Below are 57671 nucleotides of genomic sequence, written 5' to 3'. Positions count from 1 at the left end.
CATCTTGCAAATTTTCTATCCATAAAATCAAAAGCAACTTTATCGGCTTCTCTTTCAAGGGTGCTAAGGCTTTCGCAAGTGCTTTGTATGTTTAAAAGCAGATAATTAAAAAGCTTTTCATCTTTTTTTTGTTTGGCTTTTAATAAACGATGTAAAATAAGATCAGAATATCTTCTAATCGGACTTGTAAAATGAGAATACTTGTCAAACCCTAAGCCAAAATGGCCTTGATTTTCACTAGAATATTCTGCTTTTTTTTGTGCTTTAATGATGAGCTTATCAACTTCCGCTCTTAAATTTAACTCATCTGCTAAAGCTTGGATATCGCGTATGAGTTCTGGAAGATTGGGTTTTAATTTAACATCAATGCCAAGTTCGATTAATTCATTAAGAAGTTTATCGATTTTTTTGGTATCAGCGCTTAAATGGTTTCTAAAAATTCCCACATCTTCTAAAATTTTTGCTGCTGCTTTATTAGCTAAAAGCATACAATCTTCGATTAGATTGTGAGAAAAAGTATCCTTTTCTATAAAAGTGCTTTCAAGGCTTAAATTTTTATCCAAAACCATTCTTAATTCTTCGGTTCGAAATTCAAAAGCATTTTTAAGGCGTTTTTTTCTTAAAATTTGTGTGATTTCAAAAAGTTTATAAAGCCAATTGTGTTCTTTTAAATCAGGTTTTTTTGATAAAATTTCATCCACTTCATCATAATTAAAACGGCGTTTAGAATTAATAATCGCTTCAAAAAGTTCTTCTTTGATAACTTCATTTTTTTCATTTAAAACGATTTTAAAACAATACGCTAGGCGATCTTCATAGGGTTTTAAAGAGCAAATGTTTTCACTTAAAGCACGAGGTAGCATTGGAATGGCAATGTGTGGAAAGTATATCGAAAATCCACGATTTCTAGCTTCTTTATCTATGGCACTATAAGCATAGACGTATTCGCTAACGTCTGCAATGGCCACATAAATTTCTCGCTTTTTATCATCAAAATAAATAGCATCGTCAAAATCTTTAGCGTGTATAGGGTCTATGGTGCAAAATGGTAAAGATCTTAAATCAATTCTATTTTCATACATGCTCGCATCAACGCTATTACCATTGGCTAAAGATTCTTTGATGCAAGTATCGCTAAATTCGCTATTTTTATTAAAAAGAGCAAGAGAAATTTTCTCATCCACTCTTTCATCATCGATATGTCCTAAAACTTCTATAATATTGTTATTTTCATTTTCTATTTTTAGCACTGTCCCTAAGGGTAGAGCTTTTAATGATTTTTGTGAAGCTTTTAAAGCAAGGCTTAAGCCTGTTTTGATATTCATTCCAAGTACGGCTTCTCCGTATCTTTTGGTGATGACTATTGAAGTTTCATTGGCACGTTTTAGTACTAAAACAACTTTAGCGCTAGGTCGTTTTCTCTTTAAAGGGAGGAGTTTAACAGCGACGATATCTTTGTAATTAGCACCTTTTAAGTTTTTATTTTCGATGAGTAAATCTTTTTTAAAACCCTCATCAAAGCATTCTAAAAATCCTGTTCCCTTGCTTGAAATATCAAGGACTCCAAAAGCAAAGCCATTGTCGAGGTAAAATTTATTTTTATATTCTTTAATGATTTGATTTGCTAGAAGTTCTCTGATGATTTGTTTGTATTCGTTATTAACTTGATTGATATTTATTCCGTAATTTAGGCTGTTTAAAAATTCTTTCATTGGTATACTTTTGTAAGTTTTTAAGAAATTTTACATAAAGTTTATAAAAAAAATATGAATTTTAGACTTTAATTGTTATAATACTTGCCATTGATATTTTAAAATACGGGATAAATAAATGAATAATCTTTTTATCAAAGTCTGTCAAGTAAAATGTGATTTGAAAAAAAATAATTTTTACAAAAATACTTCATTATAAGATTTTATTTTGCTTAAGAAAAAAATAACACAAATACAAAGATTTTTGATTATAGCTATACTTTTTTTATTGTGTATAGCTTTGGCTTTAGGAATTTTATTAAAATATCAAGAACTTAAAAATACTACAAATCATTTTGCTAAAAATAACAACGATCGACAAGAAAATTTGATTTTACTAGAGGATAACAATCAAAATAAAATAGAAATGTTTGAAGATTTTCATGATCAAGATAAAAATAAAAGTTTAGCTATTTTAGAGCAAGAGGCGCAAAAAATCGATAATGATATCAATTTAACAAAAATGATCGAACAAAATGTAAGCCTTGAAAAAAATAGTACTTTAAAGAGCAATTTGAGTTTAAATAATGATAATAATTTAAGTTTAAAAAACACAACTATTTTAGAAAATAATTCAAGTCTTATTGAGCAAAATTTAAGTACCCAAACGATACAAAAAAAAGACAAACATCTTCCAAAACTTGCTATTATTATCGATGATATGGCAAGTGCGAGTCAGGTAAGAAATCTTAAAACTTTAAATTTAAAACTCAATCCTTCTTTTTTCCCACCTGATAAAAATCATCCAAATACTCCAAAATTAGCTTCTAATTTTAATTTTTATATGGTGCATTTGCCTTTGGCTGCTATTCATTACAATAAACCAGAGCTTGATACCTTAAATCCAAATGATAGCGAAGAAAGAATTTTTAAAAAAATCGCACAGATTAAAAAAGATTTTAAAAATTTAAAATATATCAATAACCACACCGGAAGTTTATTTACAAGCAATGAAAAGGCTATGAAAAATCTTTATGAGGCTTTAAAAAGTCAAAATTTACTTTTCGTGGATTCTAAAACTATAGGAAATTCTAAGGCTTTAAAAGCATCTAAAGAAACAGCTATGGTTTATATACAAAGAGATATTTTTTTAGATAATGAAGATAATGTAGCTTATGTTAAAAAACAGCTTTTAAGTGCTGTAAGATTGGCACAGAAAAAAGGATTTGCCATCGCAATTGGTCATCCAAGAAAAAATACCTTAAAAGCTTTAGAGGAGAGTAAAGATTTACTTGCTAAGGTGGAGTTAGTATATTTGAGTGAAATTTATGGAAAGTAAAATTTTAAGCGATGATTTTTTAGACCTTTTTAAAGACTTAAAAAAACCTCCAAAAAAACTTTACTATAAAGGAAATTTAGAGCTTTTAAGGAAGCGTAAAATTGCTATCATTGGCTCAAGAAAAATGAGTGTTTATACAAAAAACTGCGTTTTTTCTTTGGCAAGTATGCTTAAAAATTCAGGCATTTGTGTTGTAAGCGGTGGGGCTTTGGGAGTTGATATCAGCGCAAGTATCGCTGCTATGCCTTATACGATAGGAGTTTTTGCAAATGGTTTGAATCAAATTTATCCAAAAAGCAATGAAAAAATTATCAAACAAATGTATCAAGAAGCCTTAGCTTTAAGTGAATATGAAGAAAATTATATCCCTAAAAAATATGATTTTTTGCTTAGAAATCGTTTGATTATCGCTTTAAGTGAAGCTGTAGTTGTTGCTCAAGCTGATATGAGTAGTGGCTCTATGCAAAGTGCTAAACTTGCTTTAGAATTAAAAAAACCTTTATACGTTTTACCTCATAGGATTAATGAAAGTAGCGGGACGAATTTACTTTTGAAAGAGAAAAAAGCGGAATTAATTTATGATTTTAAAGAATTTGTTGGCCAGTTTGCAAAAGTATGCGAAGATAAGCAAGATGAATTTTTGGATTTTTGTAAAAAAGGTGTCAGTGTCGATGAGGCTTTAGCGCTTTATGGTGAAAAAGTCTATGAATATGAACTTGAGGGTAAAATTTCTATCGAGGGTTTATTGATAAGAGTTTTAAAATGAGAGCATTAGCATTAGATGTGGGTTTAAAGCGTATTGGAGTGGCACTTTGCATCGATAAAATAGCACTTCCACTTGATGCTGTTATAAGAAAAAATCGCAATCAAGCCGCTATAGAAATAAAAAAAATCTTACAAGAATACAATATTTCTTTATTGATTGTGGGTATTCCAAAAGGAGGTTCAAGTGAAGATGAAATGCAAAGACGCATCCAACATTTTGTTTCTTTGCTTGAATTTGAAAAAGAAGTGATTTATGTAGATGAAAGTGGAACAAGCAAAGAGGCTTTGAAATTTCAAAGGGCTAATACTCGAAAAAAAGATGGAAAATTGGATTCTTTGGCGGCTTTTATTATGATAAGGGATTATTTTGCTCTCTAAAATCAAAACTCTTTATACAGAAAAAGAATTTGTTCAAATTTTAAATTCTTTTGAAAAGGAAAAAAATATTTGTGTCTTTTTAAATTCTTTAAAGTGCGATGCTAAAGAATTGGAAAATGATTTTTTAAAAGCCCATTTAAAATGGAAAAAAATCAATGAATATTGTTATTTATTTGAGGCTAAGGATAAAAATATTTTAAGTTCTATGAAAGCTTTTAATGAATTTAAATTTTACATACAAAATTATTCCTCTTATTTATGTGCTTTAAATTTGGATGTAAAAGCGGGAGAAAGTGTTTTAGATATGTGTGCCGCTCCAGGTGGCAAAAGCATTAATCTAGCTAATTTTATGCAAAATACAGGTTATTTAGCTTGTAATGAAATCAGCAAGGATCGTTTTTTTGTTTTGCAAAAAAATCTTCAAAATTATGGAGTAAATGCAAAATGCTTTATGAAAGATGGTAAAACAATAGGAAAATTATGCCCTTTAAAATTTGATAAAATCTTACTTGATGCCCCGTGCTCGACTTTTGCAAAAATGGGTTTTGATTTAGAAAAAAGTTATAAAGAAATAAAAAATATAGCTAAAACGCAAAAAAAGCTCTTGCATTCTGCATTAAAGGCTTTAAAAGTGGGCGGAGAGCTTGTTTATAGCACATGTACATTTACCAAAGAAGAAAATGAAGAAGTCATAGAAAATGCCTTAAAAAGCGAATTTAAACTTGAAATTTTAGATATCAATTTAGAGCATGTTATAGCAAAAGATGCGCAAAGTGAGTCTTTTCAAGAAATTTCAAAATGCAAGAGAATTATTCCAAATTCAGATTATGATGGATTTTTTATAGCTAAACTTAGAAAATTATCTTAAACTCTAGTTTGTCCTATGAGATTATTTAATCTATCCATTATAGATCCAACATAAGAATTGATACTTTCACTACTTGCTTTCCAGCCGTTAGCTTTTGCTTGATTAAACTGATTATCAAACCAAGCTCCACCATAACCTATAACAGAATTTTGCCATTTAACTCCTTTTTCCATTGCATAAATATCTGCGTCAAGCCAACCATCTTGTGCATAGCCTTTTAATAAACTTGCAAAATCAACTTTGCCTGTCATGATGTCATCTAAGGAAGCTAATGATCCATCAAAGCTTTCTTTAGCCATAGCTTCTTTAAAAGATTTAACTATTGGATTCATTTTGGTATCACCACCTTTTAGAGCATCAGCACCTGTAGATTTTAAAAAACTCATAAATAAATCTTCTTTAGTATAAGTTCCATCTTCATTTTTTGGATAAAATGACATATCAGGATTAAAAGTATATTTGTTTGATGTATTTTGAGTTTGCATACTTTGGGGAGTAAAATTTAATTTTTGCAATCCTGTATTGATACTTGCAAACATTCCTAATTGTTCCATTTCATCGTATTGTTCTTGGGTGTTATAATAATTTGTTATGGTTTTGCTTTCAAAATTTAGAGGTGAAGCAAAATCAAAATCTCCCACTGACATACTTACACCTTTAGGCAAACTATTTAAATCTGCTTCACTAAAACTTGTTTTATCGGTATCGTTAAAAGTATGATTTATAATATCATTGAATTTATCATAGTATTGCTTGATAGTATTTGCCATATCTATATTGGAATAATAACTACTTACACCTAAATAATTAACAGTATCTTCATTTAAATCTTTATTATATCTCTCTATCTCATCCAAAGTAGATTTGTGTATCTTAAAATCTTTTGGTAATCCTGCAGCTTCATTAAAGTCTTCTCCCATATAACCATCTTTATCTACACTATAACCATAGGCTGTATTGCTACTTATATCTGCTTGTTTGAATTTTAAAGTATAAATAGAGTTTTTAAATTCACTAGATATATCATAATTAGGAGAATTTGTTTTAGTATAATAGTTTTTATTGATATTATTAGTAGAATTTAATACTTCACTTCTTATTAAAGTTTGTGAATTTTTATTTTCTATATCATTTAATTTAGTAGCATTTTGTTTTAAGAAAGTATTGGCAAAATTTATTTTTGAATTTTCCTTACTTTCTTTATTGGCTTTTGCTTGTGAAAGTATAGAAGTATAATTTGAGTTATCATTGATACTGAAGATACTCATATTTATTCCTTTGATTTTAGAATTGTTCTGCCTTCAAATCTAAATATCTTAATAAATATAAGCAAAATTTGTTCCAAATTTATTTTAACTATGATTTTAAATCAAACTTTTCACATATAATTTTAAATTCATAAAAAAACTTAAAAAACAATAAATATTTTTTTCATTTTTTTAAACTTAAAGCGCTATTTTATAGGATTTTCATAAGAAAATCACATTGTGAAAACTTTGTGAATAAAATGTATTTTTTTAAGATCTTAATTGGATAATTTATCTCTTATAAGTTGTAATTTCGGAGCAATAACAAATTGGCAATAACTTTGATTTGGATTTTTTGTGAAATAGTTTTGATGATAGGATTCTGCGGAATAATATTTATTTAATTTATAGATTTGAGTTACTATAGGTAAAGAGTAGTTATTTTTTATCTTTTCAATAAAGTTTTTAATTAGAATTTCATCATTTTCATTTTCGTAAAAAATTGCAGATCGATACTGAATTCCTATATCAGCACCTTGTTTATCTATGGAAGTAGGATCATGAATTTTAAAGAAGATGTCTAAAATTTCTATAAGAGAAATTTCTACATCGTTGTAGTTTAGTTTAACAACTTCAATATTACCATCACCAGAACATACGCTTTCATAGGTTGGATTTTCAGCCCCTCCTGTATATCCAACTTCGCTATATACAACGCCTTTAATGTTTTCAAATACAGCTTGTATGCACCAAAAGCATCCACCACCTAAAATAATACTTTTCATATTTTCCTTGATATTAGCCTAAAAAAGGCTAATAATTTATTTGTAATTTTTGATTGCTTTTTCTAAAATTTCAATTGCAGCATCTGTATCTTTGAAATCTTGCACTTTTACCCATTTATTTGGTTCAAGAATTTTATAGGTTTCAAAGAAATTTTTGATTTTATTTAAGGTTGCTTGAGGCAAATCAGTATAAGATTTGATATTATCATATCTTGCATCAATTTTTGAGCTTGGAACAGCTAAAAGTTTTTCATCCATTCCGCTTTCATCTTCCATGATTAAAACACCAATTAAACGGCAAGGAATAACAGCTCCAGCTTGGATAGGATACTCATTTAAAACCAAGATATCAACAGGATCGCCATCATCAGCTAGAGTATTTGCGATAAAACCATAATTTGCAGGATAAAACATCGCACTTGCCATCACGCGATCAACCATAATAGCGCCACTATCTTTATCGATTTCATATTTGATATTTGATCCATAAGGAATTTCGATTACAGCATTGATTTTATTTGGGATATCTCCAATTTTGATTTTGCTTAAGTCCATATTTATTCTCCTTTAAATGCTTTGAATTTTTTTAATTAATTCTTTCATATCTGCAACAATAGGTTCTATTGTGCGTTCTCCATCGATAATAAAATGAAGTTTTTTATCTTGATAAAATTTTTGAATTTCTTCTAAAGGCTCGGTATAAACTTTCATTCTATTGTAAAAAACTTCTTCATTGTCATCAGCTCCGCGATTTCTACCTAGGACTCTATCTTTAGCCACTTGCTCGCTTACGCGTACCTCGATCACGCCTTTAAGCTCTATTTCGTTTTGAGAGCTTAAAACTTTATCAAATTCCATCATTTGTTCAACACTTCGCGGATAACCATCGATAATAATTGTTTTTGTTGGAGCGTTTTTAAGTGCTGAAACAATAGTATTTACAACCACATCTAAAGGAACTAAATTTCCTTTAGAAATAAAGCTATCAATTGTTTTTCCAAGTTCACTTCCACTAGCAACTTCTTCTCTTAATAAATCACCTGTTGAATAATGAGTAATATTAATATCTGATTGAGCTATAAGACTTGCATCTGTAGTTTTTCCACTTCCAGGTGCCCCTATGATTAAAAATAATTCTTTCATTTTATATTCTCCCTTAATTTGATTCCTAATTCTCTTAAAGCTTCTTTATTTGGTTCTGATGGTGCGTCTGTCATAAGACATTGTGCTCTTTGTGTTTTTGGAAAAGCGATAACTTCTCTTATGCTTTTTGATCCAGTCACTAGCATGATAAGTCTATCTAAGCCTATGGCAATACCACCATGAGGTGGAGCTCCAAAACTTAAAGCATCGAGTAAAAATCCAAATTTATTTCTTTGTTCATTTTCATCGATATTTAATTTTTTGAAAACTTTTTGTTGGATATCGTTTTTATGAATTCTAATGCTCCCACCGCCTAATTCTACGCCATTTAAAACCACATCATAGGCAATAGAATAAATCTCTTCAATATCTTCTTCATCAATATTTTTTGGCATAGTAAAAGGATGATGCATAGCTGAATAAGTTCCATCATCGTTTTGTTCAAACATAGGAAAATCAACAACCCATAAAAATTCTAATACATCAGGATTGATTAATTTTAATTCTTCTGCAAGGAAAATTCTAAATCTTCCCATATAATCAAGAACGGTTTTTTTAGCTCCAGCTCCAAAAAAGACAACATCTCCAACTTCTAAATCACAGCGTTTGCTAAGTTCTTGTAAATCAGCTTCATCAAAAAATTTACAAAGTGGGCCCTTAAGACCATCTTCTTTAACTTGTATAAAGGCCAAACCTTGCGCTCCAAATTTACGAACAAATTCTTCAAATCTTTGCATTTGTCTTTTTGAAAAGATAGTGTCTCCTTGTGGAACACGTATAGCTTTGATACGATTTTTCTTTGTATCTTTAGCGATATTTGAGAAAATTTCATTGTTAGATTTAGCAAAGATATCGATTACATCTATAAATTTAAGATCAAATCTCAAATCAGGTTTGTCACTCCCATAAAGCTCCATAGCTTCTTTATATTGCATGACTTTAAAAGGGGTTTTGATTTCTTTTCCACAAGCCTTAAAAATGTCTTTCAAAAAGGTTTCGGTAACCATCATAACGTCTTTTTGTTCGCAAAAACTCATTTCAACGTCAATTTGGGTAAATTCAGGCTGACGATCCGCTCTTAAATCTTCATCTCTAAAACATTTTGCAATTTGAAAATAACGATCAAAACCGCTACACATTAAAAGTTGTTTAAATAATTGCGGACTTTGAGGTAAGGCATAAAATTCACCTTGATGAACGCGAGAAGGGACAAGATAATCTCTCGCTCCTTCAGGTGTGGCTTTAGTTAAAATAGGGGTTTCAACTTCTAAAAATCCCATATTAGCTAAAGAATTTCTAGCCGCTATACAAGCTTTAGATCGTAGAAAAAAATTTTCATAAAGTTTAGGATTTCTTAAATCCAAAAATCTGTATTTTAATCTTAATTCTTCATTAACGCTTTCATCGGCGATTGCAAAAGGAGGAACCGTGCTTTCATTTTCTATAATAAGTTTGCTAACAACAACTTCGATTTCACCGGTTTTTAATTTAGTATTAACAAGTCCTTCTCCGCGAGGACGAATTTTGCCTTCAGCAATAAGCACAAATTCATTTCTAGCACGTGAAGCGATTTCGTGAGATTCTTTGCTATCATTTGGATCACAAACAAGCTGTATGATACCGCTACGATCTCTTAAGTCTATAAAAATGACTCCTCCGTGATCGCGGTAGCTATTGACCCAGCCACAGAGTTTAACCGTTTCTCCAACATTGGAAATTCCCAAGTCTGTATTGTAATGACTACGCAATTTTTTTCCTTGAAATTAAAATAATTATTTTAAAATTATAGTATTTTTATTCTTTTGCTTAGCTAAGTTTTGTTATAATTTTTCCATGCAAAACAAAATAGATTATAAAAATATTAAGAAAGTAGGGCTTGTTGTTCGTTTTAATTCGGATCTTGATAATGAAATATGTATTTTAGAAAATATTTTAAACAAATATAATATTGAACTTTTACTTTTAAAAAACTCTAAAAATCCGAATTTATCACATTATAATATCGATGAATTGTTTAAAATTTCTGATTTTATTATTTCTTTGGGTGGCGATGGAACTTTGATTTCTGTATGCCGCAAAGCTTGGGAATATCATAAAGCTGTTTTGGGAATTCATGCGGGGCACTTAGGTTTTTTAACGGATTTTAAAATTGATTATGCGGAAGAATTTTTTCAATCCTTTTTTTGTGGTGATTTTAAAACGGAAAATCCTTTCTTGCTTAGTGTCAGTTTAAAGCAAAAAAATGGTCAAAAAATAAAAAATTATGCTTTTAATGACATTATCATAAAAAGGGAAGATCAAGCTTCTATGGCACATATTGAAGTTTATCATCAAGACAAAAAATTTAACGAATATTTTGGAGATGGATTGATCGTTGCTACACCTGCTGGATCAACCGCTTATAATTTAAGTGCTAATGGTCCTATAGTTTATACTTTAGCTCAAGCCTTTATCTTGACTCCAATTTGTTCTCATTCTTTGACACAAAGACCTATTGTATTGCCTAAAGGATTTGAATTAGAAATTAGAGCAAAAGGATGCATGTTTTCCATAGATGGGCAAGAAAATTACAAAATGGATGATTTTAAAAGCATTAAAGTGGGTTTAAGTCATAAAAGTGTTACTTTGATTCGTCCAAAAAATCGAGATTATTTTCAAATTTTAAAAGAAAAATTAAATTGGGGAAGTTAATGATCAATAGAATTTTGATAAAAGAAAATTTGGGTTTTAAAGAAGCAAAGCTTGAAATTTCAAAAGGACTTACTGTTTTTACTGGGCTTAGTGGAGCTGGAAAATCTGTGTTATTTAAGGGAATTTTATCCGCTTTTGCTCTAAGCGATAGTGAGGCTAAACTTGTAGAGTTAGAGCTTGATGATGAGTTAAATTTAGAAGAATATGGAATAGAAAGCGAAGAAGAAAATGTTTTTAAGCTTTTAAAAGAAAAAAATACAAAATATTTTATTAATAATCAAAGCATTGCTAAAAAAAGTTTGCAAAATTTAAGTAAAAGTTTTATTAAATATCTTAGTGCCAAAGAAAATAATGAATTTAGTAATGAAAAATTTTTGAGAATTTTAGATGCTTTGGAGATACAAAATAATCCTCAATTTGAAAATTTCTTAAATGAATTTAGAGAAGATTTTGACAATTACACTCGATTTTCTGAAGAATTAAATCAAATTTTAGATGAAGAAAAAAAAATCGAAGAATTAAAAGAAGTGGCAAGCATTCAAATTGAAAAAATTCAAAGCATTAATCCAAAAATAGGAGAATATGAAGAATTATTAGAGCTTAAAAAAAAGCTTTCTAAAAAGGATAAATTAGATGAAGCGTGGCAAAAGGCTAGTGTAATTTTTGATTTGGAAAAAGTCGTGATTGATGCTTTAAATTTAAGTGATAAAGATCCGACTTTTTTTAGTGAATGTTTGAATGAGTTGCGTTTGATTTCGGAAAGTCAAAAATTGGAAGATTTTGATTTTGATATTGAAAAAATACTTGATAGGATAGAAAATTTATCTTTTTTAATTAAACGTTACGAGAGTATTGAAAATGCACTAGAAATTTTAGAGCATAAGAAAAAAGAACTTGAGCATTATGAAAATCTAAGTTTTGAAAAAAAAGAGCTTGAGAAGAAATTTGAAAAAGCAAAAGACAAAATAGAAAAAAGTGCAAAAATTCTAACCCAAACAAGAAAAAATAATCTAGAAAAATTACAAAATTGCTTAAATGGATATCTAAAAAATCTTTACATGAAAGATGCTATTTTAAATTTGGATGAAAGTAAAATGATATCTTCTATGGGCAAAGATGAGATTAGTTTAAATATCAATTTGGCTAATTTGAAAAATTTAAGTTCAGGGGAACTTAATCGTTTAAGACTTGCATTTATAGCAACAGAATGTAAAATTTTAGGTCAGGGTAATGGGATATTATTTTTAGATGAAATTGATGCTAATTTGAGTGGCAAAGAAGCGATGAGTATCGCTAAGGTTTTAAATGAACTTTCAAATTTTTATCAAATTTTTGCTATTTCACATTTGCCACAACTTTCTTCTAAGGCACATAATCACTTTTTAGTTGAAAAAAAGGGTGATGAAAGTTTTGTCAAAAAACTGAATCAAGAAGAGAGAATCAAAGAGCTTGCTAGAATGGTAAGTGGGGAAAAGATTAACGATGAAGCTTTAGAATTTGCTAAAACTTTGTTTAAGTCTTAAGCGGATTTTTTATTTAAGCATGTTACAATTTTATCCTTACATTAAAATTAGCTTTAATTTTTAAGGTGTGTTAAATTTATGGATAAAAAAATTTTAATTGTCGATCATAATAAAATGCTTGGAAAGCTTTTGGCTAAAAAAATCCAATCGACTTTAAATTATGAGGTTGATATTGTTTTTAGTTATACGGAGGCAAAAGAATTATCTTCTAATAAATATTTTTTAGTTTTTGCTGAATTATATTTACCAGATGCTCCAAATGGAGAGGTAGTAGAGTTTCTTTTAGAAAAAAAATTACCCGTGATTGTTTTAACTGCTAATAACGATAAAGAAGTAAGAGATGACTTTTTAAAAAAAGATATAATGGGTTATATTTTTAAAGAAAGCAGTACTTGTATTGATGATATTATAAATTCTATATCTAAATTAGATCAGTATTCTGGAACTAAAATCATTTTAGCCTTAAGCAAACTTCCTGAACGTAATGAAATTAAAAAGATCCTTACGCAAAGACATTTTAATGTTTTAGCTGCCGCCCATGGGGAAGAGGCTATGAGTTATTTAAATGATAACAATGATATACGTCTTATTATTGCAGATGTTAATATGCCAGTTATTAGCGGAAGCGAACTTTTAGATGAGGTTAGAGCTCGTTTCAGTGAAGATGAATTAGGAGTGATACTTTTAGGCGATAAAAATGATACTTTAGAGGCTGATTTATTTAAAAATGGTGCCAATGAATATTTAATAAAACCGATTAAAAGAGATAGTTTTAATTCTCGTTTGGATCGATGTTTAACTTATATGGATAATATGAAATTTTTAAATACCTATAACAATCTTGATCCTATTTCGGGTGTAAAAAATTATGAAGCTTTAATGGATGATATTGAAGCGTATTTCAATGAAGTTATGATTAAAGAAGAAGATTTTGCTTTGGCTTTTTTAAATATTGATGATTTAAAATCTTTAAATGAAAGATATGGTTTTGATGCGGGTAATGAGATTATTAAAATTTGTGCTAATGAAATTGTAAATGAAGTTAAGGGTAGGGATATAGTAGGAAGATTTAGTCCTGAAAAATTTTGTATTTTATTAAAAAATATTTCTCACGAAAAAGCTGTTAAAATTTTATCTCGCATCCGTGTTAATATAAAAAAAGTTGGAATTTTGATTAATTTAGATGAAGTGTTTTTTACTGCTTCTATCGGTGTAGTTTTTGGTAAAAACAAAGATAAATTTGACCACTTAGCCGAAAAAGCATCTAAGGCACTTGCACAAGCAAAAACCAACGGTAAGGATCGAGTGGAAGTATGTTCTTAGATCTTGAATTTAAAGATAATTTAAAGATTATCGACACCCATTGTCATATTGATAGTGATGTTTTTAAGGATGATTTGGATGCACTTTTAACACATTCTTTTAATAATGGGATTGAAAAAATAATTATACCTGGTGCGCATATTAAAGATCTTCCTTATGCTGCAGAATTAGCGCAAAAATATGATAGAGTATATTTTGCAGCTGGAATACATCCTTATGAAATTGATAATTTTGATGAAAACATTTTAAGACAATATTTAAAACAAGAAAAATGCATAGCGGTAGGCGAGTGTGGATTGGACTATTTTCGTTTTCAAAGCGATGATTTAAAAGAAATAGAGCATCAAAAAAATCTTCAAAAACATTTTTTTAAAATTCAGCTTGAATTAGCAAAAGAGTTTAAAAAGCCTGTGATTATCCATACACGAGAAGCCAATAATGATACCTATGAAATTTTGCATCAATATTCTAAGGATCTTGTTGGCGGAGTTTTACATTGTTTTAATGCGAGTGAACATTTACTTCGTCTTAGCAATGAAGGTTTTTATTTTGGAATAGGTGGAATTTTAACGTTTAAAAATGCTAAGAAATTAGTGGAAATTTTACCTAAAATTCCAAGGGACAAATTACTCATTGAAACTGATGCGCCTTATTTAACTCCAGAGCCTTATCGCGGGAAGAGAAATGAGCCTTTGCTAACTCAATTAGTGGCTAATAAAATGAGTGAAATTTTAAATTTATCAAGAGAAGAGCTTTTAAAAATTTGCTTGGATAATTCTAAAAAATTATTTTTTCAAGGTGGTTTATGAAAAAAATATTATTACTATTATTGTTTTTTAATTTTCTTTTTGCACAAATTAATTCTCCAGAATTTTATGAAAGACAGATAAAAATTTTAAGAGATTTAGATATAGAGTCAAATTTTATCAGTAATTTAGTTTTTGTTCAAAGTCAACAAGATATAAAATCAAAGCATACTAAAACTTTGATTGATGGAATGCAAAATTTTTCAAAAATAACTCCTATGATTCGAAAAATAATATCTGAAGAAGAAGTTCCTGAAGAAATTTTATATTTAGCTATGGTTGAATCTGGTTTAAAGGTTAATAGTGTTTCTAATGCTAAAGCTGTTGGAATTTGGCAGTTTATGAAACCTACGGCCAAAAATTTAGGACTTAGGGTAGATGCTTATGTTGATGAAAGACGGGATCCTGTAAAATCAACTTATGCAGCTATTGATTATTTAAAAAGAATGAAAGCAGAGTTTGGTAAGTGGTATCTAGCTATTTTAGCTTATAATTGCGGCAATGGAAAATTGCATCAAGCTATTAAAGAGGCAGGCAGTGATGACTTAAATGTTTTGCTTGATTCAGATAAAAAATATCTTTCTTTAGAAACTCGTAATTTTTTGCGTAAAATTTTAACCCTTTCATTTTTGGCAAATGATAGAGATTTTTTATTAGCAAAAGATGCATCTTTGGTAAATTATGCTTTAAGTAATGATTTTATTAAAGTGGATGCCCCATCTTCTGTCTCGTTAAAAGATATAGCCAAAAATTTAAATATAAGTTTTGCTACTTTTAAAAAATACAATCCTCATTTTAAGCATAATTTTACGCCGCCAGGCAAAGGATATTATATGTATATTCCTTTAAATAAAGTGGCTTTTTTTGACAAGTATTTTAAAGAAAATAAACTTGCAAAAGTTGATACAACTATACCTATGACCAAAGTTTATACCGTAAAAGCGGGAGATTCTTTGTATAAAATAGCGAAAAATCATCATGTGAGTATAGATAGTATTAAAGAATTAAACCGTATTTATAAAAATCGTTTAAGTATTAATCAAAAAATTATAATACCAATAAAGGAGAACAAAAATGCAAACATTAAGACAGCTCAAAGCGACTCTAAAAATTATTCCAATTTTATCCGTCATTAGTATTTTTACGGGTTGCGGAATAGGTAATTTACTTTCAGAATCAAGTAGTGGTGCTCAGGTTTATTACCCGAGTAATGATTTTAAAAGCAATCCTAATTCTTCAGGCGGTAAAGGCACAATGAAGCCTTATACCATAAATGGAAAAACTTATTATCCAACTGTGGTATCTGTTGGAGAAACTGCTGATGGTATTGCTAGTTGGTATGGACCAGGATTTCATGGTAAAAAAACTTCAAATGGTGAAATTTATGATCAAAATGCATTCACAGCAGCACATAAAACTTTACCTATGAATACTATTTTAAAGGTTACAAATTTAAACAATAATCGTCAAGTTACCGTTCGTGTAAATGATCGTGGTCCTTTTGTAAATAATCGTATTATTGATTTATCTAATGCGGCTGCAAAGCAAATCGATATGATACACAGTGGAACGGCACCAGTTAGACTCGAAGTTATAGGATTTGGTTCTTCAAATTCTGGCAATAATGTCGTTCATTCTAATGTAAATTATGGCAACGGTGGAGAAATTTCAGGCAATGGACAAATTTACGAGGGTGGAAATTTTATGGTTCAAATTGGTGCATTTAAAAATCCAGAAGGTGCAAGAACTATAGCTTCAAGATATAAAACTTATAGAACTTATTCTTCGACTATACGCACAAGTACAGTGGATGGTTTAAATCGAGTTTTTTTAACCGGATTTAGAAGTGAAGAAGAAGCACGTGATTTTGCTGCAAGTGGAGCATTTGCTGGAGCTTTCATAGTAAGAGAATAAAATGATAGAATTAATTTTTTTAGATGTGGATGGTTGCTTAACAGATGGAAAAATCATCTACACTTCAGAAGGTGGTTTTATCAAAGAATTTAATGTTAAAGATGGTGCAGCGATTGAAGCTTGGATAAAACTTGGCAAAAAAATCGCCATCATTACAGGTAGAAATTGCCCTTGTGTAGATAAAAGATCTAAAGATTTAAAAATAGATCTTTTATTCCAAGGAGTTAAAGATAAATTAACTTGCGCAAAAGAAATTTTGCAAAAATTAAACCTTGATTTTTCTCAGTGTGCAGCTATAGGGGATTATTTTAATGATAAAAATCTTCTTGAAAATGTGGGTTTAAGCTTTAAGCCAAAAGATGCTCATAAGGATTTAAAGGTTGATGTGATTTTGGAAAATAAAGGCGGAGAAGCCGCTGTAGCAGAAATGATAGAATATATCGTGAAAAAAAATAATATGCAGCAAGATTGGAATAAAATTTGGCTATAAAAAGTTTTGGTATCCTTATCGCTCTTTTTGTGATTACTTTTGTGATTTTATGGCTTCAAGATCCTTATTCTTTAGATATTAAATCTTATTCTTTAAATTTTAAAAATATTGAAGCAAATCATTTAAAAGCTTATGATATCAATCAAACAGCAATTAAGTCTTATTATAAAGCTAATTCTTGGGTAAGGTATACTAATAGAGATGAATTTGATAATTTCACAAATTATAATTTGGATTTTAACTTAAGTGCTAATAAGCTAGAACTTTTGGGTCAAAATATGGATAAGATAAAATTTGAAGGAAATGTTACATATTTAGGATCTAATAAAGTTAAATTTATTGCTGATGAAGTAGAGTATCAGCCAAAAAACAAAATTTTAAGCACAGATACAGGTTTTAAGGGTTTGATTAATGGAAATATTGTTAATGGAAAAATTTTACAATATGATACAAAAAACAAAATTTTGCAAATTCAAGAGGTAAATGCATGTTTGCAAGAAAAATAATTTTATTATTCTTTTGTATAAGTGTATCTTTAGCGACTAAAATTGAAGTAAAAGCTCTAAATTTTTATTCCGATGAGAATAAGGGAGAAAGTATACTTAGTGGTGATGTTGAAGTTAAAAGGGGAGAAGATATTTTAAATGCTGGAAAATTGATCATCTATACTGATAAAAATCGCAAACCTATACGTTATGAAGCTACGCAAAATCCAAAATTTAAAATTAACCTAAAAGGCAAGGTTTATAAAGGAGAGGGGGATAAATTAATTTATAATGTTGTTGATGATACTTATGAAATTGATGGAAATGCATATATCAATGAACCAATCAATCATCAAAAGCTTTGCGGAGATAAAATTATCGTAGATAGGAAAAAAAATATTTATAAAATACAAAGCAAAGACAATAAACCTGCACGCTTTGTATTTGATTTGAAACAAAAATGATTATTAATGCACGTTTTATCACCTCTTTGGCAAAATTTGATATCAATTTTGCGTCTAATTTTAGTGAAGTTGCTTTTTTAGGAAGATCAAATGTTGGCAAAAGTTCTTTAATTAATTCTTTGTGTAAGCAAAAAAATCTTGCTAAAAGCTCTTCAACTCCTGGAAAAACTCAATTGATAAATTTTTTTGAAGTTTTATGTCAAAAAGATGAGGATAAATTTAATATTCATTTTGTAGATTTACCTGGTTTTGGTTATGCTAAGGTTTCTAAAAATTTAAAAGAAGAGTGGAATGTTTATTTGGATGAGTTTTTAAGATTAAGAACTTCCATAAAGCTATTTATTCATTTAATTGATTCAAGACATACCGATTTAGAAATTGATAAAGGATTGAATGATTATTTAAAAGGATTTTTAAGACCGGATCAAAAAATTTTAAAAGTTTTTACAAAATGTGATAAATTAAATCAAAGCGAAAAAGCCAAACTTAGAAATAATTTTAAAGATGCAATTTTAATTTCAAATTTAAATAAATTTGGGCTTGATAAGCTTGAGAATGAAATCATTAATCAGGTTTTGGGTTTATAAATGATAAAAAATTATAGAGTAAATATCAATGGTGGGTATATATTTTTAGGTTTTTTTTATATTGTATATCAAATTTTAGGATCTATTTTTACTTATACACCTTTGCTTTATGGTTTATTTTTTTGCTATATGATTTATCTTTTAGAACAAAGTCAAAAAACCTTTAATAAACTTGATTTTCGGTGGTATTTTTCTTTATTTTTTTTGTTTTTTACAGATATTACTTATGATTTTTTTATTTTTTCATCTTGGATTGCCTTTGCTCTTTTTTATTATATTTGTGCTGATTGGATTAAAACGAGTTTGAAAATGGAAAAATTGATACCTGTTGCATTTGTTCTTTGTGCTTATTTTTTCATTTTTCTTTTGGATTTTATTTTTTCTTATATGAATAATCAGCATTTTAAAACATTAAGTTTTGGATATTTAATATCTATAGCAATTGAATGTTTTTTAGCTTATGTCTTTTTTAGAGGTAAAATTTAATGCGTATGCGTTTGGTTGTTGGTTTTATACTTTTATTTTTTATTTTTTTATTAAGTCGCATTTATTATTTGAGTATAAAGTCTAATGTATATTATGAAGAGCTTGCAAAGCAAAATGCTATAAAAACTCAATTGATAGCTCCTAAACGTGGGGAAATATTTGATCGAAACGGCACACTTTTGGCAGTTAATGACTTAGGATATAGTATTTCTTTAAAACCTTATTTAAGTCTTAAGAAAAATAAAATCAGTATTTTAGAAAAAGAATTAAACAAATTGCAAGGTTTTTTTCCGGATTTAAATGTTACAAAATTATTACAAATTTATAAGAAAAATGATTCATATTATAATCAAGATTATATACAAATTGTAGATTTTATACCCGCACAAGAGATGATGAAACATTATTCAGTGCTTAATTTGGATGAAAATATAAAAATAGAATCTACCGTGCAAAGAAAATATCCTTATGGAAAATTAGCCTCTCATATTATAGGTTATGTTGGAAAAGCTAATTTGCAAGATATAAAAGAAAATGAAATCTCTAAATTGACAAATTTTATTGGAAAAAGTGGCATAGAACGTTATTATAATGATGTTTTACAAGGAGTCAAAGGAGAAAAAGTTTATAAGGTTAATGCCTTAAATCAAGAAGTGGCACAAATTTCTTATACTCCTCCACTTTCAAATGATATACATTTAACTATTGATATACAATTGCAAGATTTTTTGACTAATATTTTTGAAAATAATGCTGGAGCAGCAATTATTATGGATATTAAAGATGGATCTATTTTGGCAGCTGGAAGTTTTCCAGAATACGATCTTAATCCTTTTGTAACGGGAATTTCTTTTAAAGATTGGGATGAGCTTTCTAATAATCTTGATCATCCTTTTACAAATAAACTAATCAATGGATATTATCCACCTGGCTCCGTTGTTAAGATGGGTGTTGCTTTGGCTTTTTTAAATTCAGGAAATATAACACCTTCTACTCAATTTTTTTGTGGGGGTAGTGTGGAGCTTGGAGGAAGATTATTTCGATGCTGGAATCGATCAGGGCATGGAAACGTGGATTTAAAACATGCTATTAAATCAAGTTGTGATGTTTATTTTTATGATGGGGGTTTGCAAGTTGGTATCAATCAAATCAGTCAAACTTTATCACGCATTGGTTTTGGTGCAAAAACTGGAGTTGATTTGCCTAATGAATTTGTAGGTATTTTACCGAGTAGAGAATGGAAAATGCAAAGATATAAGCAAAATTGGTTTCAGGGTGATACTTTAAATACGGCCATAGGTCAGGGAAATTTTTTAGCAACTCCTATGCAAATTGCAAGATATACAGCTCAAATTGCTAAAGGTGAACAAGTTTTACCTCATTTTTTACAAAGTATAGAAAATAATAATACTAAAATTGAAAATAAAACCCATGATAATCAAGAAATTTTTACCTTATTTGAAAAAAGTCAGCTTCCTTATATAAGGGATGCTATGTATGCTGTGGCTAATGAACAAGGAGGAACAGCTTATCGTTATTTGCATAATCTTGGTGTAAAAGTAGCTGCTAAAACAGGAACTGCACAGGTGGTAGGATTTTCTCAAACAGATCGCAGCAGGGTGGATGAAAAACAATTACAATATTATACAAGATCTCATGCATGGCTTACTTCTTATGCGCCTTATGCAAATCCGAGATATGTTGTAACTGTTTTACTCGAACATGGAGGTAGGGATACTACCTCTGGGGAAATCAGTGCGAAAATTTATCAAAAAATGATAAGTTTAGGTTATTTTAAATAACTTGAAGTTTTTAACAAAGCTAATCAATAGTTTTTGTTTTATTTTTTAGCCATTTTAAAACTTTAGGTTCATTTTTTAGCCTTATGGAAAGTTTATCATAAACTTTTTTATGATAAGCATTTAGCCATGATTTTTCATCTTTATTGAGTAAAGTTTTATCGATGCATTTTAACTCAAAAGGACAAAGAGTTAAGGGTTTAAAGTATAAAAATTCTCCATAATCTTTATTTTTTGGATTTTTAACTTTGGTATTTAAAACTAAATTTTCAAGCCTAATGCCCCATTTATCTTTTTTATATATTCCTGGTTCTATAGAGGTTAGCATCCCTTCTTTGGCTTTGGTTTTTTCAAGGACAGGTGCAAAATAAGATAGGGTTTGAGGACCTTCATGGACATTTAAAAAATAGCCTACCCCATGGCCGGTTCCATGCATATAATCAAGCTGATTTTTCCATAAAGGCGCCCTTGAGATCGCATCAAGTAAAGGCATAGGAATATCTTTTGGAAAAATAGTATTTGATATGGCTATATGTGCTTTTAAAACAAGAGTATAATCATAAATTTGCTCTTTGCTAACTTTTCCTATGACAACAACGCGAGTTATGTCTGTAGTTCCATTTTCATATTGGGCACCAGAATCTATGAGTAAAAGTCCATTATCTTTAATATAAGAAAAATTCTCTTTTGTTGCCTTGTAATGAACACAAGCCCCATTAGCATTAAAACCTGCTATGGTTGCAAAGCTATTGCTAATATAATAAGGACTTTTTGATCTAAATTCTGTTATCTTAAGATCAATATCAAGCTCACTTATGCGTTTATTTTTTTTAATATTTTCTTCTAGCCAAGTAAAAAATCTACACAAAGCAATTCCATCTTCTATCATAGCATTTTCTATATGTTTGATTTCTTTTTGAGTTTTGATTGATTTTAAATATGTGCTAGGATTAATTTCTTTTATGATTTTTACACTTTTATGAAGATATTGAATCAATAAAGCTGTTGTTTTTATTGGTTCTATGAGTAGGTTTGTATCGCGGAGTTTTTGAATTTCTTGATAAATTTCACAATAATTTTTAATGTAAATTCCATCTTGATTGAGCTTTTTTTCTAGCTTTGAATCAATTTTATTTTGATCAACAAAAAGCAAAATTGTTTTTTGACTGATAAGCAAATAACTTAAAAATACAGGATTGTATTCTATATCGTTTCCTCTTAAATTCGTAATCCAAGCGATATCATCAAGCGAAGAAATGAGATGACTCTGCGCGTTTAAATCTTGCATTTTTTCTCGTATTTGTTTGATTTTTTCTTGACGAGAATAACCACAGTATTTAATCTTGTGCTCGTAAATTTTGCTTTTTGGTAAATTAGGACGGTCTTGCCATAAAGGTGAAATCAAATCAATGTGTTTTAATCTTGCTCGGTAATTTGTTTGCAAATTTTCAAATAAATTTAAAGACAAGAGAGAAAAATCAGTGCCTAGAATTTCATTGTTTTTAAGATTTTCTTTTAACCAATTTAAAAAAGTGTTAGCATGATCTTGTTTTTGAAGTTCTATAGAACTTCCTTTTAATTCTTTTTCAGCTTGAAGCCAATATCTTCCATCTATCCATAAAAAAGCTTTTTTATGGGTAAAAATCAAGGTTCCAGCTGATCCTTTAAAACCGCTAATGAAAGTTTTATTTTGATAAAAATCTGGAAGATATTCATTTAAATGAGGATCTGAACTTAAAATCAAATAAACATCTATATGATTTTTTTTCATTAAGTCTCTAAGTTGTGTGATCTTTTGTTGGTATAAATTCATTTAATTTCCTTATTAAGATATATTATTGATATTTCAAGATTTAATTCCAGTTTTAAGCTTGTTAAATTTTGCATTTCAATGATATTGATTTGATAATAACAATTTGAGTTTTCTAAATCTTTTATAAAAGACAATAAAGCATTAAAATTTCCATAAGTTTTGATAAAAATTTTATAGTGATCGATATTGTTTTTTTGAATTTTTGTCTGTGAGATTTTTTTTATTTCGATTTTGTTATTTAGAGCTAGTGTTTTGATATTTTTTAAATATTGATCATATTTTTTTTGGAATAAACTTAAGTATTGTTCATAAACGAGTGTTTTGTTTTGAATTTGTTGTAGTTTTTGATTTGATATTTGTATTTTTTGTTCTAAATTTTCATTAGCAGCTTGTTCTTTTTTAATATCAATATTATGGATGAAAATATTATGATTAAAAAAAGAATTTACAAATAAAGGTTCGATTTTAAAAGCTAAAAATATAGCGAACAATATTATAATGATAGTAATGAGAAGTTTTTCTCTTAGATTTAAATTTTCTAAAAAAAATTCTATTTTATCCATGGATTAACTCTAAAATAATTTGATGTAATGCATCGTTTTTGGATATAAGCTTCAATTCAGTTTTTAAATTTTTAAGAGCGTGAAGATAGTTTTCCTGATTGTTAAATTGTATGATAATGTTATAATCTTTTAGTTTTAAGCTAGAAATTCCTAGTGAGTTTTGGTTAAGCCAAATAAAGATATTTTTTAAAATCAAAGTTCTATCTTTGTTTGGTTTGAAATTTTTTACAATTTCATTGAGTTGATTAAAATTTTGATCAAGAAGTATTTTTTTATCATAAAGAGTTAAATTTAAGTCTTTGAGTTTTTTTTCTAAGATTTTATTTTTCTCTTTTTCTAGTTTGTAAAGCTTATCTTGAGAGTTTTTATTTTGAGTTTGCAAGTTTTTATTCTCTTGATAATTTAAAAAATTAGTAAAAATTAAAATTCCACTCGCACTAAAAAAAATGAATAAAAATAAAAAAAATAGTTTTAAATAATAAGGAAAAATTTTCTTACTTGTTTTAATAAAATTTGCATTTTTATCTAAGATTGGCATGCTTAATTTTGCGAGTTTATTTTCATTTTGTTCTAAAATTTTACAAACTATTGCTTTATTTTTTAATTCTTTTATCAAATCATTATTTTCAAAACTGATTAAAATTTCACTTTCATAGTATTGTAAAAGTTCTAATATATGTGTTTTTTTTAAAAATAATTCTAAGTTTTGTTCATATTTGAATTTTTTAAAAGCTTTAAATTTATCTTGTTCATAAAAACATAAATATATTTCATCCAAATAAAGCTCTAGAAAGCAAAAATTATTTTTTTCAATCAAATTATTTTTAAATAAAGGCTTAAAAATGAAAGCTTTGGGAAAACAAGCGAGGCATTTAGGCAAATTTTCAACTCTACTTAAAAAACAGTGATAAATTTCATCTTGTTTTAAAAATGCTATTTGATATTCAAAAGGATTTTTTATATCACATTCTTTGATTATTTCCTCAAAGAGTCTATCTTCTTCAAATCTGCCATTTTTTTGGATATAAATGAGTTTTTCAAAACTTACAATTTCAATTTTATTCTTCATAATTTAACATTTTTTTTAAAAAATCCTCATCTTTTTGCCAATTCTTTTTTACCACTACATATAGTTTTAAAAGAATTTTATTTTGAGCTAGTTGTGTAATTTTTATTCTAGCATCTTTGCCTATACGATTGAGCGTTGATCCATTTTTTCCTATAAGCATAGCTTTGTGAGAATTTGTATCTGTAATAATTTGAGCTTCAATAATGATAAGATTTGTTTTTTCTTTAATTTTATTGATCATTACTTCGGTGCAGTAAGGCAATTCTTGACTTAAATTTTCATAAATACTTTCAAGTATAAAATCTCTATAAAGCTCTTTTTGACTGCTTGGAGTTAAAAAATCAGGATCATAAAAATATTCATGTTCGTCTAAATATTTTACAATTTCATCAAGCAAGGTTTTTTTATAAGTCTTTTTTTTGCAAGAATAAGGAATGATAGCCTTAAAATACTCGCTAAATTTAGCATAATCGTTAAGTTTTTTTAAAAGAGTGGCATTATCGGTTAAATCAACTTTGTTTAAAACGATAATATGAGGAACTTTTGGCTTTAGTGTTAAAAATTCTTCATAATTTTTCAAATCATCAAACACGCTTGCCACAAACAAAATCAAATCACAATCTCCCATGGCTTTTATAGCACTTTCAATTAACATTTGATTTAAGGTTGCATTACTTTGATGTAATCCAGGAGTATCAATAAAAATAATTTGATCTTTTTCATGCATCACTATGGCTTTGATTTTTCGCCTTGTGGCATTTTGTTTATGGGAAACTAGGGTGATTTTTTCTTCAAGCAAGGAATTAACCAAAGCACTTTTTCCAGCATTGGTTCTTCCTATGATGCTAACAAAGCCGCTTTTCACAAAATATACCTAGCTAAGTCTTTATTTTCTATAATGTCTCCAAGTTTTTCTTCGACCATTTTTTTATCAACGATAAATTTCTTACCCGCGTATTCATCAGCCTCAAAACTTAAGTCTTCAAGAAGTTTTTCTATCACAGTATGCAAACGTCTAGCGCCTATATCTTGCATTTCTTCATTTGCTTTAGAGGCTATTTTTGCAATTTCTTTTATGGCTTCATCATCAAATTCAAGTTCTAATTTTTCTGTTTTTAAAAGTTCGGTGTATTGTTTTAAAAGTGAATTTTTAGGACGGGTTAAAATTTCATAAAGAGCTTTATCATCTAAGCTATCAAGTTCAACCCTTAAAGGAAAACGTCCTTGAAGTTCTGGGATTAAATCACTTGGCTTGCTTAAATGAAAAGCACCCGCAGCGATAAAAAGTATGTGATCGGTTTTTAAGGTTCCGATTTTAGTTTGAACGCTAGATCCTTCAACGATTGGTAATAAATCTCTTTGTACTCCTTCTTTGCTTGGATCTTGTCGATTTGAATTTCCGCTTGAAACGGCTATTTTATCGATCTCATCTATAAAAATAATCCCTTCATTTTCTGCTCTTTTTAAAGCTTCACTTTTTATGCTTTCTTGATCTAAAATTTTATCTCCAGCTTCGTTTTTTAAAGCGTTTTTAGCATCTTTGATTTTCATTTCTTTTTTGACTTTTTTACTTCCTACGCCAATAACCTTGACAATATCTTGCATCGCTCCCATTTCAGGCGGCAAGTTAGGATTGGTATCGAACATGCTTTGAGAAATTTCTATTTCTATATTGCTTTCATCCAAATCCCCATTTCTAAGTTTGGTTCTCATTTTTTCAAGACTGTTTTTATATTCTTCTTGCTTTTCATCACTAATGCCTTTTGGTAAAGGTGGCAAGAGTTTTTCTAAAATTTTATTTTCGATAAATTCATCGATTTTATCTTTGTTTTTTTCTTTTTGTTCATTCTTGACCAAATTTAAAGCCGCATTAGCCAAATCTCTTACCATGCTCTCTACATCACGCCCTACAAAGCCCACTTCAGTGTATTTGCTAGCTTCAATTTTTATAAAAGGAAAACCCATCATTTTTGCAAGTCTTCTTGCAATTTCGGTTTTGCCAACTCCAGTTGATCCTATCATTAAAATATTTTTTGGCATAATATCATCTTGAAGTTCTGGGCTTAATTGCATTCTTCTATAACGATTTCTTAATGCTATGGCAATGATTTTTTTAGCTTTTTTTTGACCGATGATATAATCATCTAAGAATTTGACTATTTCTTTTGGAGTTAAGTTCATTTTTCATCCTCTATTACATAGGTTTTTATATTTGTATTGGTATAAATGCAAATTTCTCCTGCAATTTGTAAGCTTGATTTTACTAGTTCTTCTTCATCTAAAGAAGCGTGTTTTGCTAAGGCTCTTGCAGCTGAAAGCGCATAATTTCCACCACTACCAATCGCTGCGATCTCTCCATCTTCTGGTTCTACTACATCGCCAGTTCCTGAAAGTAAAAAAATGTGATTTCTATCAAGCACTAGCATCATGGCTTCGAGTTTTCTTAAGTATTTATCTTTTCTCCATTCTTTGGAAAAATCTATAGCGGCCTTCAAAAGATCGCCTTTAGAACTTTGTAATAAATTTTCAAACATATCAAAAAGATTAAAAGCATCCGCTGTACTTCCTGCAAAACCTGCCAAAACTTTACCATTGTTAAGCTTTCTAATTTTAACGGCATTGCCTTTTAAAACAGTATTTCCAAAGCTAACTTGCCCATCTCCTCCGATTACGGATTTATTTTTACCCTTATAGGCTAAAATTGTAGTTGCGTGAAACATAATTATTCTGCCTTTATATCAATTTTAAAATTTGCATGGATTGCATGGCCTAATTTTACACTGATTTCATGAATTCCAATGCTTTTTAAAGTATCACACTCTAAACTTTTTTTATCAAGTTCTATATTTTTTTGTTCTTTAAGTGCATGAGCGATTTCATCTTTTGTAACCCCGCCAAATAAGTTGCCATTAGCTCCAACAGGTTTAAAAATTTCAAGAGTGATTTTACTAAGCTCTTCTTTCAATTTTTCTAAATTTGCAATTTCAAAGCGTAAATTTTCAGCTTCTTTTTTCTTATCACTTTCATATTTTCTTAAAACTTCAGTAGTAGCAGCTTTAGCCAAGCCTTTTCCGATTAAAAAATTTTGTCCATATCCATCTTTAACCTCTTTAACTTCTCCGGCTTTCCCAAGCCCTTTAACATCTTTAATCAGTAATACTTTCATCAAACAATCCTTTTTTAAGTTTTAACTTAATTTTTATCTTATTGTATCTAAAATTTGTTAAAAGAAAGGTTTTTAATGAAATTTAATTGCATCAATACAAGCAAAATATGTTCCAAAATTTGTTTTTTTTTGCTAAAATTCATTCCTATGAGAGTGGATAAATTTTTAAATGTGGTTAATATCACAAAAAGACGAGCAATTTCTGAAGATATGTGTAAAAGCGGAGTGGTTAAAATTAATGATAAAGTCACTAAAGCGAGTAAGGAAGTGAAAATAGGAGATATCATTAGTTTGCATTTCATGCAATACACTCAAGAATATAGGGTTTTGGCTATACCTTCTACTAAAAGTATTCCTAAAAATACCCAAAATCAATACGTGGAAAAATTATGAAAGAAATGATTTTATCTAAAGAAGAATTAGATCAAATTTTTTCTTATTTGCCTTGCAATGGAGTGGTTTTGTTGCAAGGAGATTTAGCTAGTGGTAAAACTAGTTTAGTTCAAGCTTGGGTTAAATTTCTAAATTTAAGCGATCAGGTTACTTCCCCAACTTTTTCTATCATGCAAAAATACCAAAATAAAAATATTTGTGTATATCATTATGATATTTATCAGCAGGGCTTAGATGGGCTTTTAAAGAATGGCTTGTTTGATAATTTATTTGAAGAAGGTTTGCATCTGGTAGAATGGGGAGATGATGAGTTAAAAGAAAAATTATTGCAATTTGGAATTTTATCTACAATTGTTAAAATCAGCGTTAAAGAAAATAAAAGAAAGTATGAAATTTTATGAGTAAATTACAAATCATCAATCTAGAAAAAATCATAAAAAAAACAAAAATTATACAAGATGTATCATTAGAATTAAATAGTGGCGAAGTTGTTGGACTTTTAGGGCCAAATGGAGCAGGAAAAACCACTACTTTTTATATGATATGTGGTTTAATAACTCCAAGTAATGGAAAAGTTTTGCTTGATGGTGTGGATATTACGAAAGAGCCATTAAATAAACGTGCTAGAGAGGGAATTGGATATTTACCACAAGAAAGTAGTATTTTTAAAGATTTAAGCGTTGAAGAGAATTTGCTTTTAGCGGCACAAATTTTTTATAAAGATAAAAAAGTATTAAATGAAAAAGTAGAGCAGATGCTTGAACTCTTGAGTATAGAACCGATTCGCTTAAGAAAGGGTTTGAGTTTAAGCGGCGGTGAAAGAAGGCGTTGTGAGTTGGCAAGAAGTTTGATGTGTGAGCCTAAATTTTTACTTCTTGATGAACCATTTGCTGGGGTTGATCCTATAGCGGTTTCTGAAATTCAAGCTTTGATTAAAGAACTTAAGAAATTAAATATTGGAATTTTAATTACTGATCATAATGTACGTGAGACTTTAGCTATTTGTGATAGGGCTTATGTGATTCGTTCTGGATCTTTATTGGCAAGTGGGAATGCTGAAGAAATTGCAAACAATAAAGATGTAAAAAAATACTATTTAGGAGCGGAGTTTAAACTCCTAGATTAATGTTAAAGCAAAAGATTACTCAAAGTGCAAAAACAAAAATTTCTCAAACCTTGCGTTCGTGGCTTCCTATTTTACAGGCAAATATAGAAGATTTAAAAGAGAATTTGGACAAATTTGCAGAAGAAAATCCTTTTTTAAATATTCAAGATGCGATTAAAACCTCTGAAAAAGGAAAGAGTTATTTTGATTCTTTTTATAAAAACAATACAAATTCAGCTATGGTTGAAAGTATGGGTATTAGTAAAAAAAGTGTTTATGAACTTTTAAATGAGCAAATTATCCCTCCGCTTTTTCCTACAAAAAAATCTCAGGATATTGCAAATAAAATCATAGAATGTCTTAATCATGAAGGGTATTTTGAATACGATCAAGAAGTCATGCAAGATATTGATGAAAAGGATATTGAAAGCATTAGGATGCGTTTTAAGTTTTTAGATCCTATAGGTGTGGGTGCTAAAGACTATAAAGAAGCTTTTTTATTTGCTCTTGAAAATGAAAATATAGATGAAGAACTCTATGATTTTTGCAAAATGCTTATATTGGATTTTGAAAATATTCAAAATTATACGAAAGAAAAATTATATACTCAAGCAATTTCTGTGATAAAAAAATTCAGCATTCCTCCTTTTTTGGAATATTTTGAAGATTCTCAAGCTATCATTCCTGATATTTTTATTTTTCGAGAAAATAATGAAATTAAAGTAAAAATTAATGATGAGTATTATCCTGAAATTTCTATTGAAACAGATGGAATTGACCATGAATATTTAGCACATTACATTAAAGAGGCTAAAAATTTAGTAGATGCTTTGGCTATGAGAAAAGCAACTTTATATAAAATTGGATTGATGATAGTAGAGCATCAGTATGATTTTTTTGTGGGTAAAGATATTAAACCTATGACTTTAAAAGATATTGCAGAAGATTTAGATCGCAATGCTTCTACGGTTTCAAGGGCGATTGCAAATAAATATTTAAGCTGTGAAAGAGGATTGATTCCTTTAAAAGATTTTTTTGCTTTTGCTCTTGATGAAGAAGGAGAAACTTCTAATGCGAGTGTAAAAGATTTTATCGCAAATTTGGTTAAAAATGAAAATCGCTTAAAACCTTTAAGTGATAGCAAAATTTTAAAACTCATACAGGATGAATTTAAGATCGATATTGGGCGTAGAACGGTTACTAAATACCGAAAACATCTCAATATCGCAAGTTCTACAGATAGAAAAAAACTTTACGAACTTGAAGGATAAGTTTTTTAAAACTTCTTATATTTAATTTTTATTTATATTATTTAATAAATATTATCTTTTCTTTTTAAATTATGCTACAATGAAATTATTGATTTTTATAATTTAAAAAGGAATTAAAATGGATTTTTTAACAAATCTTAGCGAAGGGTGGCAATTTTTTATTCAAATAGTGGTAGTGCTTATTTGTCTTTTTTATGGTGCTAAAAAAGGCGGTATAGCTCTTGGTTTATTAGGTGGAATAGGCATTTTGATGCTAGTTTTTGTTTTTCATATCCAGCCTGGAAAACCTGCGATTGATGTTATGCTTACTATTTTAGCTGTAGTTGTTGCTAGTGCGACTTTGCAAGCAAGCGGTGGCTTGGATGTTATGCTTCAAATTGCTGAAAAAATTTTAAGAAAAAATCCTAAATTTTTAACCCTTTTAGCTCCTTTTGTTACGTGTTTTTTGACAATGCTTTGTGGAACAGGGCATGTGGTATATACTATAATGCCTATCATTTATGATATTGCCATTAAAAATGGCATTCGTCCAGAACGTCCTATGGCAGCAGCTTCTATATCTTCACAAATGGGAATTATTGCAAGCCCTGTTTCTGTAGCGGTTGTAAGTTTAACAGCTTTGCTTTTAAATACTTCTCATAAATTGGCCGGTTTTGATGGCTACATTAATTTACTTCAAATCACTATACCTAGTACGCTCATAGGTGTTTTATGTGTGGGAATTTTTTCTTGGTTTAGAGGTAAAGATTTGGATAAAGATGAGGTTTTTCAAGAAAAAATAAAAGATTTGGAATTTAAAAAATATGTTTATGGAGAATCTAAAACACTTTTGGGGGTTAAATTAGCAAAAAGTAATTGGGTTGCAATGTGGATTTTTATCCTTGCAATTTTTTCAGTAGCTATTATTGGAATTTTTGATGATTTAAAACCCAATTGGGGTCAAAAAATGGTGTATCAAGCACACATTGATAATACAGTAGAATGGACTTTAAGTGGAGGTAATAAGGCTGTAATTGATCTTAAAAAATTAACTTCTAATATAAAAGATCATTCAGAAGCGATTGCAACCATCCCTCAAAAAGATAAGCTTGGAAATCCAAGTTATAATTACATTTCTATGGTTTCAATCATTCAAATGTTTATGCTTTTAGCGGGCGCTTTGATGATTATTTTTACAAAAACAGATGTAAAAAAGATAGGCTCTAATGAAATTTTTAAATCCGGTATGGTAGCCCTTGTGGCAGTTTTTGGAATTTCTTGGATGGCTGATACGATGTTTGCAGTCCATACTCCTATGATGAAAGCTTTATTTGGAGATATAGTTAAAGAGCATCCTTGGACTTATGCTTTAATGCTTCTTTTAATTTCAAAATTTGTTAATTCTCAAGCAGCAGCTATTTCTGCTTTTGTTCCTTTATCTTTAAGTATTGGTGTTGAACCAGGTGTGATCATAGCTTTTGCGGCTGCTTGTTATGGGTATTATATTTTGCCAACTTATCCGAGTGATTTGGCTACTATACAATTTGATCGATCAGGGACAACTCGTATTGGTAAATTTGTGATTAATCATAGTTTTATTTTACCTGGACTTATTGGCGTGGTTTCTTCTTGTATAGCGGGTTATTTTATAACAATGATGGCAGGATATCTTTAGTTTGAAAATAATAAAGCAAATTATAAGGCTAGCAAGGATAGAATTAAAACCCTTTATTGTAAATGATTTTTATTAAATAGGATTTTATGAATGATCTTTTTATTGATTTTAAGTTTATTGCTTGCTTGTTATCTTTTTTATGCACTTTTATATCCTGAAAAATTCTAAAGGAATAATATGTTAGAAATTGTAATAGTACTTCTTATAGCTTTTGGTTTATCTTTAATTTTTGGACGATACTTATATAAAATTGCTAATTTTAAAAAAACTATTTTTGATTTTATTTTTAATCCTGTAGATACTTTTATTTATAAAATTTGCGCTATCGATGGAAAAAATATGACTTGGAAACAGTATTCTTTTCATTTGTGTATTTTTAATCTTTTGGTGGCTATTTTTTCTTTCATTATTTTTTTATTACAAGATAGATTTTTTTTAAATCCTAACTCTATCAAATCAATGCCGCTAGATTTGAGTTTAAATACCGCTATTAGTTTTATTACTAATACTAATTTACAGCATTATAGCGGGGAAAATGCTTTAAGTTTATTTTCTCAAAGCACAGGAATTTTGCTTGCTATGTTTGTTTCTGGCGTGAGTGGATATTGTGCTTGTATGGCTTTTTGCAGGGCATTTTGTGGTATGCAAATGGGAAATTATTATGAGGATTTTACTCGTGTGATGACACGTTTAATACTTCCTTTGAGTTTTATTATTTCTTTGATTTTTATTTCTCAAGGTGTAGTGCAAAATTATTATCCAAATTTTAATCTTGTAACTTTAGAAAATAAAATTCAAACTATAGCTACAGGCCCTGTTGCTGCTATTGAGTCTATTAAACACTTAGGAACCAATGGTGGAGGATTTTTTGGAGCTAATTCAAGTATGCCTTTTGAAAATCCTAATGCTTTAACCAATCTTATACAAATTTTATCCATGATGTTAATTCCTAGTTCTTGTGTTGTAGCCTTTGGATTGATGATTCATTATAGAAAAGAAAAACAAGGTTTTGCTTTGATGGGAAAACAAGGCGGAGTTATCTTTGGAGCTATGGGTATTATTTTCTTAATTTCTTTAATTATTATCCATTATAGCGAAACTCTTCCAAATCCTAATTTATCTTCTTTAGAGCTTAATCAAACTTTGGGAAATTTAGAAGGAAAAGAATTAAGATTTGGAGCCAATTCATCCAGTTTATTTAGTGCTGTTACAACGGCTTTTACAACAGGAAGTGTTAATAATATGCATGATAGTTTAAATCCTTTAAGCATAGGAGTTACTATGCTTAATATGATGCTTAACGTTGCTTTTGGCGGTGATGGTGTTGGGCTTATGAATATGATGATTTATGTTATTTTGTGTGTATTTATTTGCGCCTTGATGATAGGAAGAACTCCGGAGTTTTTAGGAAAAAAAATAGAAAGTAGGCAAATGAAACTCATCGCCTTAGCTATTTTGATACATCCTTTATTGATCCTTGTTTTAAGTGCTTTGGGAGTAATTTTTGCAAAAGATAGCATCACAAATCCTAGCTTTCATGGTTTAGCTCAAATTTTATACGAATTTACATCCGCAACTGCAAATAATGGATCTGGGCTTGAGGGACTTAAAGATAATGATTTGTTTTGGAATTTAAGCACAGCTTTTGCAATGTTTTGTGGGCGTTATCTTATTTTGATTATACAATTAGCAATTGCAGGATCATTTTTAAATCAAAAAACCCAAGAAAATAATACAAATACCTTAAAAACAGATACTTTGACTTTTATGTTTGTTTTAATTTGTATCGTTTATATTTTTGCGGCATTAACTTTTTTTCCAGTGCTGACACTTTCTAGTGTGGCTGAATATTTATCTTTATGGCATTAAACAAGGAGAACTAATGTCTAAAAAACAAAATAAACTTATCACAAAAGAAATTTTAAGCACAGCAATTAAAGGAGCATTTTTTAAATTTGATCCGCGTTTTATGATTAAAAATCCTACAATGTTTATGGTAGAAATTGGTTTTATTATCACGCTTATTTTAAGTTTTTTTCCTAGTTTATTTGGAGGCGATCATCAAGAAAGAATTTATAATATTTTAATCACTTTAGTTCTTTTTATTACTTTATTGTTTGCAAATTTTGCAGAAAGTATAGCCGAGGGTAGAGGAAAGGCACAGGCAGCCACTTTAAAGCAAAGTAAAAAAGACTTTAAGGCAAGAGTGATTAAAAATGATGGCAGTGAAGAAATGCTAAGCGCTAGTAAATTAAAAATCGGAGACATCGTTTTAGTTAAAGCAGGAGAACTTATACCTAATGATGGAGAGGTTATCGAAGGAGCGGCTAGCGTTGATGAATCGGCAATTACTGGAGAAAGTGCGCCTGTGATGCGTGAAGCAGGGGGTGATTTTTCTTCTGTAACTGGAGGAACAACGGTTTTAACAGATTTTTTAAAAATTAAAATTTTAGTCGGTGCTGGAGAAAGCTTTTTGGACAAAATGATCAATTTAGTTGAAGGGGCTGCTCGTCAAAAAACACCCAATGAAATCGCATTAAATATTCTTTTAATTGTTCTTAGTTTAAGTTTTTTAATCGTTGTGGTTAGTTTGTATCCTTTTATAGAATTTTTAAATGTTAATTTGCCTATTTCTTGGTTAGTTGCTCTGCTTGTATGCTTGATCCCTACTACTATCGGGGGACTTCTTTCAGCTATAGGCATAGCAGGAATGGATAGAGTAACTCGTTTTAATGTGATAGCACTTTCTGGAAAAGCCGTGGAGAGTTGTGGTGATGTTGATACCATGATCTTAGATAAAACAGGTACGATCACTTTTGGCAATCGTTTGGCTAATGAATTTTATGAAGTTCAAGGAGTAGATAGGGAGCGATTGATCCATGCTTGTTTATTATCTTCTTTAAAAGATGAAACTCCAGAAGGAAAAAGTATTGTTGCATTAGCAGGTAAAATGGGATATCAACGCGATCAAGAAGAAATTCAAGAAGTGATCGAATTTAGTGCTCAAAATAGAATGAGTGGGGTTAATTTAAAAGATGGCACTCAAATTCGCAAAGGGGCTTTTGATACGATTAAGGCCTATATTGATGAAATGGGTGGAGAAATTCCAAGTGATTTGGAAGCAAAAGTCATGCAAATTTCAAATCTAGGTGGAACTCCTTTAGTGGTAAGTCAAGATAAGGAAATTTTAGGAGTAATTTATCTAAAAGATACTGTAAAGCCAGGTCTTAAAGAACGATTTGCAAAATTAAGAAAAATGGGCATAAAAACACTTATGTGCACAGGAGACAATCCCTTAACAGCGGCTACAATAGCCAAAGAAGCCGGACTTGATGGTTTTATAGCAGAATGTAAGCCAGAAGATAAAATAGAAGCTATAAAAAAAGAACAAGCTGAAGGTAAAATTGTCGCAATGACAGGAGATGGCACTAATGATGCTCCAGCACTCGCACAAGCTGATGTTGGTATAGCGATGAATTCAGGAACTGCAGCTGCTAAAGAAGCTGCTAATATGATTGATCTTGACTCTAATCCTACAAAAATTTTAGAAATTGTTGAAATAGGAAAGGGTTTATTGATCACTAGAGGAAGTTTGACAACCTTTAGCATGGCTAATGATATTGCTAAGTATTTTGCCATTTTACCAGCTATGTTTAGTGTGGTTTTGCCACAGATGCAAATTTTAAATATTATGCATTTAGCAACTCCACAAAGTGCTATTTTATCAGCATTGATTTTTAATGCTGTGATTATTCCTTTGCTTATACCTATTGCTATGCGTGGTGTTAAATTTAGACCTATGAAAAGTGAAATGTTACTTTTAAGAAATTTAGGGATTTATGGAATTGGAGGGGTGATCGCTCCTTTTATTGGTATTAAAATCATCGATATTCCTACGGCTTGGCTACTTGGAATTTTAGGAGTTTGATTATGATTAGAACTTTGCTTAGTTTTTTTATCGTTATGCTTGTTTTGTGTTGTGCTATTTATCCTTTTACATTAAATGAGATAGCTAAATTTATTTTTCCTTATGAGGCGAGTGGAAGTTTAATCGATGAAAATGGACAAGCTACACTTGATGTAAATAAAGCGGTTGGATCAGAGCTTTTAGGTCAAGCTTTTAACAAGCCTTATTTTTTACATGGAAGAAATTCAGCTGTAAATTATAATACAAGTGATATTAATCAAAGCAGTGTTAATTCAGGTGGTTTTAATTATGCTATGTCTAATCCTGCATTAAAAGAGCGCATGATAAAGGATTTAAATCAATTTTTAAAGCAAAATCCAAATGTTTCAAAAAAGGAAATTCCAATTGATTTATTCAGTGCTTCAGCTTCAGGATTTGATCCACATATTAGCAAGCAAGCAGCATGGATACAAATTCCTCGTATAGTCAAATTTTCAAAATTAAGTAAAAATCAAGTAGAAAAAATCATCAATAATAGCACACAAGATAAATTTTTAGGTATTTTTGGTGAGATGAAAGTTAATGTTTTAAAAGCAAATATAGCTATAAATAAGGCCATGAAAAAGAGTAAAAATGCAACGACAAACACCCGAACAAATTCTTAAAAAATTTGAAGTAAAAGCCAAAGAAGAGGAAAAAAATAAATTTGCTAAACTAAAAATATTTTTAGGTTATGCAGCAGGATCTGGAAAGACCTATGCTATGTTAAGTGAGGCTAGAAATTTATTGCAAAACGGAGTCGATGTCGTTTTAGGTTATATAGAACCCCACGATAGACCTGAAACTATGAGTTTGACTGAAGGTTTTGAAAGCATTGAAAATCTTGAAATCTCTTATAAAAATATCACCTTAAAAGAATTTGATTTAGATGCCACTTTAAAAAGAAAACCGGCTTTAGTTTTGGTTGATGAATTAGCACACACAAACGCAAAAGGTCTTAGAAATGAAAAGCGTTTTCAAGATATAGAAGAATTATTAAAAGCGGGCATTGATGTTTATACTACTTTAAATATTCAGCATTTAGAAAGTTTAAATGATTTGGTGGCAAATATCAGTAAAATAGAAGTTAAAGAAAGAATTCCTGATCGTATTTTTGATGAAGCCGATCAAGTAGAACTTGTGGATATTGAGCCTAATAAACTTCTAAAAAGGATGCAAGAGGGTAAGATTTATAAAGAAAAACAGGCTAAATTAGCTTTAGAAAATTTTTTTAGACAAGAAAGATTGGTAGCCTTAAGAGAAATTGCTTTAAGAAGACTTGCATCAAGAGTTAATTTAAGGGCAAATGAACAAAGGCTTATTAATGATGACTTAACTTATCATACTGGAGAGCATATTTTAGTTTGTATCAATGAAAGCAATGCCAAAGTTATCAGATCAGCCGCAAGACTTGCAAGTGCTTTTCATGCAAAATTAAGCGCTATTTGTATAAAAAATTCTAACCTTGAAGAGGATAAATCATTAAAAGAAAACTTAGAACTTGCAAAGAGTTTTGATGCTGAGATTATCAGCGTTTATGATGAAGATGTAGCGGGTCAAATTGCTGAATATTCTAGCATTAGCAATGTTTCTAAAATAGTTTTAGGGAAAAACAAAAATAAGAAAAAATTTAAAGAAGAAATTTTTGAAGCTGTGGCAAAAAAAAGTCCAAATATTGACTTATATCTAGTCAATGAAAGCGAAATTAAAACGCCCAAAATAACAAGAAAAAAAGGTTTTAATTTTTTAAATTTTATTATGATTAATGCTATATTATTATTGGCAATTATCATCGCTTTTATATTTCATCAATTCGACACTCAACCTAGCAATATAGTGATGGTTTTTATTTTGGCTGTTTTTAGCTCTTCTTTTATATCGGATAATAAATTTTATGCTTTGTATTCTTCTTTAGTTAGCGTATTATTTTATAATTTTTTCTTTTTAAAACCTTTTTTTAGTTTCAAAATTCATGATAGTGCAAATATAATTACTTTTGCGACTATGTTTATCGTTGGTTTTTTAACTTCTATTTTTACAAGAAGATTAAAGCTTCAATCCAAAGAATTAGCAAAAAGAGCTTACAGAACAGCAATTTTGCTTGAAAATAGTGAAAAATTAGCCAGAGTAAAAAGCAAACAAGAACTTTGGGAGCAACTTGGCAATCAAGCTTTGAAATTATTAAATTTACCTATAATCATTTATCCTATGAGTAAAAATAATATTTTATCCAAGCCATTATTATTTTTTAATAATGATAAACAAATACTTAAAAATTGTTTTAGTGCTGATGAAATTGCTATTGCTCAATGGGTGGCTACAAATCGTGAAAGAGCAGGGCTTTGCACCAATACCTTGCCAAATGCTAATGCGATGTATTTGCCTATAGAAGATGGAGAAAAAACAAAAGGGGTTATTGGTATAGTTTTAAAAGAAAAGCGTCCTTTGCAAGATTTTCAATATGAAATTTTAAACGCTTTGATTAATGAAGTTGGAGTGAGAACAAGGGATATATTTTTGTTATAAATTTTTCATTTTATTGATCTCGTCTCTTATAGCTGCTGCTTTTTCAAATTCAAGAGCTTTTGCTGCTTCTAACATTTGCTTACGAAGTTCCTTAATAAGCTTAGCTCTTTCACTAGCAGGCATTTTTTCAAGTTTTTTACCTTTGCGATAAATTTCTCCTAAATCTTCCTCATTTTTTAAACTTTCTTCTATGTGACGTTTAACTGAGGTTGGAGTAATATTGTGTTTTTTGTTATAGGCTTCTTGAAGTTTGCGACGTTCATTAGTTGTATCCATAGCTTCTTGCATGGATTTTGTAATTTTTTTACAAAAAAGCAAAACTTTCCCATTGACATTTCTTGCAGCCCTTCCCATAGTCTGTATAAGACTTGTCGTGCTTCTTAAAAATCCTTCTTTGTCAGCATCCATAATGGCAATGAGTGAAACTTCAGGCAAATCAAGCCCTTCTCTAAGCAAATTAATGCCAATTAACATATCAAAAGCACCACTTCTAAGATTTCTAATGATTTCATTGCGTTCTATCGCATCAATATCTGAATGCATGTATTTTACTTTAATGCCAAGCTCTAAATAATACCTTGTAAGCTCTTCGGCTAATTTTTTAGTCAGCACTGTAACCAAGACACGTTCATTTTTATCGATCACTTTTTTAGCTTCGTCAAATAAAATTTCAACTTGATTGTCGCTGTCTTTTAATTCTATAAGTGGATCAAGCAAGCCCGTTGGACGCATGATTTGGTGAAAAATATTTTCTTTGCTTAGTTCAAGTTCTAGAGGTGCTGGGGTGGCTGAAACAAAAAGAAATTGACAATTTTTATGGATAAATTCATCAAACATTAAAGGACGATTATCAAGAGCTGAAGGTAGGCGGAAGCCATAATCTACTAAAGTTTGCTTTCTACTTCTATCTCCAGCAAACATTCCGCGAAATTGAGGCAATGAAACATGACTTTCATCAACAATGACAAGAAATTTCCTATCTTTAATCGCAAAATAATCAAATAGCGTATAAGGTGTATCTCCGGCTTTTAAGCCTGTTAAATGTCTAGCATAGTTTTCTACGCCTTTACACATACCTGTACTCGTAAGCATTTCAAGATCAAATTCAACACGTTGTTTTAAACGTTGGTGTTCTACGAGCTTATTTTCGAGTTCAAATTGAGCTAAGCGTTCATTCAATTCTTGTTTGATATCTTTAATAGCTTGTTTTAAACGCGTTTCACCGACGCTAAATTGACTTGTAGGATATAAAATAAAGCGTTTTAAATCTTTGCCTTTTTTATTTTCTAAAACATTATAATGATACATGCTATCAAGTTCATCACCAAAGAATTCAAGCCTTACTACTTCATCCTCATAATAAGCAGGATAAATATCTATAGTATCACCTTGCACACGAAAATCTGCACGATCAAAAAAATTATCATTTCTTTTATAACCCATATCTACAAGTTTTTTAAGAAGTTCTTTTTGTGAAATTTGCATACCAAGTTCAAAAATTAAAACCATTCCAATGTATTCATTTGGATTTCCAAGTCCATAATTAGCCGAAACACTTGCGATACACACAACATCTTCATAGCTTAAAAGTGAAGCTGTAGCACTTAGTCTTAATCTTTCTAGGTCTTCATTTGTGGAACTGTCTTTTTCTATAAAGACATCAGTGCGTGGAATGTAAGCTTCTGGTTGGTAATAATCATAATAAGAAATAAAATACTCCACATGATTTTTAGAAAAAAAGCCTTTAAATTCGCTATAAAGTTGGGCGCACAAGCTTTTATTATGACTCATAATAAGAGTTGGCATTTGAAGTTCTTTGATGACATTAGCCATGGTAAAAGTTTTTCCACTACCTGTAACCCCTAATAAAGTTTGATATTTGTTACCTTTTTTAATACTTTTTACTATGCCTTCTATGGCTTGTTTTTGATCAGGACTTGGTTTAAATTCACTTGTAAGTTCTAGCATAATTTCACTTTATTAAAATATTTTAAAAATAAAAATTTTAAAAGAAAATACTTTAATTAAAATTAATCTTTTTAAAAACATGAAAATTTATTTTTTTTTGCTACAATTATATAAATATTTTCTATATTTAAATTTTCAATTAAAGAAGGCGAAAAATATGTTTGATGAAAAAATTATTAATACTATGTCAGATAAAGTTAATGAGCTTATTGAAAAGTATAATGAAGTGTGCGAAGCAAATGAGAATTTAAGAAATGAACTTGTAAGCGTAAAGGCACAAAATGAGGCAAAAAGTAATCAAATAATGCGTCTTGAGGAAGAATTAAAATCTCGCAATATAGAAAGTGAGGATATTTACAAAAAAATCGAGGCTGTACTTGGCAAGTGATAATTTAAAACAAGTAATTATCAATGTTTCTGCAAAAGATTTTATTGTTAAATGTAGTGAAGAATTCGCTAATGTTTTAGAGGATGATATTGCTTTAATTTCTGGCGGAACTAAAAAAATTGAACTCAAGCGTTTTGTAGATGCTTTTGTAAAAAAAAGTTATGAAAATTATATTTTAGAAAGAGAACTTAAAAAACTTATAAAAGCTATTAATGAAGAACTCCCAGTCAAATGAAAAAAGCTTTTACCTTGCTTGAGTTGGTTTTTGTCATTTTGATTTTAGGGATACTTACTACTTTAGCCTTAAGCTTTTGGGGCAAAAGCAAAGAAGAGGCAAAAATTTTAAAATTAAAAATAGATTATCAAATGTTAAGCTCGGCTTTATCACTTATGCGAACTCAAGCTGAGCTTAAACAAATTGCTTTTATAGCCAATCTTGACAATGCTAAATTTAATACTCCAAGGGAAAAACTTTTTTATAATGCTAACGATTATTCCTTGCTTGATTCTCCTATTTATTCTGATTTTAAATCTTGGATGAAAATTGCATCCAATCAATATAGATTTTTCTTAAATTCAAAAGAATACATTGATTTTGCTTATGACTCTAAAGAAGGTATTTTAGAGTGCATAAATTCAAAATATTGTAAAGATTTGCAATGAGATATTATGAAGTGTCAGTCTTTGGACTGTATTTGCAAAATTTAATTTTTCATAGTGAAAAGGAGATCCCTGCCTTAAGCGAGGTAATTATAGATGTAAAAATGAAAAAAAATCTTAGAGCTTTAGTGATTAAGGAATGCGAAAAGCCAGATTTTCAAACAAAAGCTATTAAAGAGCTTACACCTTTTTCTTTAAGTAAATCTCAATTTGAACTTGCGCAATTTATTTCTTATTATTATGCAGCCAAAATGGGTTTTATTTTAGGCTTTTTTTTAACAAGCAAAGAGTATAGCTGCAAAAAACTAGAAATTACTAAAGAGCCAAATTTAAGCTTAGAACAACAAAAAGCTTTAGATTTTTTAAACAATCAATCAAGTTCTTTGCTTTTTGCAGATACTGGGAGTGGTAAAACTGAAATTTATATTTCTTTAATTAAAGATTATTTAAAAAAAGGAAAACAAGTTTTATTTTTGATGCCTGAAATTTCACTCACTTCTCAAATGAAAAAACGTTTGCAAATGTATTTTGAAGACAGTTTTTTTTTATGGCACTCTAAGGTTTCTAAAAAGAAAAAACAAGAATGTTTGGAAAGCTTTAATGAAGGCAAAGCTTTATTGATTGCTGGAGCTAGATCCGCACTTTTTTTACCTTTTAGAAATTTGGGTTTAATCGTGGTAGATGAAGAGCATGATAATTCTTATAAAGCTTCAAATCAACCCTATTTAAATGTTAGAGATTTGGCACTTTTTTTAGGGGCTAAGTTAAATATTAAAGTCGTTTTAGGATCTGCAACTCCTTCTTTGACGAGTTTTTATAAGCAAAAGGTATTTAGACTTAAAGGAACATTTTTTGAAAGCAAGAAACATTTTATATACGATGAAAATGAATTATCATTAAGTCCTATGCTTTTAAATGAAATACAAGCGAGTTTAAATAAACAAAAGCAAGTGATTATTTTTTTACCTACGCGTGCTAATTTTCGTCAAATTTTTTGTAAAAATTGTGGAGAGACAATAAAGTGTCCATTTTGTTCTATTGCTATGAGTTTGCATAAAAATAGAAATTTATTAAAATGCCATTATTGTAATTTTACAAAAAATATCGACCAATCCTGCCCTTCTTGCAAAGGTTTAATGCTAGAAGCTAGAAAGATGGGAACGGCTGAACTTAAAGAGCTTTTAGAGTCAAAATTTACCCATGCTAAAATAGCAAAGTTTGATAGCGATGAGATTACGAGTGTTAAAAAATTAAATCACATTTTAAAAGAATTTAATGATAAAAAAATTGACATACTTATAGGGACTTCCATGCTTGCTAAAGGACATGATTATCATAATGTCGATTTGAGTGTGATTTTGGGTATTGATGAGTACTTATTTAGACCGAATTTTAGAGCGAGTGAAGAAACCTTGGCTTTAGCTATGCAAGTTGCAGGTAGAGCAGGGCGTAAAGGAGAAGCTAGAGTGCTTTTACAAACTAAAAATCGTGCTTTTTTTGAAAAATATATACAAAATTATGATGCTTTTTTGCAAGATGAGCTTGAAAGTAGAAAAGGTTTATATCCTCCTTTTAAGCGTCTTTTGAGATTAATCATAGAAGATAAGGATAAATTAAAAGCACAAAATTTATGTGAGTATTTAGCTGAAAAATTAGCAACGATAAAAAATATAGAACTTATTGGATACGGAGTTTGCGGAGTTGAAATGATTAATGCAAAATACCGTTTTCATATTCTTATCCGCAGTGATTCTTACAAGGCTTTAATTGCCATAGAAGAATACGTTTTACAATTTAAAAATGTCAATGCAGATATTGATCCTATAGGTTTTATGTAAAATCATTGTTTTTAAATTTTTGATAATATTTCCAAGAATTGATAATATCTGGACGATTTTGTTCTAAATGCTGATATTCTTTTTGAAAAATGTTTAGAAATTTTGATGCTAAGGCCTTATCGGAAGCAAAGATAGATAATACCTCTTTCTCTTTCATCATCATAAGTTCATTTTGCTTATCGATCTTTTTTATTTCAAATAAAAAGTCGTGTAAATACTCTTTAACAGCATTAAAAAATTGCGTATCATTTGTAAGTTTTTCTAAATCTTCTTTTTGAATATATAAAGCTATATCATTTGATAAATCATCATCAATAACTAATTTTATTATATTAATTTGTTCATTTTGTCTTGGTCTATCTAAGGTAATAGCAATGCTATTTAAAGGATCGATTTCTGGATTTAATCTATTGTTTATATCTTTTTTATTGGCATAAAGTGTGATGGGAAAAAGATAGCGGATGTAGCCTTTGAATTCTTGAATTTTAAAAAAGGATTGTTTTTCTATATGGGGGGGGGTAAAGCTGAATTTTCGAGCAAGAAAATCCAATGTTTTAAAAGCATTTTCTGGAATAATCGAGTTCATATCTAAATAATAAATTTTATCTTGATTGAAATATCGCAATAAAAAATTTAAGATAAAAACTCCATTATTCAGCTCTTCAAAATCAACTTTAATTTCAGTTTTTTTATTGTGAGTTAAAAATTCAATATAATTTCTATAATCATAAGTGAGATTAAAATCGCGTGGATAATTTCTTGAAACTTTTGTCCAATCTCTTCCCCAATTGTGTTTTAAAATCCCTATAGGGTCTCTAACACCACAAATGATTTGTGCATTAGGATCAAGCAAATTTAGAAATTTATCAAAATTAGGAATATTAAGTTCTGAAATATTTATAGCATATTGATCAATATTGCTATTTAAATACATATAATGTGTGCAATATCTTTCTTTGGCATCATTAGGAGAAGTCGAAAACATACATTCCTTGAGAACTTAAAAAATGAGCGAAATTAGAACGTTTTAGTGAAACTTCAATACGTCCTTCTTTTTCATAGCCATAATGTCCCAAAAGATCTCTTAATTCATCGCCGTCAAGATAGATAATATTGTTTAATTTTTCCCTCAATTTCCTACATAATTCTTCAGCAATATAGCTTTTCCCACTACCTGCTAAACCTGTTAGCCAAATCACTCCACCATTTTTTAAATCTTGCATTATTTTTTCCATTATATTTAATAAAAATTAGATGTAGAGATTATATAAAAATAAACTTTAGTTAAAGCAAAAAAAGTTAAAATTTTAAAAATAATATTCATAAAAAGAGTTTGTGTATGAAAGTAGAGAGATTTAAAACAAAGCAGATTAAAGTGGGAAATGTTTTAATAGGGGGAGATGCACCTATTTCAGTTCAATCGATGTTATTTACAAAAACTAGAGATATAGAGGGTTGCTTAGAGCAGCTTAATCGTCTTTATTTTGCCGGAGCAAATATAGTGCGTTTGGCTTGTTTGGATATGGCGGATGCAAGAGCCTTAAGAGAAATTAAAGCAAAGAGTCCATTGCCTTTGATAGTGGATATTCATTTTAACCATAACTTGGCTGTATATTGTGCTGAATTTATTGATGGTGTGAGAATTAATCCTGGAAATATTGGCTCTAAAGAAAATATCAAAGAAGTTGTAAAGGCTTGCAAAGAACGTAATATTCCTATACGCATAGGGGTTAATCATGGTTCCATAGAAAAACAATTTAGCGATAAATTTGGATATGGCATAGAGGCTATGCTAGAAAGTGCTTTATATAATATTAAGCTTTTAGAAGATTTAGATTTTACAGATATTAAAATTTCAATGAAAACTTCAGACGCTCAAAAAACGATAGAGGCTTATGAAAGATTGCGTCCACTGTGTGATTATCCATTTCATTTAGGTGTTACAGAGGCAGGAACTAAATTTCATAGCACAGTTAAAAGTTCTATAGCTTTAGGAAATTTACTTCTTAAAGGTATAGGCGATACTATGCGTGTATCTATGACGGGAGAACTTGAAGAAGAAATTCGTGTCGCAAAGGCAATTTTGCAAGATAGCGGGGTGCAAAAAAGCGGGGTTAATATCATCTCATGTCCAACTTGTGGAAGGATACAAAGTGATTTGCTTAGTGCAATTAAGATTGTAGAAGAGAAAACCAAACATATTAAAGAGCCAATTAATATTAGCGTTATGGGATGTGTTGTTAATGCTTTAGGTGAAGCTAAGGGGGCTGATGTCGCTATAGCTTTTGGAAAAAATCAAGGACTTGTTATAAGACATGGAGAGGTTGTTGCAAAATTAAAAGAAAAAGATTTGGTTGATAGATTTTTACTAGAAGTTGAAGATGAGGTAAAAAGTAGAACGATAAAAGAATAATAAAGCAAGGTAAAAAACCTTGCTTTATTAAAACGGCCAAATAGCTTCTATAACTTTACTTCCCCAAGGTTTTCTAGTGCTTCTATCCACTTCGCCTTCAGTTTTATAAAGAATTTTTGCATCTGCAATGTATTTGCTATCTATAGTATTATCTTGTCCAATATCATAAGGACGGATCACTCCGCTTAATTGAATGATTTGTTTTTCTCCATTGATCAAGAGTTCTCTTGAGCCTTCAATAAAATAATTACCATTAGATAAAATTTTGATCACTCGAGTTGAGATGGTTGTATTAAAGCTTTCATTGCGGCTTTGAGATCCTGATCCTTGATAATTATTTGTACTATTAGTTTGAAAACCAATATTAGAATACGCATTAACTTTATTGATTGCATCTTTTAAGATTCCAGAACCACCAGTTAAAGTTCCTCCACCTAAATTTGAAGTATTGGTTCTACTCGTAGCTTTATTGGCTTGAGTGCTTTGAGTGGTGCTTTCTTGAATGACTACTGTTACTAAATCATTAACATTCATTGCTTTTTTGTCTGAAAATAAAGGATTATCTCCTTTACCAAAAAGCGATCCTGGCGCTGTTTCTATATTATTGCTTTGTTTAGGAGCAAGTTCTTCGACATAAGCAGGTGGTTTCATAGAAATTTGAGGATCCACTGTAGCAGAGCAACCAAAAAATACAAATGGTAGGGTGTAAAATAAAACTTTTTTCATTAAAATCGTCCTTTAAATTATGAATTTTTATTTTTTTTTGTTAAAATAATATTTATAAAATGTACAAAGCAAAGAGTGTTCCACTTTTTTAAAATAAAAGGAGAGATAATGGAAAATCTTTATTTAATAAGATCCAAGAGTGATGATCAAAATATTAAAGTTGGTTTAAAATTGCTAGAATATTATAGTAAAAACTATAAAAATATGGCGATTTATTGCCCAGTAGCTTCTAAGCATGATATTTCTATTTTTCAAGAGTGGCTTAATCAATTTAGCATCAATCAAAATATAGAAAATACCTATAGCTTTGTTGATAAAGATGCTATGGAAGAATTTAATAAAGATTCTAATATTTTTTTTAATACTATTTTAAAAACTTACGAGGAATTAAAAGAAAAATACGAATTTGTCTTAACAATTGGTTTTTCTAAATTCGGTGTATTAGATGCTTTTGGACTTAATGTTAAAATCGCTAAAAATCTTAACACTCCAATTGTTGCTGATGTTTGCAATGAATACAAAGCGATGACTCAAAAACATCTCGATAAACTTTTAAGCGGTAGAAAATATGTTTTAATTGATGAAAATATTGATTTTGATAAAATCGCTCAATTAAAATCTTATGATTTTACAACCCCTTATCGTTTTAAGTATGAAATGATTAAAAAAGGCATTAAAAATAAAAAAACAGTTGTTTTGCCAGAAGGTAATGATGAAAGAATTTTAAAAGCTTGTGATATTTTATTAAAAACTGAAGTTGTTGATCTTATTATTTTAGGAGATGAAAAAGAAATCAAGCAAAATGCAGAAAAACTAATGCTTGATATTAATTCTGCAAAAATGATCAATCCTTATAATTCAGATTTATGTGAAGAATTTGCCACCATGCTTTATGAGGCAAGAAAATCTAAAGGAATGACTCTTGATCAAGCTAAAGAATTAGTAAAAGATAAAACTTATTTTGGAACTTTACTTGTGCATAGCGGAAAAGCTGACGCTATGGTAAGTGGAGCTTCTACAACTACAGCTGAAACGATTCGCCCAGCACTTCAATTGATTAAAACTCAAGAAGGGGTAAGTTCTGTTTCGGGATTATTTTTCATGGGCTTAGAAGATAAAATGTTGGCTTTTGCAGATTGTGCTGTTAATCCTAATCCAACAGCCGAGCAATTAGCTTCTAGTGCTTATGTTAGCGCTATGACTGCAAAATCTTTTGGATTAGATCCTAAAGTCGCTTTACTTTCTTATTCTAGTGGGGATAGTGGAAAGGGTGAAAGTGTGGATCTTGTAAAAGAAGCCCTTAAAATAGCTAAGGAAAAATATCCAGAATTAAACATAGATGGTCCTATGCAATTTGACTGTGCTTATGATCCTAAAACAGCAGCTTCAAAAATGCCAGAATCTAAAATAGCAGGACAAATTAATGTTTTTGTATTTCCAGATCTTGATGCTGCAAATATTGGCTATAAAGCTGTGCAAAGAACAGCCGATGCTTTGGCAATTGGTCCTATTTTGCAAGGTCTTAAAAAGCCAGTAAATGATTTAAGTCGTGGATGTTTGGTTGATGATATTGTAGATACCGTCATTTTAAGTGCTGTACAAGCTCAATAATTTTAATAAAGGATAAAAATGAAAGTTTTAGTTTTAAATTCAGGTTCATCATCTATAAAATTTAAATTTTTTGATGATAAAGTAGTTAAAGCAAGTGGTTTGATTGAAAAAATCGGTGAAGAAACTTCTAAAGTGGTTCTAAAAAATACTTTAAGCGATGAGAAATTTGAAAGAGATATCGCTATAAAAGATCATGAACATGGTTTGCAGGTTTTAAATGAACTTTTTAAAGAGTCAGGAATTTTAGAAGATCTTAAAGTTCTTGATGGTTGCGGTCACCGTATTGTTCATGGAGGAAAAACTTTAACAAAACATTGTTTAATAGATGATCAAGTACTTAATGAAATTGATAGAGTAAGTGTTTTCGCACCTTTACACAATCCAGCTCATTTAGCCGGTATAAAAACAATGATTAAAGCTGCCCCAAATGTACCAAATGTTGCAGTTTTTGATACAGCTTTTCATCAAACAATGCCTGATTATGCTTATATGTATGCTTTACCTTATGAATTTTATGATAAAGATGGCATAAGAAGATATGGTTTTCATGGGACCTCTCATGCCTATGTAAGCTCAAAGGCTGCTAATTTATTGGGTAAAAATAGTGTAAATGTGATTTCAGCTCATCTTGGAAATGGAGCAAGTGTTTGTGCTGTAAAAGATGGAAAGAGTGTGGATACTTCTATGGGATTTACTCCTCTTGAAGGTCTTGTTATGGGAACTCGTTGTGGAGATATGGATCCTGCAATTATACCTTTTATTAGTAAAGCAAGAGGCTTGAGTATAGATGAGATTGATAATTTGATGAATAAAAAAAGCGGAGTGTATGGAATTTGTGGTTATAATGATTTTAGAGATATTGAATCACGAGTTGAAAAAGGAGAAGAAAAAGCACGTTTAGCTTTTGATATGTTTTGCTATCGCTTGGTAAAATATATAGGAGCTTATCTTGCTGTATTGCCAGGAACTGATGGTATTATTTTTACAGGTGGAATAGGTGAAAATTCTTCCTTAGTAAGACAAAAAGTGTGTGAAAGATTAGCTCATCTTGGCATTGAGCTTGATTTAAATTTAAATAATCAAAGAATGTCGACTGAAAGAATAATAAGCACTGCAAATTCTAAAATCAAAGTTTGCATCATTCCTACAGATGAAGAATTTGAAATTGCAAGAGTTACGGAAGAACTTGTAAATAAAGGCTAAAAGCTTTTATTTACATTATTTTTTAAAGCATGAAAAAATTTAAAGAATTGAGTCTTAATTTTCTTTTTAAAATATCGGATCAGCCAGTTATTTTGCGCGATTTGCTTGAAGCTAATGCTTTGTTTAATGATGGAATGCTTGTTGATCCTTCTAAGCTTAATTTTAATTTTAAAATTTTAAATTCTTATCTATATTTTAGTATTCTTTGCGTACTTATTTTATTGCCTTTATTGCTTATCACTCATTATTTTCTTACGCGTCTTGATTTTCATATAAGCATAATTAGCGCGGTTATTGTAACTGCTTGTGTTTTTATAAGTTATGATATTTTTAAGATTTATGCTCGAAAAATCATTTCAAAACAATTGATAAAAAAAGCTTGGAATTTACATTTTCCCTATTTTTCATATGAAAAATATTCTTCAGTAGCAAGCAAACTTTATAAGGAAGCTTTAAAGGACGATATTTTGAAAAAGAATTTAGAAAAATATGTGTTAGAAAAAATCATTCAATCTAAGTAGTCAAGAATTTGATTTTGAAAGCGCATGTTTTCTAATCTTCTTTTTAGATCTTTATTTTCTTCATTAAGCACACTTTCTTCTGTTTTTAAAGTTGCAATTTCTCGGCTTAAATAATAAATTTGATTTCTTATGTAAATTTGCGGAACAAAAAGCAATAAAGCAAAGCTTACAAGTAAGACGGCAAAAAGCAAATGATTAAATGTTAAATTTCTATCTTCTTTTGTTGCATCTGTAAATCCTTCTAAAAGAGTATTTTTAGCTTTTTGTGTGTCTTCCTCGGTAGGATTTTTTTTCAATGAAGTATCAGGTATATTTTCAGTATGTATTTTTTTTTGTAAATTTTCTAGACTTTGTTTGATATTGGTTTGAGGGATTTTTGGATTTTTTTTATCTAATTTATGACTATTTTCTTTTTTTGGTAATTGAGATTCCTTGTTGTTTTTTTTGTTTAAATTTTTAGCTTCTATTTTATTTTCTTGTATTTTTTTAGGTTGCAATTCTTTTTCTGTTTTTTTTAGAGAAAATAATTTTTTCTTATTTTTTTGCGTCTGTGAATTTTTACTCTTTTCTTTTATTTTGGAGAAAATTTTCTTAGCTAAGGATTGTTTTTCTTCCAATTTTACATTGATTAAATCTTCTTTAAGATATATATTTGATTTTTTAGAATTTTTTGTTTCATATTCATCTTGATCAAATAAATTGCGAGGTTGTTTATTGAGGCGTCTTTTAAAAATATCATTACTAGAGATAATTTCATTTTTAAGCTCATCATCTAAAGGTTTTCCTTGATTTATAGCACGCGAAAAATTTAGCATTTTCTGACGTATATTTTGCTTTTCTTTTAAAAAATCATCTTCTAACATTATTTTTCCATATTTTTAAAATGAAATAAACGCATTTTTGCGCAACTAGATCTTGAATTTTGCATTATTTCTGCTTCGCTTGCAATGATAACTTTTTTATTTAAAATTTTTCCTAAAGAATGATTATTTCCACATTCACAGCGTAAAGCTTTTTCATCGCAAATGCAATTTTTAGACCATTTTTTAAAATAATTTTTTACCATTCTATCTTCTAGAGAATGAAAACAAATTATAGCTAAAATACAATCTTTTAGCTTTATTTTTTCTAATTTTTCTAAAAAGATTTTTAAAACTTCAAGTTCTTGATTAACTTCGATTCTAATAGCTTGAAAAACTAGTGTAGCTTTAGAAACTTTTCTGTGATTTTGTTTGTTCGCACCTATAATTTTTTGCAATTCTTTAGCACTTTTTATAGGTTTTTCAATTCTTGATTGGCAAATTTTTTTAGCAATAAAATAAGCATCGTCTAATTCACCATATTCTTTAAAAATATAAGCAAGTTGTTCGCAAGTATAAGAATTAACAACATTAAAGGCTGAATTTTTAGCATTTTGATTCATTCTCATGTCCAAAAAATCAGAATTAAGATTAAATCCTCGTTCATTATTGTCTAATTGATAGGATGAAATTCCAATATCTGCTAAAATTCCTTTTAAAGAATTTGTAGAAATTTGATCAAGAATTTGACTAAAATTTGTTAAGAAAAATTGCGTTCTATCCTTAAATTTTTCAAGGCGTTTTTTAGAAAAACTAAGGGCTTCTTGATCTTGATCACAAGCGATAAGTTTTATATCGGGATGATTTTTGAGTAAAGATTCACTATGACCACCAAAGCCTACAGTGCAATCTAAAAAATATCCGCAATTTAAATTTTCAAAAGCCTTATTAACTTCATTAAGCAATACTGGAATGTGTGGAATTTCCAAGCTAAATCCTAAATTTTATTGATTGAGTTTGATATTATAACCTATTTTAACGTCAAAATCAAAAAAAAGTAACAATACTTTTGGTTTAAATTAAACTCCACTTAAAAACTTATATGTTAAAATGTTGAACTTATTTTTTTATCAAGGAATAGTATGCTTACTTGGATGCAGCATCATAGAAAATACCTTATTATTACTATATGGATTAGTACTATTGCTTTAGTTGGGGCTGTTTTTGTTAATTGGGGTGCTTATGATTTTAACCTTGATCGTGCTTCAAATGCGGCTATTGTAGGAAACGAGAAGATAAGTTATAATGAATTTAATACACGATATAATCAAGTTTTTAATTATTACAATCAAATTAGCAATGGTAGCTTAGATGAAAAGAGTGCCGAAAAGATCGGCTTAAAAGAATTAGCCTTAAATTCACTTATAGAAGATAAACTTTTATTAAATTTTGCTAAAGATCTGGGTTTAAACTCTAGTGATGATGAAATCATAAACAAGCTTACTCAAACAAGGGCTTTTCAAAATCCAATAGGTGAATTTAATAAAACAATTTATTATGAGATTTTACATGCGAATGGTTTTATGCCTAAAGATTATGAAAAAATTCTTTCTGATGAAGTTATTATTGACAAATTAAATACAATTTTTAATCTGCCTTCTAGTGAAAATGAGATAAAAATGTTAGCAACTGCTTATTTTATGAGAGATTCTTTGAGTGTTGCGGAATTAGATTATGATAAAAAGAATATAAAAATCAATGAAGAAGAATTGAAAAAATTCTGGGAACAACAAAAACAAGATTATAAGACAAGTAAAACTTATGAAATTTCTACATATTTTTTACCGCTAAATGATCAAAAATTTACGGAAGAAGAATTGCAAAAATTTTATAATGATGAAAATAATCGAATAAATTACAAAGATCAAAATGGTAAAATTTTAGATTTTAAATCAGTAGAAGATAAAGTTGCTAAAGATTATGGTTTAATTAATCTTAAAAATTTAGCTAATGCTAAATTTCTAGAATTAAAAAATAATAAAGAGCAATTTCAAAAAGATGAAAATGTTTCAGATTTGAGTATTTATTATCCTTTAGAACTTTTATCTAAGATAAAAAATGGAGATGTTTTAAGACCTGTTAGATATAAAGATGGTTATGTGATTGTTAGGGTTAATAAAATTGATCCTGTAAGAATTAAAACCTTTGAAGAAGCTAGAAATGAAGTTTTACCTTTATACTTGAGTGAAAAATCTAAAGAAAATTTAGAAAAAGAAGCGAAAGAAAAGTTAAAAGATTTTAAGGGTGAAAATATAGGTTTTGTGACTAGAGATTCTTTGCTTAGCGATGTTAAAATGGATAAAAATATATTTAATGATGCTGAATTTAGTTATTTTTTAACCAATGTTTTTAATTCTGATCAAAATACTTCTTATGTCCTTTTGGGTGATAATAAAGCAGTGCTTTATAAAATCAATAAACAAAAGATTGATATTAGCAAGGATAAATTAAGTCAGCATTATGAAACATTAAGACAAAATTTACAAATGTTAAAAGCTGATATGATTAAACAAGAATTAATTAATCAATTAAGAAAAACATATCCAATAAAAATTTATTATAAAGGGAAGTGATTTTGAATATACTAGGAATTGATTTAGGTTCGACCCAAACTTGTGCTATTATTGCGCAAAAAGATGATGAAGGTTTAAAAATTATTGGTTTTTCAAAAGCAAAAACCAATGGTGTAAAAAAAGGTGCTATTACAAATATCGAACTTGCTTCAAAATCCATCGAAGAAGCAGTAAGAAATGCTGAGATGATGAGTGGTGTGCATTATGATAAGGTTGTCGTTTCAATTTCTGGTGCATACACTAAGAGTGTTGATAGTATAGGAGTTGTAAATATTCCAAATCATGAAATTGGAATCAAAGAAATACATCGAGCAGTAAGTACTGCAAAACATACGGCTAATATACCAAGCGGGTATGAAATCATTCATGTTTTACCTTATAATTTTAAAGTCAATGATCTAGAACATGTAGATGATCCTTTAGGGATGAGCGGAAGTCGTTTAGAAGTTTCAACCCATATTGTTATTTCTCAAGAATCTCATATTAAAAATTTGAAAAAAGCTGTAGAATTAGCTGATTTAAGGGTTGATAATATAGTACTTTCTGGCTATGCTTCATCCATAGCTTGTTTGGATGATAGTGAAAAAGAACTCGGATCCGTTCTTATTGATATGGGTGGTGCAATTTGTGATATGGTAGTTCATACTGGAAATTCTATCCGTTATAATGATTGTTTGCAGATTGGTTCTATTAATATCACCCAAGATTTATCTATGGCTTTGCATACCCCACTTAAAGAAGCTGAAAAAATTAAACTTAATTATGCAGCTTTATCACAACAACCTAATGCGCTTATACAAATTCCAACAATGGGCGATGAAAAAAGAGTAAATGAGGTTTCTTTGGATATTATTTCTGAAGTTATTTATGCTAGAGCAGAAGAAACTTTGATGATTTTGGCAAAAATTTTAAGCGATAATCGTTATGCTAATAGCATAGGTGGCGGGGTTGTGCTTACTGGAGGAATGACTAAATTAGCAGGTATTGATGAATTAGCTCCTGCTACTTTTGATAATCGTTCTATTAGAATAGCAACTGCAAGAAGAGATTTAATAACAAGTTTTAATGAGATTTTTAATGATCCTGAAAATACTTGTGCTATAGGTCTTTGTCTTTATGGTGCGGGTTATTTCACTCCTTATGAGCTTGATTCTAATGAAAAATTAAGATATAAAGGTGAAATAGAAAATTATAATCGTCAAATCAGACAAGAGATTATTCCTCAAAAAGAAATAGAAAATGAAATAAAATCTGATTTTTTTGATGAAAATTTGCAAGAAAATGATACAATAGCAATTCAAGAACAATTGGATTTTAAAGAGACACGAGAAAAAAAATCCGGCCTTTTTTCAAGCGTGTGGCATAAAATAATAAATCAATTTTAACAAGGAGAGAATTTTATGAATGAATTTTTAGTAGAAGAAATGCAACATAATAAAGGTGCAAAAATTAAAGTTATAGGCTGCGGAGGTGGCGGCGGTAATATGATCAATCATATGGTTAAAATGGGGTTAAATGATCTTGATCTTATTGCTGCTAATACTGATGCACAAGCTATCTCTACATCTTTAGCAAAAACTAAAATTCAACTTGGTGAAAAGAAAACAAAAGGGCTTGGGGCAGGTATGCTTCCTGAAGTTGGAGCAGAAAGTGCTAGAGAAAGTTTTGAGGAAATCAAAGCGAGTTTAAGTCAAAGCGATATAGTATTTATCGCATCTGGTTTTGGCGGTGGAACTGGAACAGGTGCTACTCCTGTTATAGCACAAGCGGCTAAAGAAATTGGAGCTTTAACTGTTTCTGTAGTTACTATGCCTTTTAGCTTTGAAGGTAAGCAAAGAAAAAAACTTGCAGAAAGCGGACTTCTTGAACTAAAAAAAGAAAGTGATTCTATCCTTGTAATTCAAAATGAAAAACTCTTAAGTATTATTGATAAAAAAGCGAGTATGAAAGAAGCTTTTAAATTGGTTGATGATATTTTAACTCGTGCAGTAAAAGGTATGGTTTCTATACTTTTAGATAATGGTGATATCAATGTTGACTTTGCAGATGTTAGAACTATTATGAGTCATAGAGGACTTGCTCTTATGGGTGTTGGAAGTGCCGAGGGTGAAAATGCTGTTGAAATAGCTTTGAAAAATGCTATAGAGTCTCCTTTATTGGATGGTATGGATATTAAAGGGGCTAAGGGTGTGATTTTACATTTTAAAACAAGCTCTAATTGCTCCTTATTTGAAATTTCTGCAGCGGCTAATAGTATTGAAGAAAAAGTTGATGAAAATGCTAAAATTATTTTTGGATCAACCATGGATGATACTATGGAAGATAGAGTCGAAGTTACTATTATCGCTACAGGTTTTGAAGATAAAGACACTGTTGAGAAAAAATCTTCAGAAGAAATTGAAGTGGCTAAGAAAAATCCTTATTTAAATCTTAAAAAAGTTAGCGGTGGTTTTGATGAGGAAATTATGGCTCAAATAGAAACTCCTACATTTTTACGCCGACAAATGGATTAAAATACAAGGCTTAAAAGCCTTGTAACTTTCTACAAATTCTTCATTTTATTCTTTATTTTTTTTATATTTTTAAAAGTTGGAACACTCTTTGCTTTATACCTTTATATAAAATAATTTTATAGGTGAAAATATGCAAAATGGATATTATCAAGCAGTAGGCGGAATGGTAACTCAGTTTAACAAACTTGATGTTATCACAAATAATCTTGCCAATATCAATACAAGTGGATATAAAAGAGATGATGTTGTAATTGCAGATTTTAAAAGGATTTTTAAAGAAACTCAGGATGTGTTGCCTATAGAAAACAATACAAGAGATGCTTCACGCTTTATCAATACTACCATAGATAGCGTACCGCAAGTTTCTCAAGAATATACAGATTTTAGTTTAGGTTCTTTAAAGGCAACTAATAATCCTTTGGATTTTGCAATAACAAGAGATGATGCTTTTTATCTAGTTCAAACAAAAAATGGAGAAATTAGATTAAGCAAGGATGGAAATTTTCAATTAAACGAAGAGGGTTATTTGGTAAATAAACAAGGATATAAGGTATTAAGTAGTGATTATTTTAACAATCCTGAAAATGCCGCTATTAAAATTCCAAATGGATCTTCACAAATTAGTGTTGATAAAGATGGAAACATCGAAGTTGATGGCACGAGAAATGCAAGATTATTCATTGCACAAGTAGATGATATGAGAGCCTTGCAAAAAGATGGAGATAATGTTTACAAAATCGATGATTTAACTCGTATTAGAGATTTAGATAATTCTAACGCGGTGCGTCAAGGTTTTTCTCAAGGCTCTAATGTCAATCCGGTTATTGAAATGGTGGGTTTGATTGAAGCCAATAGAATGGTTGAAATGTATCAAAAAGTTATGACAGCTCATATGGATGATTTAAATCAAGAAGCTATCAATAAACTTGCATCTGTTAAATAAGATTAAAAATTAAAAGGATAAAAAATGATGAGATCACTTCACACTGCTGCTACTGGGATGGTAGCGCAGCAAACACAAATTGATGTTACTTCTAACAATATCGCCAATGTTAATACGGCTGGTTTTAAGAAAAGTCGTGCTGAATTTGCTGATTTGATGTATCAGGTTATGAAATATGCAGGAACTTCTACTTCAGCTACAACCCTTTCACCTTCTGGTATAGAAGTGGGTGTTGGTGTGCGTCCTACTGCTGTAACAAAAGTTTTTACAGAAGGAAATTTAAAAGCAACAAGTACAGATAGTCTTGATATGGCTATTGCTGGAAATGGTTTTTTTCAAATTCAGCTTCCTGATGGAACTATAGGATATACAAGAAATGGACAATTTACAAAAGATAATGAAGGTAATATTGTCAATTCTGATGGCTATAAATTACTTCCTGAAATGACCATACCAGAAGGTGCAACTGCTATCAATGTGGCAACTGATGGAACGGTATCGGTTATGCTTCCTGGAGAGCAACAAGAAACTCAAATCGGACAAGTAGAATTAGTGCAGTTTATCAATCCAGCAGGACTTCATTCTATGGGAGATAACTTATATCTTGAAACAGGTGCGAGTGGCGCTCCGGTTGCTGGAATCGCAGGACAAGACGGACTCGGTACAATCAGACATGGTTTTGTTGAGCTTAGTAATGTTCAACTTGTCGAAGAAATGACAGATCTTATTACAGGACAAAGAGCCTATGAAGCTGGTTCTAAAGCTATAACAACAAGTGATGATATGCTTGGCATTGTAAATCAGTTAAAACGATAATTAATCTAATTTTTAGTCTTATTTTAAAAAATCTAAAATCAATATTAAACTATTTTCTTCGTTCCACTTATCCAAAGTGGAACACCTTTTTTATTGTTTATTGTAGCAATAACTTATAAAAAAATTTATAAATAAAAAATCTTTTAAATAATATTACATTTATTTTTATCAATTTATATATTTTCTTTAGATGATTTAAAAAATTTTATACAGGCATTATTTCAAAAAAATAATAAAATTTATTTATCCATAATAATAAAAAATTTTAATTTGATAACTTCAATTATAATTTATTATAATTACAATTATTTTTAATAATAATATAAATTATTTTTAAAGATAAACTTT

56 protein-coding genes and 2 pseudogenes (1 of these 58 running past the window's edge) are annotated in these 57671 nt (G+C 29.5%); 39 read left to right on the top strand and 19 right to left on the bottom strand.

Annotated elements, in window-relative coordinates:
- On the bottom strand, positions 1 to 1712 hold the 5' portion of the coding sequence (locus tag CQA75_RS06530; protein ID WP_137624219.1) for an RNB domain-containing ribonuclease. It extends 202 nt beyond the left edge of the window; 1712 of the gene's 1914 nt are visible here — the first part of the coding sequence; the start codon lies at positions 1710 to 1712; its stop codon lies beyond the left edge, outside the window.
- Positions 1713 to 1920: 208 nt separating this feature from the next.
- Here CQA75_RS06530 and CQA75_RS06525 point away from each other — a divergent pair, with 208 nt between their 5' ends.
- The 4 genes from CQA75_RS06525 to CQA75_RS06510 are packed head-to-tail and all read left to right on the top strand — an operon-like array spanning position 1921 to position 5041.
- A complete protein-coding gene (locus tag CQA75_RS06525; RefSeq protein WP_137624218.1) occupies positions 1921 to 3030 on the top strand; it encodes a divergent polysaccharide deacetylase family protein in 1110 nt (369 codons plus the stop codon).
- Positions 3020 to 3796 carry a DNA-processing protein DprA gene (locus CQA75_RS06520; protein WP_137624217.1) on the top strand — a complete coding sequence of 259 codons (777 nt, stop codon included), beginning with the start codon at positions 3020 to 3022 and terminating at the stop codon, positions 3794 to 3796. Before CQA75_RS06525 ends, CQA75_RS06520 begins: the two co-directional genes overlap by 11 nt.
- Positions 3793 to 4173: a Holliday junction resolvase RuvX gene (gene ruvX / locus CQA75_RS06515; protein WP_137624216.1), complete on the top strand. Its 381-nt coding sequence runs from the start codon at positions 3793 to 3795 to the stop codon at positions 4171 to 4173. Before CQA75_RS06520 ends, ruvX begins: the two co-directional genes overlap by 4 nt.
- Entirely contained in the window at positions 4163 to 5041 is an 879-nt protein-coding gene (locus CQA75_RS06510) for an RsmB/NOP family class I SAM-dependent RNA methyltransferase (protein ID WP_137624215.1), read from the top strand. The genes ruvX and CQA75_RS06510 overlap by 11 nt, the downstream gene beginning before the upstream one ends.
- On the opposite strand, the gene CQA75_RS06505 is transcribed toward CQA75_RS06510, so the two are convergent.
- The 5 genes from CQA75_RS06505 to aspS form a co-directional block, all read right to left on the bottom strand.
- Positions 5038 to 6309 carry a Cj0814 family flagellar-dependent secreted protein gene (locus CQA75_RS06505; protein ID WP_137624214.1) on the bottom strand — a complete coding sequence of 424 codons (1272 nt, stop codon included), beginning with the start codon at positions 6307 to 6309 and terminating at the stop codon, positions 5038 to 5040. The two genes, CQA75_RS06510 and CQA75_RS06505, sit on opposite strands and share 4 nt — an antisense overlap.
- A 257-nt stretch (positions 6310 to 6566) precedes the next feature.
- Positions 6567 to 7073, bottom strand: coding sequence for a peptide-methionine (S)-S-oxide reductase MsrA (gene msrA, locus CQA75_RS06500; RefSeq protein ID WP_137624213.1), 507 nt, complete (start codon positions 7071 to 7073; stop codon positions 6567 to 6569).
- Positions 7074 to 7109: 36 nt separating this feature from the next.
- The gene (ppa, locus tag CQA75_RS06495; protein ID WP_137624212.1) at positions 7110 to 7628 is read right to left on the bottom strand and encodes an inorganic diphosphatase; all 519 of its coding nucleotides are present in this window, start codon (positions 7626 to 7628) and stop codon (positions 7110 to 7112) included.
- A gap of 12 nt (positions 7629 to 7640) precedes the next feature.
- The gene (locus tag CQA75_RS06490) at positions 7641 to 8216 is read right to left on the bottom strand and encodes an adenylate kinase (protein WP_137624211.1); all 576 of its coding nucleotides are present in this window, start codon (positions 8214 to 8216) and stop codon (positions 7641 to 7643) included.
- Positions 8213 to 9964 (bottom strand): aspartate--tRNA ligase, encoded by a 1752-nt coding sequence (aspS, locus tag CQA75_RS06485; protein ID WP_137624210.1) that lies wholly within the window; start codon positions 9962 to 9964, stop codon positions 8213 to 8215. Before aspS ends, CQA75_RS06490 begins: the two co-directional genes overlap by 4 nt.
- Positions 9965 to 10049: 85 nt before the next feature.
- On the opposite strand from aspS, the gene CQA75_RS06480 reads away from it, so the two are divergent.
- From CQA75_RS06480 to mrdA, 12 genes are all read left to right on the top strand, one after another.
- Positions 10050 to 10907: an NAD(+) kinase gene (locus CQA75_RS06480; RefSeq protein WP_137624209.1), complete on the top strand. Its 858-nt coding sequence runs from the start codon at positions 10050 to 10052 to the stop codon at positions 10905 to 10907.
- Positions 10907 to 12430: an AAA family ATPase gene (locus CQA75_RS06475; RefSeq protein WP_137624208.1), complete on the top strand. Its 1524-nt coding sequence runs from the start codon at positions 10907 to 10909 to the stop codon at positions 12428 to 12430. Before CQA75_RS06480 ends, CQA75_RS06475 begins: the two co-directional genes overlap by 1 nt.
- A gap of 78 nt (positions 12431 to 12508) precedes the next feature.
- Complete coding sequence (gene cbrR, locus CQA75_RS06470; RefSeq protein WP_137624207.1) at positions 12509 to 13753, top strand: bile resistance response regulator CbrR; 1245 nt, start codon at positions 12509 to 12511, stop codon at positions 13751 to 13753.
- Positions 13744 to 14562 carry a TatD family hydrolase gene (locus CQA75_RS06465; RefSeq protein ID WP_137624206.1) on the top strand — a complete coding sequence of 273 codons (819 nt, stop codon included), beginning with the start codon at positions 13744 to 13746 and terminating at the stop codon, positions 14560 to 14562. The genes cbrR and CQA75_RS06465 overlap by 10 nt, the downstream gene beginning before the upstream one ends.
- The gene (locus CQA75_RS06460) at positions 14559 to 15695 is read left to right on the top strand and encodes a lytic transglycosylase domain-containing protein (protein WP_137624205.1); all 1137 of its coding nucleotides are present in this window, start codon (positions 14559 to 14561) and stop codon (positions 15693 to 15695) included. Before CQA75_RS06465 ends, CQA75_RS06460 begins: the two co-directional genes overlap by 4 nt.
- Positions 15634 to 16473 (top strand): septal ring lytic transglycosylase RlpA family protein, encoded by an 840-nt coding sequence (locus CQA75_RS06455; protein WP_137624204.1) that lies wholly within the window; start codon positions 15634 to 15636, stop codon positions 16471 to 16473. The genes CQA75_RS06460 and CQA75_RS06455 overlap by 62 nt, the downstream gene beginning before the upstream one ends.
- A gap of 1 nt (position 16474) precedes the next feature.
- Positions 16475 to 16963 (top strand): HAD-IIIA family hydrolase, encoded by a 489-nt coding sequence (locus CQA75_RS06450; RefSeq protein WP_137624203.1) that lies wholly within the window; start codon positions 16475 to 16477, stop codon positions 16961 to 16963.
- Entirely contained in the window at positions 16954 to 17469 is a 516-nt protein-coding gene (locus CQA75_RS06445; protein WP_137624202.1) for a hypothetical protein, read from the top strand. The genes CQA75_RS06450 and CQA75_RS06445 overlap by 10 nt, the downstream gene beginning before the upstream one ends.
- A complete protein-coding gene (locus CQA75_RS06440; RefSeq protein ID WP_137624201.1) occupies positions 17451 to 17912 on the top strand; it encodes an LptA/OstA family protein in 462 nt (153 codons plus the stop codon). Before CQA75_RS06445 ends, CQA75_RS06440 begins: the two co-directional genes overlap by 19 nt.
- On the top strand, positions 17909 to 18499 hold the full coding sequence (gene yihA, locus CQA75_RS06435; RefSeq protein WP_137624200.1) for a ribosome biogenesis GTP-binding protein YihA/YsxC: 591 nt from the start codon (positions 17909 to 17911) through the stop codon (positions 18497 to 18499). The genes CQA75_RS06440 and yihA overlap by 4 nt, the downstream gene beginning before the upstream one ends.
- Complete coding sequence (locus CQA75_RS06430) at positions 18500 to 18985, top strand: hypothetical protein (protein ID WP_137624199.1); 486 nt, start codon at positions 18500 to 18502, stop codon at positions 18983 to 18985.
- Positions 18985 to 20787 (top strand): penicillin-binding protein 2, encoded by a 1803-nt coding sequence (gene mrdA, locus CQA75_RS06425; protein ID WP_137624198.1) that lies wholly within the window; start codon positions 18985 to 18987, stop codon positions 20785 to 20787. The genes CQA75_RS06430 and mrdA overlap by 1 nt, the downstream gene beginning before the upstream one ends.
- A 19-nt stretch (positions 20788 to 20806) precedes the next feature.
- Here mrdA and CQA75_RS06420 read toward each other — a convergent pair whose 3' ends face one another.
- The 7 genes from CQA75_RS06420 to rplI are packed head-to-tail and all read right to left on the bottom strand — an operon-like array spanning position 20807 to position 27395.
- Complete coding sequence (locus tag CQA75_RS06420) at positions 20807 to 22597, bottom strand: aminopeptidase P family protein (protein ID WP_137624197.1); 1791 nt, start codon at positions 22595 to 22597, stop codon at positions 20807 to 20809.
- Positions 22594 to 23160 carry a hypothetical protein gene (locus CQA75_RS06415; protein WP_137624196.1) on the bottom strand — a complete coding sequence of 189 codons (567 nt, stop codon included), beginning with the start codon at positions 23158 to 23160 and terminating at the stop codon, positions 22594 to 22596. The genes CQA75_RS06420 and CQA75_RS06415 overlap by 4 nt, the downstream gene beginning before the upstream one ends.
- Positions 23153 to 24229 (bottom strand): hypothetical protein, encoded by a 1077-nt coding sequence (locus tag CQA75_RS06410; RefSeq protein WP_137624195.1) that lies wholly within the window; start codon positions 24227 to 24229, stop codon positions 23153 to 23155. The genes CQA75_RS06415 and CQA75_RS06410 overlap by 8 nt, the downstream gene beginning before the upstream one ends.
- On the bottom strand, positions 24219 to 25094 hold the full coding sequence (gene era / locus CQA75_RS06405) for a GTPase Era (protein WP_137624194.1): 876 nt from the start codon (positions 25092 to 25094) through the stop codon (positions 24219 to 24221). Before era ends, CQA75_RS06410 begins: the two co-directional genes overlap by 11 nt.
- The gene (hslU, locus tag CQA75_RS06400) at positions 25091 to 26410 is read right to left on the bottom strand and encodes an ATP-dependent protease ATPase subunit HslU (protein WP_137624193.1); all 1320 of its coding nucleotides are present in this window, start codon (positions 26408 to 26410) and stop codon (positions 25091 to 25093) included. Before hslU ends, era begins: the two co-directional genes overlap by 4 nt.
- Positions 26407 to 26949 carry an ATP-dependent protease subunit HslV gene (gene hslV, locus CQA75_RS06395; protein ID WP_137624192.1) on the bottom strand — a complete coding sequence of 181 codons (543 nt, stop codon included), beginning with the start codon at positions 26947 to 26949 and terminating at the stop codon, positions 26407 to 26409. Before hslV ends, hslU begins: the two co-directional genes overlap by 4 nt.
- 2 nt (positions 26950 to 26951) lie before the next feature.
- Positions 26952 to 27395 carry a 50S ribosomal protein L9 gene (rplI, locus tag CQA75_RS06390; RefSeq protein ID WP_137624191.1) on the bottom strand — a complete coding sequence of 148 codons (444 nt, stop codon included), beginning with the start codon at positions 27393 to 27395 and terminating at the stop codon, positions 26952 to 26954.
- A gap of 147 nt (positions 27396 to 27542) precedes the next feature.
- Between rplI and CQA75_RS06385 the strand changes: the two genes are divergently transcribed.
- The 10 genes and pseudogenes from CQA75_RS06385 to CQA75_RS06340 all read left to right on the top strand — a co-directional run bounded on the left by CQA75_RS06385 (position 27543) and on the right by CQA75_RS06340 (position 38290).
- Complete coding sequence (locus tag CQA75_RS06385) at positions 27543 to 27788, top strand: RNA-binding S4 domain-containing protein (RefSeq protein ID WP_137624236.1); 246 nt, start codon at positions 27543 to 27545, stop codon at positions 27786 to 27788.
- Positions 27785 to 28189: a tRNA (adenosine(37)-N6)-threonylcarbamoyltransferase complex ATPase subunit type 1 TsaE gene (gene tsaE, locus CQA75_RS06380; protein ID WP_137624190.1), complete on the top strand. Its 405-nt coding sequence runs from the start codon at positions 27785 to 27787 to the stop codon at positions 28187 to 28189. Before CQA75_RS06385 ends, tsaE begins: the two co-directional genes overlap by 4 nt.
- Positions 28186 to 28914: an LPS export ABC transporter ATP-binding protein gene (gene lptB / locus CQA75_RS06375; RefSeq protein WP_137624189.1), complete on the top strand. Its 729-nt coding sequence runs from the start codon at positions 28186 to 28188 to the stop codon at positions 28912 to 28914. The genes tsaE and lptB overlap by 4 nt, the downstream gene beginning before the upstream one ends.
- Complete coding sequence (locus CQA75_RS06370; protein ID WP_137624188.1) at positions 28914 to 30164, top strand: RNA polymerase factor sigma-54; 1251 nt, start codon at positions 28914 to 28916, stop codon at positions 30162 to 30164. Before lptB ends, CQA75_RS06370 begins: the two co-directional genes overlap by 1 nt.
- A 118-nt stretch (positions 30165 to 30282) precedes the next feature.
- Positions 30283 to 31818, top strand: a complete 1536-nt coding sequence (locus CQA75_RS06365) for an anaerobic C4-dicarboxylate transporter (RefSeq protein ID WP_137624187.1) — start codon at positions 30283 to 30285, stop codon at positions 31816 to 31818.
- A 90-nt stretch (positions 31819 to 31908) separates the two neighbouring features.
- Positions 31909 to 31986 (top strand): annotated as a pseudogene (gene kdpF / locus CQA75_RS06360) (K(+)-transporting ATPase subunit F); the annotation flags it as partial.
- Between the two features lie 9 nt (positions 31987 to 31995).
- Entirely contained in the window at positions 31996 to 33687 is a 1692-nt protein-coding gene (gene kdpA, locus CQA75_RS06355) for a potassium-transporting ATPase subunit KdpA (protein WP_137624186.1), read from the top strand.
- 13 nt (positions 33688 to 33700) lie between these two features.
- On the top strand, positions 33701 to 35746 hold the full coding sequence (gene kdpB, locus CQA75_RS06350) for a potassium-transporting ATPase subunit KdpB (RefSeq protein ID WP_137624185.1): 2046 nt from the start codon (positions 33701 to 33703) through the stop codon (positions 35744 to 35746).
- A gap of 2 nt (positions 35747 to 35748) precedes the next feature.
- Entirely contained in the window at positions 35749 to 36390 is a 642-nt protein-coding gene (locus CQA75_RS06345) for a potassium-transporting ATPase subunit C (RefSeq protein WP_137624184.1), read from the top strand.
- On the top strand, positions 36359 to 38290 hold the full coding sequence (locus tag CQA75_RS06340; RefSeq protein ID WP_137624183.1) for a sensor histidine kinase: 1932 nt from the start codon (positions 36359 to 36361) through the stop codon (positions 38288 to 38290). Before CQA75_RS06345 ends, CQA75_RS06340 begins: the two co-directional genes overlap by 32 nt.
- Here the strand turns inward: CQA75_RS06340 and uvrB are convergent.
- Complete coding sequence (gene uvrB / locus CQA75_RS06335) at positions 38285 to 40258, bottom strand: excinuclease ABC subunit UvrB (RefSeq protein WP_137624182.1); 1974 nt, start codon at positions 40256 to 40258, stop codon at positions 38285 to 38287. The genes CQA75_RS06340 and uvrB overlap by 6 nt on opposite strands.
- A 157-nt stretch (positions 40259 to 40415) precedes the next feature.
- Between uvrB and CQA75_RS06330 the strand changes: the two genes are divergently transcribed.
- From CQA75_RS06330 to CQA75_RS06315, 4 genes are read left to right on the top strand one after another with little or no spacing between them, the layout of a single operon-like run.
- Positions 40416 to 40646 (top strand): hypothetical protein, encoded by a 231-nt coding sequence (locus CQA75_RS06330; RefSeq protein ID WP_137624181.1) that lies wholly within the window; start codon positions 40416 to 40418, stop codon positions 40644 to 40646.
- Positions 40636 to 40881 (top strand): hypothetical protein, encoded by a 246-nt coding sequence (locus CQA75_RS06325; RefSeq protein WP_137624180.1) that lies wholly within the window; start codon positions 40636 to 40638, stop codon positions 40879 to 40881. The genes CQA75_RS06330 and CQA75_RS06325 overlap by 11 nt, the downstream gene beginning before the upstream one ends.
- Positions 40878 to 41309: a type II secretion system protein gene (locus CQA75_RS09550; RefSeq protein WP_137624179.1), complete on the top strand. Its 432-nt coding sequence runs from the start codon at positions 40878 to 40880 to the stop codon at positions 41307 to 41309. Before CQA75_RS06325 ends, CQA75_RS09550 begins: the two co-directional genes overlap by 4 nt.
- Positions 41306 to 43144 (top strand): primosomal protein N', encoded by a 1839-nt coding sequence (locus CQA75_RS06315; RefSeq protein WP_137624178.1) that lies wholly within the window; start codon positions 41306 to 41308, stop codon positions 43142 to 43144. The genes CQA75_RS09550 and CQA75_RS06315 overlap by 4 nt, the downstream gene beginning before the upstream one ends.
- Here the strand turns inward: CQA75_RS06315 and CQA75_RS09410 are convergent.
- Complete coding sequence (locus CQA75_RS09410) at positions 43137 to 43730, bottom strand: DUF2972 domain-containing protein (RefSeq protein ID WP_246023774.1); 594 nt, start codon at positions 43728 to 43730, stop codon at positions 43137 to 43139. The two genes, CQA75_RS06315 and CQA75_RS09410, sit on opposite strands and share 8 nt — an antisense overlap.
- 394 nt (positions 43731 to 44124) lie before the next feature.
- Positions 44125 to 44367, bottom strand: a pseudogene (locus tag CQA75_RS06305) (adenylyl-sulfate kinase); the annotation flags it as partial.
- A 116-nt stretch (positions 44368 to 44483) separates the two neighbouring features.
- Here CQA75_RS06305 and ispG point away from each other — a divergent pair.
- The gene (gene ispG / locus CQA75_RS06300; protein WP_137624176.1) at positions 44484 to 45557 is read left to right on the top strand and encodes a flavodoxin-dependent (E)-4-hydroxy-3-methylbut-2-enyl-diphosphate synthase; all 1074 of its coding nucleotides are present in this window, start codon (positions 44484 to 44486) and stop codon (positions 45555 to 45557) included.
- Between the two features lie 27 nt (positions 45558 to 45584).
- Here the strand turns inward: ispG and flgH are convergent, their stop codons facing one another.
- Positions 45585 to 46283, bottom strand: coding sequence for a flagellar basal body L-ring protein FlgH (flgH, locus tag CQA75_RS06295; protein ID WP_137624175.1), 699 nt, complete (start codon positions 46281 to 46283; stop codon positions 45585 to 45587).
- Positions 46284 to 46391: 108 nt separating this feature from the next.
- On the opposite strand from flgH, the gene pta reads away from it, so the two are divergent.
- The 3 genes from pta to CQA75_RS06280 are packed head-to-tail and all read left to right on the top strand — an operon-like array spanning position 46392 to position 49618.
- Positions 46392 to 47894, top strand: a complete 1503-nt coding sequence (pta, locus tag CQA75_RS06290) for a phosphate acetyltransferase (RefSeq protein ID WP_137624174.1) — start codon at positions 46392 to 46394, stop codon at positions 47892 to 47894.
- An 18-nt stretch (positions 47895 to 47912) separates the two neighbouring features.
- Entirely contained in the window at positions 47913 to 49097 is a 1185-nt protein-coding gene (locus CQA75_RS06285; protein ID WP_137624173.1) for an acetate/propionate family kinase, read from the top strand.
- Between the two features lie 29 nt (positions 49098 to 49126).
- Positions 49127 to 49618, top strand: coding sequence for a hypothetical protein (locus CQA75_RS06280; RefSeq protein WP_137624172.1), 492 nt, complete (start codon positions 49127 to 49129; stop codon positions 49616 to 49618).
- On the opposite strand, the gene CQA75_RS06275 is transcribed toward CQA75_RS06280, so the two are convergent.
- Together CQA75_RS06275 and rsmH are read right to left on the bottom strand one after the other, a co-directional pair.
- Positions 49606 to 50481 carry a hypothetical protein gene (locus CQA75_RS06275; protein WP_137624171.1) on the bottom strand — a complete coding sequence of 292 codons (876 nt, stop codon included), beginning with the start codon at positions 50479 to 50481 and terminating at the stop codon, positions 49606 to 49608. The two genes, CQA75_RS06280 and CQA75_RS06275, sit on opposite strands and share 13 nt — an antisense overlap.
- Entirely contained in the window at positions 50481 to 51407 is a 927-nt protein-coding gene (gene rsmH, locus CQA75_RS06270; RefSeq protein ID WP_137624170.1) for a 16S rRNA (cytosine(1402)-N(4))-methyltransferase RsmH, read from the bottom strand. Before rsmH ends, CQA75_RS06275 begins: the two co-directional genes overlap by 1 nt.
- 153 nt (positions 51408 to 51560) lie before the next feature.
- Here rsmH and CQA75_RS06265 point away from each other — a divergent pair, with 153 nt between their 5' ends.
- From CQA75_RS06265 to flgG, 5 genes are all read left to right on the top strand, one after another.
- Positions 51561 to 53051 carry a peptidylprolyl isomerase gene (locus CQA75_RS06265; protein ID WP_137624169.1) on the top strand — a complete coding sequence of 497 codons (1491 nt, stop codon included), beginning with the start codon at positions 51561 to 51563 and terminating at the stop codon, positions 53049 to 53051.
- Positions 53048 to 54436, top strand: coding sequence for a cell division protein FtsA (ftsA, locus tag CQA75_RS06260; protein WP_137624168.1), 1389 nt, complete (start codon positions 53048 to 53050; stop codon positions 54434 to 54436). The genes CQA75_RS06265 and ftsA overlap by 4 nt, the downstream gene beginning before the upstream one ends.
- A 15-nt stretch (positions 54437 to 54451) precedes the next feature.
- Positions 54452 to 55564, top strand: coding sequence for a cell division protein FtsZ (ftsZ, locus tag CQA75_RS06255; RefSeq protein WP_137624167.1), 1113 nt, complete (start codon positions 54452 to 54454; stop codon positions 55562 to 55564).
- 130 nt (positions 55565 to 55694) lie between these two features.
- Complete coding sequence (locus CQA75_RS06250) at positions 55695 to 56507, top strand: flagellar hook-basal body protein (protein WP_137624166.1); 813 nt, start codon at positions 55695 to 55697, stop codon at positions 56505 to 56507.
- A gap of 24 nt (positions 56508 to 56531) precedes the next feature.
- Positions 56532 to 57323: a flagellar basal-body rod protein FlgG gene (gene flgG / locus CQA75_RS06245; protein ID WP_137624165.1), complete on the top strand. Its 792-nt coding sequence runs from the start codon at positions 56532 to 56534 to the stop codon at positions 57321 to 57323.
- Positions 57324 to 57671 lie beyond the last annotated feature (348 nt).

It is taken from the genome of Campylobacter taeniopygiae (assembly GCF_005406225.1).
Taxonomy (GTDB): Bacteria; Campylobacterota; Campylobacteria; order Campylobacterales; family Campylobacteraceae; genus Campylobacter_D; species Campylobacter_D taeniopygiae.
This window is presented reverse-complemented; position numbering and strand designations above follow the sequence as displayed.

Coding starts and splice junctions, on each gene's coding strand:
- CQA75_RS06520 (WP_137624217.1), top strand. CDS start 3,020: ATGGAAAGTAAAATTTTAAGCGATGATTTTTTAGACCTTTTTAAAGAC.
- ruvX (WP_137624216.1), top strand. CDS start 3,793: ATGAGAGCATTAGCATTAGATGTGGGTTTAAAGCGTATTGGAGTGGCA.
- CQA75_RS06505 (WP_137624214.1), bottom strand. CDS start 6,309: ATGAGTATCTTCAGTATCAATGATAACTCAAATTATACTTCTATACTT.
- msrA (WP_137624213.1), bottom strand. CDS start 7,073: ATGAAAAGTATTATTTTAGGTGGTGGATGCTTTTGGTGCATACAAGCT.
- ppa (WP_137624212.1), bottom strand. CDS start 7,628: ATGGACTTAAGCAAAATCAAAATTGGAGATATCCCAAATAAAATCAAT.
- CQA75_RS06490 (WP_137624211.1), bottom strand. CDS start 8,216: ATGAAAGAATTATTTTTAATCATAGGGGCACCTGGAAGTGGAAAAACT.
- CQA75_RS06480 (WP_137624209.1), top strand. CDS start 10,050: ATGCAAAACAAAATAGATTATAAAAATATTAAGAAAGTAGGGCTTGTT.
- CQA75_RS06475 (WP_137624208.1), top strand. CDS start 10,907: ATGATCAATAGAATTTTGATAAAAGAAAATTTGGGTTTTAAAGAAGCA.
- cbrR (WP_137624207.1), top strand. CDS start 12,509: ATGGATAAAAAAATTTTAATTGTCGATCATAATAAAATGCTTGGAAAG.
- CQA75_RS06465 (WP_137624206.1), top strand. CDS start 13,744: ATGTTCTTAGATCTTGAATTTAAAGATAATTTAAAGATTATCGACACC.
- CQA75_RS06460 (WP_137624205.1), top strand. CDS start 14,559: ATGAAAAAAATATTATTACTATTATTGTTTTTTAATTTTCTTTTTGCA.
- CQA75_RS06455 (WP_137624204.1), top strand. CDS start 15,634: ATGCAAACATTAAGACAGCTCAAAGCGACTCTAAAAATTATTCCAATT.
- CQA75_RS06450 (WP_137624203.1), top strand. CDS start 16,475: ATGATAGAATTAATTTTTTTAGATGTGGATGGTTGCTTAACAGATGGA.
- CQA75_RS06440 (WP_137624201.1), top strand. CDS start 17,451: ATGTTTGCAAGAAAAATAATTTTATTATTCTTTTGTATAAGTGTATCT.
- yihA (WP_137624200.1), top strand. CDS start 17,909: ATGATTATTAATGCACGTTTTATCACCTCTTTGGCAAAATTTGATATC.
- CQA75_RS06430 (WP_137624199.1), top strand. CDS start 18,500: ATGATAAAAAATTATAGAGTAAATATCAATGGTGGGTATATATTTTTA.
- mrdA (WP_137624198.1), top strand. CDS start 18,985: ATGCGTATGCGTTTGGTTGTTGGTTTTATACTTTTATTTTTTATTTTT.
- CQA75_RS06420 (WP_137624197.1), bottom strand. CDS start 22,597: ATGAATTTATACCAACAAAAGATCACACAACTTAGAGACTTAATGAAA.
- CQA75_RS06415 (WP_137624196.1), bottom strand. CDS start 23,160: ATGGATAAAATAGAATTTTTTTTAGAAAATTTAAATCTAAGAGAAAAA.
- CQA75_RS06410 (WP_137624195.1), bottom strand. CDS start 24,229: ATGAAGAATAAAATTGAAATTGTAAGTTTTGAAAAACTCATTTATATC.
- hslU (WP_137624193.1), bottom strand. CDS start 26,410: ATGAACTTAACTCCAAAAGAAATAGTCAAATTCTTAGATGATTATATC.
- hslV (WP_137624192.1), bottom strand. CDS start 26,949: ATGTTTCACGCAACTACAATTTTAGCCTATAAGGGTAAAAATAAATCC.
- rplI (WP_137624191.1), bottom strand. CDS start 27,395: ATGAAAGTATTACTGATTAAAGATGTTAAAGGGCTTGGGAAAGCCGGA.
- CQA75_RS06385 (WP_137624236.1), top strand. CDS start 27,543: ATGAGAGTGGATAAATTTTTAAATGTGGTTAATATCACAAAAAGACGA.
- tsaE (WP_137624190.1), top strand. CDS start 27,785: ATGAAAGAAATGATTTTATCTAAAGAAGAATTAGATCAAATTTTTTCT.
- lptB (WP_137624189.1), top strand. CDS start 28,186: ATGAGTAAATTACAAATCATCAATCTAGAAAAAATCATAAAAAAAACA.
- CQA75_RS06370 (WP_137624188.1), top strand. CDS start 28,914: ATGTTAAAGCAAAAGATTACTCAAAGTGCAAAAACAAAAATTTCTCAA.
- CQA75_RS06365 (WP_137624187.1), top strand. CDS start 30,283: ATGGATTTTTTAACAAATCTTAGCGAAGGGTGGCAATTTTTTATTCAA.
- kdpA (WP_137624186.1), top strand. CDS start 31,996: ATGTTAGAAATTGTAATAGTACTTCTTATAGCTTTTGGTTTATCTTTA.
- kdpB (WP_137624185.1), top strand. CDS start 33,701: ATGTCTAAAAAACAAAATAAACTTATCACAAAAGAAATTTTAAGCACA.
- CQA75_RS06345 (WP_137624184.1), top strand. CDS start 35,749: ATGATTAGAACTTTGCTTAGTTTTTTTATCGTTATGCTTGTTTTGTGT.
- CQA75_RS06340 (WP_137624183.1), top strand. CDS start 36,359: ATGCAACGACAAACACCCGAACAAATTCTTAAAAAATTTGAAGTAAAA.
- uvrB (WP_137624182.1), bottom strand. CDS start 40,258: ATGCTAGAACTTACAAGTGAATTTAAACCAAGTCCTGATCAAAAACAA.
- CQA75_RS06330 (WP_137624181.1), top strand. CDS start 40,416: ATGTTTGATGAAAAAATTATTAATACTATGTCAGATAAAGTTAATGAG.
- CQA75_RS09550 (WP_137624179.1), top strand. CDS start 40,878: ATGAAAAAAGCTTTTACCTTGCTTGAGTTGGTTTTTGTCATTTTGATT.
- CQA75_RS06315 (WP_137624178.1), top strand. CDS start 41,306: ATGAGATATTATGAAGTGTCAGTCTTTGGACTGTATTTGCAAAATTTA.
- CQA75_RS09410 (WP_246023774.1), bottom strand. CDS start 43,730: ATGAACTCGATTATTCCAGAAAATGCTTTTAAAACATTGGATTTTCTT.
- ispG (WP_137624176.1), top strand. CDS start 44,484: ATGAAAGTAGAGAGATTTAAAACAAAGCAGATTAAAGTGGGAAATGTT.
- flgH (WP_137624175.1), bottom strand. CDS start 46,283: ATGAAAAAAGTTTTATTTTACACCCTACCATTTGTATTTTTTGGTTGC.
- pta (WP_137624174.1), top strand. CDS start 46,392: ATGGAAAATCTTTATTTAATAAGATCCAAGAGTGATGATCAAAATATT.
- CQA75_RS06285 (WP_137624173.1), top strand. CDS start 47,913: ATGAAAGTTTTAGTTTTAAATTCAGGTTCATCATCTATAAAATTTAAA.
- CQA75_RS06280 (WP_137624172.1), top strand. CDS start 49,127: ATGAAAAAATTTAAAGAATTGAGTCTTAATTTTCTTTTTAAAATATCG.
- CQA75_RS06275 (WP_137624171.1), bottom strand. CDS start 50,481: ATGTTAGAAGATGATTTTTTAAAAGAAAAGCAAAATATACGTCAGAAA.
- CQA75_RS06265 (WP_137624169.1), top strand. CDS start 51,561: ATGCTTACTTGGATGCAGCATCATAGAAAATACCTTATTATTACTATA.
- ftsZ (WP_137624167.1), top strand. CDS start 54,452: ATGAATGAATTTTTAGTAGAAGAAATGCAACATAATAAAGGTGCAAAA.
- CQA75_RS06250 (WP_137624166.1), top strand. CDS start 55,695: ATGCAAAATGGATATTATCAAGCAGTAGGCGGAATGGTAACTCAGTTT.
- flgG (WP_137624165.1), top strand. CDS start 56,532: ATGATGAGATCACTTCACACTGCTGCTACTGGGATGGTAGCGCAGCAA.